Genomic DNA, 55,329 nt, shown 5'->3' with positions numbered 1-55,329 from the left:
CGAAAGCTGTCGGGCCGCTGCGCGCGCCCGATCTATCCAGGTGTCGGGAGCCTCGCCCTCGGCAACGATGCGATCATTGACGATCGAAAGTCGTACTGTATCCGGCGGATACAGCGACGCCGTCAGCCGCTTCAACACGAACTCCGGATCAAGGCTCTGATAGAATTGCCACTGTGAATGAACGCGGGCAGGATCAACCTCCGTTCCGGACAGCAGAGCTTGCGGGTCGGCGGCAAGCGGGTNGGCCTGCGCCCGGTTGATCCAGGTGGCAGGAGCCTCACCCACGACAATGATGCGACCCTGGACGATCGAAAGCCGGACCGATTTCGGCGGGGTCAGCGACGCCGTCAGTCGCTTCACCACGAACTYCGGATCAAGGCTCTGATAGAATTGCCACTGTGAATGAACGCGGGCAGGATCAACCTCCGTTCCGGACAGCAGAGCTTGCGGGTCGGCGGCAAGCGGGTCTCTCAGGCCGGCAATATAGAATTGGCCATCGCTCATCTTTTGTTCTGCAACAATGATGCCCGGCTGGGTCTCCACTCGTGACACATAGGCCTGCCAGCGCTCCGCCTCGCGTGCTTGGGGGCTTACATCGCGAACCTTGGAGATGTCGAATTCCGGTCCGCCTGCCGAAAGCTGTCGGGCCGCTGCGCGCGCCCGATCTATCCAGGTGTCGGGAGCCTCGCCCTCGGCAACGATGCGATCATTTGACGATCGAAAGTCGTACTGAATNGAACCTTGGAGATGTCGAATTCCGGTCCGCCTGCCGAAAGCTGTCGGGCCGCTGCGCGCGCCCGATCTATCCAGGTGTCGGGAGCCTCGCCCTCGGCAACGATGCGATCATTGACGATCGAAAGTCGTACTGAATCCGGCGGAGCCAGCGACGCCGTCAGCCGCTTCAACACGAACTCGGGTTCAAGGCTCTGGTAGAATTGCCACTGCGAATGAACCTGGGCGGGATCCACCTCAGTTCCAGACAACAGCGACTGCGGGTCGGCGGCAAGCGGGTCTCTCAGGCCGGCAATATAGAATTGGCCATCGCGTACCTGTTGTTCGGCAACGATGATGCCCGGCTGGGCCTCCAGTCCCGACACGTAAGCCTGCCAGCGCGACACATAAGCCTGCCAACGCTGCCCGGATTGCCAGGAAAGAAAGAACCAACCGCCTGCCAGACTCAAAAACAGCAGGGCCACGGCCGCCACCAGCCACGGAAATCCCTCGTTTGATTCCTCCTGCTTCAGCTCGACACAGGTCTGCAACTGCGCCTCTACGCCGGCCAACTGCGAACCGTCGCCGTCAAACTGCTCTAAAGCCTGTGAGGATTCCTCATGGATGCGAAGCAACACATCCCGAACTATTTCATGCAATTCCTCTGGCGGATTTCCCCGGATCACCGAAACCAGGGTCGCAAACGGTCCAACTTCTGACCAGAGACGAAGGTCGCCGAAACGAATAGTGTCCAGGCCGCTTTGCTCTTTCTCGTTAAACGAATCTTTCACAAAATCTTGAATTGCACTAAGCATCGAAGAAATGAGTTGAGGATCTTCGCTCGTTGCATTTTCGGCAGTTACGTGTGCTATCAAAAGACCGGAATTCCGGTGAATGAGAAAGGCATGTTCTACGCGGTAAACAAGAGAGTGCTTAAGAACAACTTCCGAGAAGCTTGCACCTGTTCTCCAAGCTTCAAATCTCCACTTGAGCCCATGCCAGGTGAATATATGTCTTAAAGTTTCATTCAGCGACTGAAAGGTCTGGTCGATCTTTTCCCCGATCGACTTGCGAATTGCCGGCAGAAACACCGGGTATAATATATCCGTCAGGGTGCGCGGGCTCTTCTGGATCGACCGTTGCACAGCCCTTTCGACAGCTGGCGCAAGCGCCTCGCCCAGTTGCGCATGAGACGCTCGTGCAGCCGCACTGGGAAGAACGCCGCCCACGGCTGCCGCAAGCTGCTCCGGTTCGTCCAGCAGATGCGTAACTCGTGAAAGCTCCGAGATTTCGCGACTGACCAGCAACTGGCGCAGCGTTTCCATGCGAGGATCGGCGGTTGGAACTCCTTCGAAACGCGCACGGTAATCCGGATCAACATTCCGGGCAATTTCGATCAAAAGACGAGCCAGAGCCTCGCGATCAATCTCTGTATCGTTCGAGGCTGTTCTTTGCGCAAGGTTGAATGGGTCGACGGTTGACGTCAAGGTCCCATCAACTCACTTTCCAGCTACGATCCGGGTTGCTCTTGCTGCCAACCGGATCCTGATTCAGACATTTTGCAACCTCGACAAACAGACCAGCCAAAAGATTTCGGTCGGTCTTGACGTTGCTGAGATCAGCAAACATTTTTTCTATCAGCATCTGAACGCCTTCATTCTTCTGCTTGATTTCCTCACGCAGCAAATGATCGTTTCGATTTATCCGGTCCGAAACGTCTCGCTCAAGCGCGCTCAATTGATCCGACAACGCGCGCACCTGCTTTTCAAGTGCCTGGTTTTGCTCGCGAAGATTCCGGTCAATCTCCTTGTCGGCATCGGCTCGTGAATCTTTTTCGTTCCGCAATTGCGCCGCAAGTGAATCAACCTGCTTCTTTGCATTTGACTCGTACATGTCAAGATTGCGCTTGGCTTCCGATTCGACATCCTTGAAGCGCTGCAACACCCGTTCTTCAAGCTTGGAAAAGCGGCGGTCATAGTCCTGCATCTGGTTGCCGAACAGCAGATCACGTATCTTGTCGACACCTACGGCGTCGCCGGCGCCCCCGTTCTCGCGAGCCTGGGCCGCCATGAAGTTCAGCCCATTTCCTTCTGGGTTACCTATCAGATTTGCGTCCGCCCTATTTGCGGAAGAAGCGGTACTCGAAGTACCCGAAGATTCCTTAGCCATCCTTATGCCCCTCTATTTGAACACCTGCCACAGTGCAGAAATCCATAAACAGGCAAACATGTCAGCAAAATACCCGGCCCGCAAGCCGGACTTTTGGCGTATGCCGATTTCGTGCGTCCCTTTTACATCTCTTGGACTAGCAGCAAAAGAACGAGGCCCGATTGGTGTCGCTCTCGCGGCCCTTTGTGATAGCAGCCATAACCGGCTAATCTAATCGACCGTTGGACGCAATCTACGATAGAAATGAGTAATACAATGTCAGGATACAGCTTACTGGCCCGAAATTAAGTAACGTATTCTTTATTAGAAACATCTAAATTAGCTAATCCGGCGGCCAGCATACTGTCTCGCGCCCGGCTGTATACTACGACCATCGACCTTAGTTACCGGCGGGAACGAGCAAGCCGATCATTTTCATGATCCCTCGGATCTGGTTGGAAAGCTTTCGCGATCTTCTCGAGGGCGGCGGTCATGCGGTGTCACCGTCAACGCCCGCGTCAGTACAAGCCTTCTGCAAGCCAGGTCAGGCTTGTTCATAAGGCGGAATGGCGGGGACCAGATGATCCTCACGCGAGTGGTGAAGAAATGCGCGAACGGAAATGCTCCGGCGCATCGACCTCAACTCTAAGCCGTCGGGCATGAGCGCTTGCCATTCAAGCCTGTCTTCAAGTCTTTTTGCCTGCCTCCAATTCGCCCCGATCCCGAGAGAGCAGTGCTGCCATCCGATGCCGTCATCCGTTTTAACATTCGCCGACTCTTGCCGAAGAAAACGAAAGCTCGATGATCCAGGACAATGCTACTGGAGGCGTTGTGATGCCGATGTTCCATGCCGAGCAAACCATCAAGGCTCGTGACGGGACTTTTCGTCTAAACGGTTGAAGATAAAGAGTATCCCTGCCACGGGCGACCGCCAAGCCGCGCTGTGACCGGCAGGTGTCACAGCTTTCCTACTCTGTTGTGCTAGCTTTTTTTCTGCGTCGATTGGTGTGCGACTGCGCGACGGCCATTTTTAACTCGGGTGTGATCTCCAACGGCGCATTCTCTGCCCCATGGTGGTTTTGTAGCCCCTCGACATGGACTGTCGGAAATGGGAGTTCGATGCCCTGCTCCTTGAAGACTTGGCGGAGGCGTACATAGAACTTGCGTTTCATGCCGAAGGCGCCTCCGGGTCTGGTCATGGCCTTCACCCTCAATACGATGCCGTACTCGCCGAACTCCTGTACGCCCTGCATCTTGATCGGGTCGAGCACCCAGTTTTTGAATTCGGGATCTTCCGCAAGTTCGAGACCGATCCGCTTGATCAGCTTGCGAGCGAAGTCGATATCGGTGTCATAGCCGACAGTAATGTTGAATTTGTCGACAACCCAGTCACGGCTCTGGTTCTGGACTGCCCCGAGTTCACCGAAAGGTATGGTGAAGAGCGGACCACGATGGTGGCGCAGCTTCACCGAGCGCAGCGAGAAGCTTTCCACAGTACCCTTGTAATTGCCCGAGGAAATATATTCGCCGACACGAAACGCATCATCGAGCAGGAAAAACACGCCTGAAATAACGTCCTTGACGACGGTTTGTGCGCCAAAGCCCACCGCGACACCGACGACGCCGGCGCCGGCGATCAGTGGGCCGATCTGGATACCCATAGAGGCGAGCATCATCAGCACGGCCATCACGACGATCAGTGCGAGCAGCATGTTCTGGAGGATTGGCAAAAGCGTGTGCAGCCGCGCCTGCTGCGGATCGAGGATCGGGACGTCCTCGTCGCTGATCACAGGGTGTGGTATTTCGATGCCCAGCTTTCGTTCGATCAAAGCCCTGATGATCGACCAGCCGAGATCGGCTGCGAGGGCAATGACCACGACATTGATCAAGCCGCGCAATATGAACATCGTCGTGGTATCGCTGTCCCGCATGGATTGCATGTTCAGACCCCAGACACGCGCGAGAAAGTAAGCCGCCGCCAGGATCAAGATCATCCGGATTCCGCGATCGATGACAGCGATCGTCACCGCCGGGATCGTAGGCCGGCCGACACCTTCCGAACCCGGCCGCAGCACGAAATTAACCCCGCGCTGCATCAGCACGATTGCCAAAGGCAGGAAGAATGCGGCGAAGGTAAACCAGAAGTATGTATAAAGGCCGGCGATACGCTGCAGGAACAGGACGACGAAATAAGCAGTCAATAACCATGTCGCTTCCGCGTGACCGCTGTGGCGCGCACCACCTCGCTGCGTTCTTGGCCGACGCCAGATGGCACTCAGCAAGAGCAACAGCAGCACGAAATCGGCGCCCAGTGACAGGACCATCATTCCGTCCTGATCGATGCCGAGACCCGGCAAAAGGATAAACGCGGCGCCGAAGAAGGCGAAGACCCCGACGATCCGGGGTAGCCAATAGGACCAATGGTCAGCCACTTCGTTGGTGATCGGCAAACCGCGAACCTCGACGGCGTTCTCGACGTTCATGAAGGAAGGGACGAGCATGGCCATGACGTACAGGCGCACACCCCATGTAACGACCGCCGCCATCAGAAAGGTCAGCACAATCTCGCGGATAAGCATTGGCCAGTCGAACAACATGAACGCGCCGGCGCTGCCCAGTGCGAACGAGACGATCAGCATGCTGGAATAAAGCGCGCGCCCACCAATCTTCTTGGCTCGCCCAATGGGCGTATCCTTCGGTTGCGCGATAACCCAAAGACGAAATGGACGGGTGACTTTGTATGTCGCCCAAGTGAGCGCCAGGCCGGCAGCGATGAACATCGCAATCAGAATAAATACGCTGGCAGACCCCTTGCTGGACATGTCCTCCATGGTCTCTGCCCGAACGCGCGCGAACTGGCCTGGCAGCAGGGGCAAAGTTCGCACGATTCTCTCGATATGATGCCTGATCCGATCGAGCGTCGAGGATGCCATCGTATTCATCTGGCCGGGTGGGGCCGCGGCGCCGGACGATGCGTCGGTCGGCGAAGCTCCTGCCTCGGCAGGCGCTCCCGTGGACCCGGCGTTCTGATTTCGTTGTTCGGCCACCCAGGCCTTCACTGACGGATCGTCGAGAAGCTCGAATAGCTGTTTGACCCTTTCAGGTGGGACGGTCGCCTGCGCCTGCGCCGGACCGGCCAACAAGAGTGCGATCCCAAAGAGGAGCGGCCTGGCAATCAGGACAAACATCGCCGTCAGATCCCCGAGACGTCGTGCCAGGCGCGCCAGATTCCTGGCTCCCAATCGTCGAATCATGAGTGGCATCGTGCTGTTAACCTTCCGGTCAAATCGGCAAGCAACGACATCTATATGTCCGTTGTTGCCCTACCTTGAAGAAACCGGTGTTGCGGTGCAAGACGTCATCGTTCCGACCCAGACCGTTTGCGCCGTGTACTTGGCGGTGTTTGTTTAGCCGCCAGAGGCAGGACATTCCGACCTCGGCCCAGGCCTCCGGCCGTTCTATGAACCGGGCATCCGTGATGTTGGGCGCAGAACGCCCGGGACCAGGATCACAGGCCCATGCAACGAGGGCATGCGCGCTATTCAGCCTGTCTTCGAGTCTTTTTTGCCTGCCTCTAATTCGCCCCGATCTTGACAGGGCAGTGCTGCCATCCGATGCCGTCACCCGTTTTTGACATTCGCCGACTCTTGCCGAAGAAAACGAAAGCTCGATGATCCAAGACAATGCTACCGTAGGCGATGGGGTACCAATGTTCAATGCCGAACAAACCATCGGCGCAACGCTTGCCAGCATCCGCTGGCAGACCTATCAGGCACTGGATATAGTCGTGGTGGACGATGGGTCGACGGACGGATCAGCGTCGAACAGCGTCCCTGAGGATCGTTTCCTTTGGCAGGAAATCGCCGGCCATGTTTCGGGACTTTTGTTCTACCTTCGAACCAGGCACGGGTAAGACGGCGTGGCGCATAATCCCTTGGTTTCAATCGTGGTTCCTGCGCACAATGCGGAGGCAACGCTGGCGCGCGCACTCGATTGCCTTCTCGATCAGGAAATAGTGGATTGGGAGGCGATCATCGTCGACGACGCCTCCACGGACCGCACCCCCGCGATCATCGCGGGTTATGTGGAGCGCGATGCCCGCTTTCGAACGTTGAGCTCCTGCGCGCACAGCGCCGCCGGCGCCCGCAACAGCGGGATTTCAACAGCGCGCGGGCACTGGCTGATGTTTCTGGATGCGGACGATTGGGTGGATGCCGGGTTCCTTGCGAAAATGCTGGCCGCGCTGAAAACCGCTCCCGCTGCAGTGGCCGCCTATTGCGGTTCCCGGCGCGCGATGCCCGATGACGAACTCACCCCGCCGAGCATCTCGACGGAGGTTGCGACCCAGCCCTTCGAAACATTCGCCCGCCAGTGTGCCATCGCCACTCACGCGCTGCTGGTCGACCGGGAGACAATTGTCGGGTTGGGCGGTTTCGATGTGTCGCTGCGCACCTGCGAGGACTGGGATCTATGGCAGCGCCTCGCGCGTCTGGGCAAAAATTGGGTGATGGTCGACGAGCCGCTCGCTTTCTATCGTATCAGCCCCGAGGCGCTCTCCCGCAATTCGACGCAGATGCTGGCAGATGCGGAAATCGTCATCGCCCGCGGCTTTTCTCCTGATCCCAGGGTCAAACACCCGGCATCGGCTCACGCAAATGGAGCGATCGAGGCGAACGGCGGCACCGCCTCCGAGGCACTCGCGTGGTTCGCGTTGTGGAATGCCGCGTCGGATTGCGGCAGCGGCTCAGGCTCGATCGACCCGCAGCTCCTGCGCGCGCTTCCGGCAGGACGCAAATGGGCACGTGAGATCGCCAAGGTGGCCGTCGATGGTCTTGCGGTAGGAAGCCTGTCGGTGCCGGCGCAATTGGCCGCTAGGTGGGACAGGTTCGGCGGCGCCATCACCGGGTTGATTACCGAACTGGGCAATGTCTGGGACAATCTCGCAGCGGCTCGCCGCGTTCAGTATCATCTTGAGCAAATGCTTCTCGACGTCGACGATCTTGCCGCGCCGCGCAGGCTGGCGAGGACACTTGGAATTCGCGTCGACGCTCGAAATCCGACCTCGACCGAACTGCCGCAAGGTGTCGATCAAATCTATGCCTACCTGATGGTGGATGGCCAGATCGAAACTATCGTGCAGTTCGGCGTACTCGGGACAGTGACAAGGGATCATTGGATTGAACTGATCGAACCGCAAAAGGACGCCGGTGCCGACACGTCAAACACGCTTGCAGCCGAGGCACTGTTGACCACAGCGGAGCGCCAGCCTGATCCGGACAGCCACTTCGGCAAACTCGCGCGATTGGCCACGCAAGCGTGGGAGCTGGTTCGGTCGAGCGCCGAACCTGCGGAGCCTCCTGCGGCGCCCCGCCGCGCACGGGCCAGGCACGACAAGGATCGCACGTCGTTCTGGAATGGCTATTTCGCGACCGAGGATCCCTGGAACTACGGTTCGTCCTATGAGCAGGAAAAATACGAGCGGCAGCTCGAGATTCTGCCTGCCGGTCCCATCGGACGGGTGCTTGAGCTGGCCTGCGCGGAGGGCCACTTCACGCGGCAGCTGGCGCCGCGAGTGGGCCATTTGACCGCAACCGACATCTCCGCCATAGCCGTCGGACGGGCCCGCGCGCGATGCAGCGATCAGCCGAATATTGAGTTCGGCGTACTGGATTTCTCCGCCGACACGCTGCCGGGAGAGATGGATCTGATCTTCTGTTCGGAAGTGCTCTACTACCTGGATGATCTCGCCGAGTTGCGGCGCATTGCCAAAAAATTCGCTGAGGCGTTGGCGCCTGGCGGCAGTTTCATCAGCGCACACGCATTCGTGCTGCGTGACAATGTTGAAAGGACTGGCTTCGATTGGAACACATTCGGTGCACAAGCGATCGCAGAGACGCTGGCAGCGACGGAAGGTCTCGTCCTCGAGCAATCGATCCAGACCGAGCTCTATCGCATAGACCGCTTCCGCCGCCTGTCACCGGACGATGTGGCGACGGAACCGATGATAGATCATGTGCCGATCCGCGCGCCCATCGGAATCGGGGTCGCGCGAAATATCGTCTGGGGCGGGGCGCGGGCCTTGCGCCGCGACGTCGCGCGTAGCGAGCGGCGGCAGCGTATTCCTGTCCTCATGTATCACAGCGTCGCCGATGAAGGTCCGGCCGCGCTCGCCCGTTTTCGGCTCACGCCCGCCGCATTCGCCAGCCAGATGGCATGGCTGCGCGCCAATGGCTTTCACGCCGTTAGGTCCGAGCAGCTGGAAGAGTCCATCGCCAACCGTCAGCCTTTCGTTGGCCGCCCGGTTCTCATCACCTTCGATGACGGCTTCCAGAACTTTGCCGACCATGCCTGGCCGACCTTGCGCGCGAACGACCTGACCGCGGAAGTGTTCCTGGTGACGGACCTGGTGGGTGAAAGTGCACAGTGGGACGCCGACAGCGGTCCGCCGACGCAGCTTATGGACGCCGGGACGGTGCGACGCCTTTCCGCCGAAGGTGCGCTCTTCGGAAGCCATCTGGCGACGCATCGCGCGATCGATGGTCTGTCGAGTTCTGACCTGGCCTCCGAGCTCCTGCGCTCTCGTATGTTCATCGAACGGTGGACTGGTCGGCCAACCACGGCGCTCGCGGCACCCTTCTCCGTCACCGACCGACGGCTTGGCCGGCTGGCCAGGGAGTGCGGCTATCGCGTGGGCTTCGGCGGCAGACACGGGCCCGCCGACCTCGACTGCGATCCCCTCGATCTTCCGCGCATCGAGATTCGTGGGGACCGATCGCTCGATGACTTTGTTGCCGTTGTCGAGGCCGTGCTCGATTAAACGGTGAACTTGGTCAGTGTCATTATTTCCGCTCACAATGCGCAAGATCGACGAGATGCTTCGCGGCGTGACCTTGCGGTCCTTTGGAGCGCTAGAGATATTGCTGTTGCCGATGGCTCACGCGACCAGACTGCGGCGATCGCCCGATTTCCGCGGAGATCGACACGCGCGTGCGGCTGATCGAGCAAGATGCGGCCGCCGCCGCCCGTAATACAGATACCAAGAACTAAACTTAGGGACGCCTGCTTTGGAATGGGAACCCCGTCGCAAGACCGCGAGCAACAGATCATTTCGGAGTGAATGAACCAACATGGTATCCAGGACCACCCCCAACCCCTCCACATGAGACCCTTCAGCTCGGTTCTATTCCGCGCCAGGCGTGAGCGAGCTGCTTGCCGGCCGAGGCATCGTCGCGTTTGATGCGCCTCTTCGAGGTGTAGAGGGCGATGCGACTGTCTATCGTATTATGCAGGGATAGACGGGACTGCGTTCCGCAAACTATCAGCCGTTGCCTCGGCCCCCTTCCGGTCAAAAAACATAGCTGCATCGCCGGAACATACTCCTGCAGGGGTCTCTATTGGGCGACTTGGGACACGGCTGACATCAGCTCCTGCGGGCTTGGCGCCCCAAACATGTATCGCCCACCCTCTGGAACCTCCGTGAAGCTCCAGCGGACGATCCCCTGCCGGTCCAGTAGGAACTGACCTATCAGTTGTCCGTGTCCCGTTGCCATCATCTGCTCGTCGGCTTCGGTCACTTCATAATTGTCCTTCTTGTCGAGGAATTCGCTGGCCGCAAAAGGATCCATTGGACCGGGCAACTCGCCTGGTACGTCGACCCGCATATCCTTTGCCGCTGCGATCGAGACCTTGTACGGCCAGTTCGTCTCGTTTTGGGTGAATTCGAGATTGGGCAGTCCAAAGGCACGATGTGAAGCGCGTTCAGGGTCGGAGGCCGCAAGCAGATTCGGCATCGGGTGGTAGCGGAAATAGAGACGCGCCCGTTCGATCGGCGTGTTGACCACCGTCAGGCTCTGCACGCCCTTTTCACGCAGCTCCGGATCAAGCCGCGCCTGGGCGGCGATATGGCGCCGGCAAAACGCACAATGCAGACCTCGAAACAGGCCGACCAGCACCGGTTTTTGTCCGCGAAAGTCGTCAAGCGCGATCTTGCCTTCCTGGGTTATGGCGTCGAGTATCAGGTTGGGCGCACGGTCGCCCGGTTGAAGTGGCACCAAGTCAATACGCGCGGACATTTCCAACCTCCAACCCGGCTAGTCGAGAAAAGGCAGCACCACAAGCGCTTCCGGGTCGAGCCCGTGCTGGGCGCATATATCCTGCGCCAAGGAAAAGTAGCGTTCGGCCTCGGCCAGATTGTCGAGGTCGAGATTAAGCGTTGCAAGACCATCATAGCACGGAAACAGCAGTTGGGGTTCGCCCGTTTCGCGGGCTACGTCCAGTGCTTCGTGGAACAACCCAACCGCCAGTTCCGGACGGCCGTTGCACTGGTGGATCTGCCCAAGCACGATCAACGGCACCGGCAGGTGCTCGCGCTGGTCGAGCGCCCGGTCGATCTCGATGGCCTTCTCGGCAGCAGGCACGCCCTCCGTTGGACAGCGATCCGTGAAAGTGCAACAAGCGACCGCCAGATTGGCGAGGAGGCGCGCCTGGAAACCCAAATCACCAATACGGCGCGCTACTTCAAGACCGCGCCGACAGACCTCCATCGCCTGTGCCGGATCGATGGTCGTGTAAAGCACGCCGAGATTGGTGTAGCCGCGGCAGGCCGCGCCCAGTAGACCGGCGGCTTCGGCCAATTCAATGCTATGCTCAACCTGACGCACGGCTTCACGGTTTCGCCCAAGGCGAGCCAGCGCGACAGCCTTGGTATTGAGTGCCTCGGCGGTCACAAGAGTGGCATCACGCCCTACTTCGGAGACATGCTCCGTTGTCAGAGTGCGTACGCAATCCAGCGCCGCGTCTGCCCATTTTGCCGCGAGAGCGTGATCTCCGCTACGGAACGCCTGTCGGCCACGTTCTTGCCAGAGATGCGCCTGCTCGATCGGGGCATCCGCTCCATCGAGGAGCGCTGCCGCCTCAGCATAGCGGGGTTCTGCCTTGTCCCGCTTGCCGACGTCCCAGAGCAGCCGACCGATCTTACGCAAAACTCGCGCCGACGCGACGCGATTGGCCGACTCGCGGTATACCTGCAACACCGTCTCGTAGTGGTGGTGCGCGATCTCGCGGCGGCCTGCCGGGCCGCTCAAATCGGCTATGCGCTCTGCAATTGCCAGTTTGAGCGGTGTTTGCCCGGTCGCGTCCAACGCAGTCAGTGCTCGCTCGTAGAAACGAAGGGCGTCGTCATTGGCGTATATCATGCGAGCGCGATCTCCTGCCGCCTGCAGGTAATGCGCGCCCTTCTCCCGCTCGGCGCTCTGTGCGAAATGATGACCAAGCACGGTCAAATCCTCGAGCCGTTCCGGCTTGTCGCCGCACAGTTGCTCCAAGGCAGCACCGATCCGCCCGTGGATTTCGGTCCGGCGTTGCAGGAGCAGATTCTGGTAGATCACGTCCTGCAGCAATGTTTGCGTAAAGCGGTAGCTTTGCGACGAGACCGATCCTGATCCGGCAACTTCCTCGATGATTTCCGCATCGCAAAGTAGTTCGCAGCCGGCTTCTAGCCGGGCGGGGTCGGCTGTCACGGTTTTCAGAAGTGTGGCATCGAAGCGCGGGCCGATTACCGCGGCTTCCTGGGCCAACCGGCGCACCTCTTGTGGCAGCCGGTCGACGCGAGCAAGCAACATTGCCTGGATAGTGGCGGGAATGCCGGTTGCGACTTCGCCTGTCGCAGTCCGCCATCGCTGGCCCTCGCGCATCAGTACACCGCGATCGATAAGGCCGCGAACGATCTCCTCTACAAAAAGGGGGTTGCCGCCCGCGCGCTCGAGGATCTGGCCGAGAAGCCCTCCTGCGGAGTTTACCCAGCTCTCGCCGAAAAGCGCCGCCAGCAGGCTGCGTCCGTCATCACTGTTGAGCGGCGAAAGCCTCAGCGCTGTGTGACTGACCCGACTTGAGTCGAGCTGGCCGTTGTCCGGCGCCGGGCGATGCGTGACCAGCAACATCAACCGCGTGCGTTCCAACCTGTCCATCACGAAACGCAGTGCCTCGAGCGACACGGCGTCGGCCCAGTGCAGGTCTTCGACGACAATCAATAGCGGCGACAGCGCAAGCCGCCGTTCGATGATTGTGCGGACTGCGTAGAGAATTTGCCGCCGCAGCTGCTCGGGCTCTATATGCTGCAAGGTGGCATCGGGGTCGCCAAGGCCAAGCACATGGTAGAGCAAAGGCATCAGCCGCTTCGCCTCGTCGCCCTGCAGGCCGAGATCGGCAAGCAAGCCTGCGAGCTTCCCCCGCATTTCGTCCCCATTGTCGTTTTGCATCATCCCGGCAGCGCTGCGCACCACTGCACCCAAGGCGCCGAATGATTGTTCGCCCAGCGGTGAGCACGTGGCCTGCCGCACGGCGACGTTGCGAAAACGATCCTCGTCGCCGACGCGGGCGACGAACTCCTTCACCAGCCGCGATTTCCCGATACCGGCTTCTCCGACGAGGCGGACAAGTTGGGCCGAGCCGCCGCACGCCTGGTCAAGGCTCGCCAGCATTCTATTGAGCTCCGCACCACGACCTATCATTGGGGCACTGAGGCCGAGCGCCTCGAGCCCACGCGCTGCGCGCGGCGCCGCTAGCGGTGCGTCCAGTCGATGGACGAGCACACTGCCAGCCTTGCCGCGAAGCACGACATCACCCATCGACTCGTAAGAGAAGGCATGCCGGGTCAGCCTGTGAGTGAGCTCGCCTACCAGCACCTCACCCGGTGCGGCCAGCGATTGCAGGCGTTGCGCCGTATTCACGGTGTCGCCGGTCACCGAATAGGATTTGGCGGTGCCGATGCCCAATCCGCCAGTAACGACCGGACCAGTGTTTATGCCGATGTGGAGTAACAGAGGCGAGCCGGAGTGGGAGGTGCTTTTGCCGAGCCGCGCCGTCCGGGCGATCATGTCGAGAGCGGCGCGAAGCGCACGTTCCGGATCGTCCTCATGCGCAACCGGCGCTCCGAACAAAGCGAGCAGTGCATCGCCGATGAATTTGTCGACGAAACCACCGAAGTTTCGCACGGCCGCCGTCAATTCCTTGAACAGTTCGTTCTGCAGCGTTTGCATGACCTCGGGGTCGAGCTGCTCGCTGAGCGTCGTGAAGCCACAAAGGTCGGCGAACAGGACCGTTACCGTCCGGCGATCGGCGTCAGAGACGGGATGCAGCCCTTCTTCGCTTTCGATGTTCGCAAGCAGCGACGGAGTTCGAGAAGGCGGCACAATGGTTCGGCTTGGTGTCGGAGCAGGCCGTTCGACGGCTTTTGCGGGCGCACCGACGCTTGCCCCACATTTCGGACAGAACTCGAAATCAGGTGCGCAGAGGTAGCCGCAGCTGGCGCATGGCACGGGCTGGCGCCTGCCACACTTCGGACAGAAGGCATAACCGCCCTCAATCTCGAAACCGCAGCCCGAGCAGTCCATGGACACCTCACCCGAGCATGATCCCGAAAAGTGTGAAGCGGTTTTCGGACGACATCATGCTCTATCTCTTTGACCTAGAGACGGATTCAGATTTCAGGTCGATTCGACCTGAAATCATCCGGCTCTTGGGGCCATGACGCGTGATCTCGCCACGCTCTTCACGGCCAGGGTATTCACAAGGATGAACCGATAGCCGTCAACCGGCAAGCGGCAGCGCAAATGGGCATCCGTGGGTCCGGTGGCGGAGCGCTGCCGATTCGGGCTGCTGCGTGGCCGTCGTTTGCGAAAGTTCTCTCGTACCCCTCCGTCTTCCTGCTATCATGGAGATGAGGAGACGGACCCTTGAGCGAGAATCGCAGGCTAGTCGCAATCCTGGCTGCAGATGTAGTTGGATACAGCCGGCTCGCCAGCGCGGACGAAGACCGTACTTTGGCGAGGTTGCGCGCGCTGCGCAGCGACCTGATCGATCCGACCATCGCCGTGCACCACGGGCGGGTGATCAAGCGCACCGGGGATGGGGCGCTGGTTGAGTTCCGCAGTGTGGTGGATGCCGTGCGCTGCGCCGTTGAGATTCAGAACGTTATGGTCGAGCGCAATGCCGGCGTGCCGCAGGACCGTCGCATCGAGTTCAGGATCGGCATCCATCTGGGGGATGTGGTCGAAGAGAGCGACGGCGACCTGATGGGCGACGGCGTCAACATCGCCTCGCGTCTGGAGGGCGTCGCGGCGCCCGGCGCCATCTGCCTGTCCGAGGACGCCTATCGCCAGGTCAAAGCGCGGCTCGACCTCTCGGTCAGCGATCTCGGCAGCACGCAGCTCAAGAACATAGCCGAGCCGATCCGGGTCTATTCGCTGCAAGTCGGCAGCGCCGAGACCAAGGCGGCCGCGACCTCGCAAACCGCGACGAGCCGGCCGGCGACGGCAGCGCCGCCGAAGCTGTCGATCGCCGTCCTGCCGTTCGCCAACATGAGCGGTGATGCCGAACAGGACTACTTCGCTGACGGCATCTCTGAAGACATCATCACGGCGCTGTCCAAACTGTCGCAGCTCTTCGTCATCGCACGCAATTCCTCGTTCACCTTCAAGGGCCAGAACGTCCATGTGCAGGAGGTGGGCACGAAGCTCGGCGTGCGGCATGTACTCGAGGGCAGCGTACGCAAGTCGGGGAACAGGGTGCGCATCACCGCGCAGCTCATCGATGCAATTTCGGGCGGCCATCTTTGGGCGGAGCGGTTCGATCGTGACCTGACCGATATATTCGCCGTGCAGGACGACGTGACGCAGCAGATCGTCGGTGCGCTAGCGCTCAACCTGACTGAGGATGCCCCTCAGCGGCGGGCGCCCGAGCACCCGCGCAACTCGGAGGCGTATGACTGTTTCCTGCGAGGCCGGGAGCTGTGGCACCGGCTGACGAAGGACACGAACGTCGCCGCCCGCGAACTCTTGCAACGTGCCACCGAACTGGACCCGAAGTTTGCCTCTGCCTACGCTTTCCTCGCTCTCACTCACGGAATCGACTACCTGAACAGGTGGGTTGCGTCGCCGCCGGAATCGATGGCGCAAGCGGAAGAAGCCGCGACACGAGCGGTAACGCTGGATGACAGCGATCCCTGGGCGCACTGGGCGCTGGCGATAGCCAAGCTGTACACACGACGGCACGATGAGGCCATCGACGAGGTCGAGCGCGCACTGGTCCTCAATCCTAACTTCGCCGAAGCGCACGTCTGCCTCGGCGAGGCGATGTACTATTCGGGCAGATCCGAGGAAGCCCTCGATAGTTTCGCCCGGGGAAAGACCTTGAACCCATATTTTCCGGATGTGCTTCTGCACTTCCAGGCTTTGGCGTCGTTTCAACTGGAAAGGTACGAAGAGGCCGTTGACCTCTTGCTGCAACGGCTGGCTCGCAATGCCGCCACCGACGTCTCGCGCGCGCTTCTGGCCGCCAGCTACGGCCATCTGGGCCGTTTGGAGGAAGCCCGCGCGGCATGGCAGGAGGTGCTTCGCGTCAATCCCGACTATTCGCTGGAATACCGTCGCAAAGTCTTGCCTTACAAGAACCCTGCCGATTTCGAACTCATGGTCGCCGGGCTCCGCAAGGCCGGTGTGGTGCAATGACCGGGTAGCGGCCGGATCAGAGGCCGGAGGCCCGGCCTATCTTGCGCCACCGGGCGTTTTCGCGAACCAGTTTCAGGTCGTCGGTCGTCTCGGCAAATGTCCGCAAACGGTATTGCCGGAGCAGGTCCGGGAACAGCGCCCCTTCCGGCAGGCCGGCAAGCTGGTCGCGAACCGACATCTTTTGATCGATGACCCGCATGCCCCAGGCATTTTCCCGAACCTGCAGCTCCGCAGCCAGATCGCGCTCTTCCGGCGCGTCTTCATCCAGCGCAGCCAGCAGGATCGAGTGGAAGAGCGCTACATAGCCAATCTGCCTCAGGCCGCCCACAATCCGCACGCGCGGCAATATGGCAAGGACGAGGACCATCAGGAACAGGTTCGGCAACAGCACGCCGTCCAGCAGCGCCTGCTTGAGATGCGGCCGCTCGAACGGGATGGAAAGACCATGCGGCCGGTCAGGCTCGATCAGCTGCCCGTTCTCGAGGACGAGCTTGCGCACACGTTCCTCGCGGATGCCCCAGAAATAGGCCGTGGCGTTGGGCAGGAACCTGCCAAATGGGCCCGACGCAGCCTCTTGCAAGGCATGTTCGAGACGCCGGCGCCTTGCGGGCTCAAGGAGCAGCCTGGAAAGAAGGCTGCTGTCATGTTCCAGATGCCGCGCCACTGCAGAAGCGGCGAGCCGATCGTCTATGAAGATCGGCAGGGCCATGCCGGAACGATCCCAATCGGCGACCAGGTCTTCGTTGAGTTCTGTCAGCGCATCGGCGGCGGTTCCAAACACCTTATCCTGGCTGGCGAGCAGTGTGTCCAGCCAGCGGCTGGCGTCCGTTTCGTCGCCCACGGCTTCGAGCGCGCGCCTGTTGAGGGTGACGGGACCGGCCGCGCAGACGCTTTTGCGGCACAGTTTGTGGCGCCCCATGCCAAACAGGTTGACCTTGTCGTCGCCGACATCGAGCCATCCCGGTCCCTCCTGGCCCACGGTCTCCATGGTCATCGTCGTTCCCATGAAGCCGAAGAAGGCCGACAGCCCGTTTTCGACCGCGCCGAGCCAGGCAAGCAGCAGGGCATCGAAGGTAATCCGGTCCATCAGCAGCAGGCAGTGCAGGCCGGACTGGATCACCGGTCTGTGCTCGAATTCGTCGAGCGCCTTGCCGATCTCTTCGGGCTGCATGATCGCAGCAAGGCGCTGATGCAGAACGTCGCGCAGGATCGAGCGGGCGGCGATCGCCGCGCCCGATGCAGGCCTTGCCACCGGCCGCCACAGATGGCGGGCGTATTCGGAAACCGGCGCATTCCAGTTCTGCTCGATGTCATGCACCACTTCCGGGCAGAGCAGCGACAGCACGGCCAGAATTTCCGCCGGAGGCGCAGGGGCTGGGGCAAGGATGGCGGTCATCAGAACCGCAGCCGCGCCATGCTCAGGAGGTCGTGGTACTGCCCGTCGGTAAAGCCGGCCTTCACATGCCGGCCTTCGACCTCGAAGCCGTGGCTGGTGTAGAGGCGGATGGCCGGTTCGTTGTCGGCATAGACGGTCAATTCGACCCGCTTCAGGGCGCGCCAGTTGTCGGCCACATCAAGCAGCGCGGCGAGTATCGCAGAGCCGATGCCCTTGCCGACAAAGCCATCGTCAAGGCCGATGTTGATCTCGCCTATATGCGAACGGCGCGGCGAACCCTGCACGACCAGGCTGCCATGGCCGACCACCTTGCCGTCCATCTCGGCAACGATCCAGGTGGTTTCCGGACCGGACTTGGCGATGCGCCGCTCCACCTGCTCCACCATCTCGAACGGCATCCTGAGCGTGCCCCAGCGAAAGCCGGGCATGTTGAAGATGGCGCAAAGCGCCTCCGCATCGTTTGGCCGGACGGCCCGGAGCTGCGGCTGGATTTTTTCGTAGGAGGTCGTGCTGGTCATGGCGGCTCTGGCGGATGCAATCGGTCCGGCACGATGCACCGGACATCACCTGAAAATCCAGCCGTCTCTATACCCTATGATGCCGATTGCGCGCTGAAATACCGGGAAGCGGCGGTAAGTTTGACGCCGCCACTGACGCCGATCCAGCCGAAAAGGGCGAGCCAGCACAATGTCTTGGTCGCCGTCCAGTCGATCCGGTGCACCGCAGCGTCGGTGATGATAAGGCCAAGAATGGCGAGCAGGCCAACCAGAAACTGCGCCAGGCCGAGCACCAGCAGCTCCTCGCGCGGTGCGCTTTTCCAGACGAGATAGGTGCCGCCAGCGCCAGCGAGGAAGATGGCGCTGTAGACTTGGGCGTGAAAGGGATCGACCGGCCATGGCCAGGTGCTGCTGACCATCAGGGGAAACAGCAACATGCCGACGCCATAGAGCCCAAGGATCGCCGTTTCTGCCAACATGTAGCCGCGCCATGCGGGGTTCAGGGTCACGCCTTTTGCTGAAGGTCGGCCCCTGGCCCGCCACAGGAACAGCCCGGATATCGCGGCCGAGGCAAGATAGACCAGGAACCACAGCCATGTCGCTTTGCGCTCGAAGTTGAAATAGCCGAGATTGATGAACGAAGCCGCCGACACGATGACGGTGAAGATGAAGGCCATGACGAGCACCAGCCGGCCGGGCGACCAGCGATTCCAGAACAAGAGCGCCGCCATCACCGCCATTTCGGCGGTGTAGAAGCCGCCAAGGAAGCGGGCACTGAATGGCGTGACAGGCCAGGGCCAACGCGGCTTGACCAGTGCCGGCGCGAAAAACAGGCCGGCACCTACGATCAGGACGATGATGACCCCTAAGGAGAAAATGCGCAGGGCCGCCGGAAATGGCGGGTTGTCGGATGTCGGCATGGAGACCCCCCAAAATGCATGCCCAATGTACCATCATAGTGCCGCTTGCGGCCGGTGAAAATCGGCGGACGGAAATTGAACTGTCACCAGGCTTGTCTATTCGAATGGCCGTACGGCCCGTTTCGGCGTAAAATGACGGACTCGGACCAAGGAGCGGTCCGGTCAACCCGCCTCGGGTGGCGCATTTTCCGGAGCCTGCACGATGAACGAAGCTCAGGATCTGTTCTCGCTTCTGCGGCAATCGACCGACGTCGATCCGCGGGCAATCGACGCGATCCGGCAAACCATCGCGGAAGGCAAGGACCGCGAACTTTGCCGCATCAACGCGCTGGCCTTCGCCAGCAAGCATGGGCTCGACGAGGAACGCGCCATCAGCGCCTTTCTCCATGCGGCGCGGGTGGGCATCTTCGACATTTCCTGGAATGTTCTGTGCCCCGGCTGTGGCGGCGTGCTCGACACCAACGCCACGCTGAAAACGATGCAGAGGGACGAATACACCTGCGCGCTGTGCTCCCAGGACTATTCGCCGACCCTCGACGAGATGGTCGAGGTGACATTCACCGTCAGTCCCCGCGTGCGCAGGATTGCCGCCCACAGTCCACATGAACTGCCGTTGGCGGAATATTACCGGCAGATCTACTGGGGGTCCGGCGCCGATCTTCCGGAAGACGATCTGGCCAAACAGATGGAATCGTTCTCGCTGGAGGATCTCGAGCTTGCGCCCGGTGAAAAGGCGGTTCTGCACATACAGCTCCCGTCCCAATTCGTCATCGTCTTCGAGCCGGTCACCCATTCGGCGCAGTTCATCGACGTGAAGGGGGAGCCGGTGACAGAGCGACGAAGCCTCTCACTGGTCTTCGACCGCGACCATGTCCAGAACCAGACGCTGGAGATGCAACCCGGCCCGTTGCGCATTTCGCTGGAAAACAGGACCGACACCCGCGTGCTTCCGGCGGTCTTCATCGCCGGCCATGCATTGCATGATTTCCTCGGCAAGCGCCGGCCCTTCGTGACCGCCAAGCGCCTGCTCACCAACCAGACGTTCCGCGATCTCTATCGCACGGATACGCTCGACATCAACCAACGACTGAAGATCACCAGCCTGACCTTCCTGTTCACCGACCTGCGCGGATCGACCGAGCTCTACGAGCGGGTGGGCGATCTTTCAGCCTTCGATCTCGTGCGCGAGCACTTCCAGGTTCTGCACGAGATCGTCGCGGCGGAGGCAGGCGCGGTTGTGAAGACGATCGGGGATGCGGTGATGGCCACCTTCGCGACGCCTGATCGTGCGATTGCCGCGGCCCTCAGGATGCGCGATGCCATGCGTGCGCTCAATGACAAAAGCGGGCGCGAGGATCTGCTGCTCAAGATCGGAGTTCATGCCGGCCCCTGCATTGCCGTGTCCATGAACGAGCGGCAGGACTATTTCGGCCAGACGGTCAACATTGCATCGCGGGTCCAGAACCTTGCCAACGCTCAGGCGATCTTCGCCACGCGTGCGGTGGTCGACGACAATCTCACCGCCGATCTGTTGCACAGAAACGCGCTGACGCCCGTGCCCCACGAGGTCTCGCTGCGCGGCATTGAGCGGGAGATAGCGGTGTATACGATCCCCTGAGGGTTTTGGCCCCTGAAGGATTGGGTCGCCTTCGCCCCTCAAACGCGCCTGCAGATAAAATACCGATCGGCGGGCACAGAAGGCGGCGGCGGGAGGCGCTGCAACTGCGGGTGATCGAGCGGCGTGCCGCTGACCGCGATGCCGCCGACGCGAAGCAGGCGCGCGATCAGATCGGGAAGCCAGGTAGCGGTCACTGCATCGCGATCTTCATAGCCGGTGCCGATGTCGGCATGAACAAGAGCGGCGTCGATCCCAATGAACCTCTTCGCCGTCTCGCGTATTTCGCCGAGCACGAGGTTTTCAGCTTCGGGAATTGAGCTGGCGTGTGCGGCAAGTGCGCGGTCGAACGCCACGATCCGGCGTCCGGGCAGGCGCTCGCGCAGATGGTGGAACGTCCGGCCATTACCAAGGCCGAGCTCGACCACAGGCCCCTCCATCTTCGCCACCTCGGCGCAGACAAGATCGAGAATGTCGCGCTGTGCGGTCATCCTGCGGATGAAACTGTCGAGGCGGCTCATATGCGATTATTCGTCCTGAACCCAGTCGGCGATGCCCCGACCCCGATCGAAAGTCTTGCCGCGTATAGAGGCGAACAATGAACACTGCGATAATCGAACCGGCAGCCGATGAGCACGGCGGCACGGCGCGCGGCGGAACAGCGATCTCACTTGTAGGGGTCTGCGGCGTCCCGCAAGCCGTCGCCGAGGAAGTTGAACGCCATGATGACGAGAATGACAGGGAGCATCGGCAAAAGCAGCCATGGATAGAATGCGATCACGTTGACGCTACGCGCCTCGGTGAGCAGGATGCCCCAGCTGGTTATCGGCGCCCTCAGCCCGAGCCCGAGGAAGCTCAGCGCCGTCTCGCCCAGGATCATGCCGGGAATGGAGAGCGTCGCCGTCGCGATTAGATGCGACATGAAGCCGGGAATGAGGTGCCGCCCGATGATGCGGCTGCTCCCGGCGCCCATTAACTGCGCGGCCAGAACGTAATCCTCCTCGCGCAAGGCCAGAAGCTTCGAACGCACGGCCCGCGCCAGTCCGGTCCAGTCGAGCACTCCGAGGATGACGGTGATGCCGAAATAGATCAGAATCGGACTCCAGGTTATCGGCATGATCGCCGCCAGGGCCAGCCATAGCGGAATGCTGGGAATCGATTGCAGAACTTCGATTATTCGTTGAACGATCAGGTCGAAGATACCGCCGTGATAACCGGCCAGTCCGCCGATGACGATGCCGAGCAGGAAGCTGAAACTGATGCCGACGAGGCCGATTGTCAGTGAAATGCGTGCGCCATAGATCATGCGCGAGAGCACGTCGCGCCCCAGCCTGTCGGTGCCGGCCAGAAAGAGCTGGCCGTTTTCGGCAGGGCAGACAAAATGCCTGTCACCTTCGATCAGGCCCCAGAACCGGTAACTGTCGCCCTTGCAGAAGAAACGGAGCCGCTGAACATCGTCCTGGTTGTCGATGTAGTTCCGCTTGAGCGTGTCCATGTCCAGCGTCATCTGGCGGCCATAGACGAACGGCCCGACGAACTCGCCGTTGTGGAACAGGTGCACCTGCTGCGGCGGCGAATAGATGTAGTCCATGTTGCGCGTGTGCAGATTGTAGGGCGCCAGGAACTCGCAGATCAGTATCCCGGAATAAAGCACTACCAGGAATATGCCGGATACAAGGGCAAGCCGGTGCATGCGGAATTTCCACCACATCAGCCGCAACTGCGACGCCTGAAAGACCTTCGACTGCTCCACCGTCATCGCCTCGACCGACTGCAGGTCAAAGGGCGCGCTGGAAATGTAGTGTTCTAGTGGAGCACCTGGAGCGGGGAGCGGCGAATCCGTCATCATTTGGTGCTGCCGCCCTGCAAACGAATTCGTGGATCAAGCACCGCCAGCGCCAGGTCGGAAATCAGGACACCAATGACTGTCAGGAAGGCGAGGAACATCAGGAACGACCCCGCCAGATACATGTCCTGGCTCTGCAACGCCGTGATCAGCATCGGCCCGGTCGTTTCCAAAGACAGCACGATCGCCGTGATTTCGGCGCCGGAGATGATGGCCGGCAGGATGGAGCCGATGTCGGAAATAAAGAAATTGAGCGCCATGCGCAGCGGATATTTGACCAGCGTCTTGAATGGATGAAGGCCTTTGGCGCGCGCGGTCACCACATATTGCTTGTGCAGCTCATCGAGCAGATTGGCGCGCAGCCGCCGGATCATGCTTGCCGTGCCCCCGGTGCCGATGATCAAGACCGGGATCCAGAGATGGGCGAGGATCGACTTCGCCTTGGCCCAGCTCATCGGCTCACTGAGATATTGCGGGTCCATGAGATGGCCGATGGACGTGCCGAACCAGATGTTGGCGAAATACATGAGGATCAGCGCCAGCATGAAGTTCGGAATGGCAAGGCCCAGGAGGCCTAAGAAAGTCAGGCCGTAATCGCCCCAACTGTATTGATGCGTCGCGGAGTACATGCCGATCGGAAAGGCGATGAGCCAGGTGAAGATGATCGTGACGAAGGAAACCAGCACGGTTAGCCACATTCGGTCCCCGACGACGTCGCGAACCGGCAGCTCATATTCGAAGGAATAGCCGAAATCGCCGTGCAGCATCCCGCCGACCCAGTAGAAGTAGCGAATGATCGGCGGCTTGTCGAAACCATATTCCTTGCGCATCATCTCGATGCGATCGGAATCCACCCCTTCGCCCTGAGCCCGAAGCTCGGCGACATAACTGTCGAAATAGTCGCCGGGGGGAAGTTCGATGATCGTGAACACCAGCGCTGATATGACCAGCAGCGTTGGAACCATCACGGTAATGCGCCAGACGATATATCGAAGCACGCTCAGGACTCTCCAAGCCAGAATGTATCCGGCATGTAGACACCGAAATAGGCAGTCGGGTCGAAGCCGTAGAGCGCCTTGTCAGGCAGATTGCGCAGCCGCGAGGACGCCAGAACCGGCTGATACGTTCCGTTCACCGTGCCGATGGAAAACACCTGATCGGTGTAGATCGACAGCATCGAATTCCAGATTTCGGCGCGCTCCGTCGCTTCGGTCGATGCGTTCCAGCGTTTGAGCAAAGCCATCAACTCGACCACTTCAGGAAGATCGGGCGCCTCACCCATCTTGCCATGAGACAGGTAGTGAGCACCCCAGAGCGGCCATTGCAGCTGATCGTCGATGGTGGGGGCCAACTGGCTCGGGTTCATGTCGGCGGTCGGCACGCCATTGTCGATGCCCGACCACATCGACATCATGATCTGGCCACCAAGCGCGCGGCTGCGGAAGATGTCGCGCTGCGAAGTCCGGATGAACAGGGCGACGCCGATCTTGCGCCAGTGATCGGTGATGAGTTCGAGCGCGTCGGTTTCCAGCGTGCTTTCGCCGGCCGTTTCCACGATGATCTGCGCCGGGCGTCCATCGGCAAGGATCCGCAGGCCGTCATCGTCACGCGCCTGAAGCCCGACCTCGTCGAGCAGGGCATTGGCCTGGTCGGGATCATGGGTCACCCAGGCTTTCGCGAATTCCGGCCGGTAGAGCGGGCTCTCCGGCAGGACCGTATCGGCACTTTCCTGGGCCAATCCGTAGAACACGGCCATGTTGATCTCGCGCCTGTCCACAGCGAGCGAAAGTGCGCGGCGCACGCGCACGTCACGAAAAAGGCCACGCCACACCTGGTCGGCACAATTCAGATTGGGCAGCAGCGCTAACCGCGAACCCTGTGTGCGTTTCCACAGATGAATCTTCACCGGGTAGCGCTTCTCCGCATCCTTCAGGAAGGAGTAGTCGGTAAAGTCAATTCCCATGCATTGCAGGTCGCTCTCGCCCGCACCGGTCTTGGCGGAAATGATCGCCGACGAGCTGACATTCATGACAATCCGGTCGACATAGGGCAGTTGCCGCCCATTCTCGTCTATTCTATGAAAGAATGGGTTTCGCTCGAAGATGAACTGCTCGGCCGGCGGCTTGGTCCGGTTCTGCCAGGGATCAAGCGTGGGCAGATCCGGGTTCTCCGGGCGATACTGCCGCGACATGCGGATATGCAGGAGCGTCCATTTCTGGACCCGGTTCTCCTTCATTAGGCCTCCGAGCCGGAATGGATCCTGGTATTTCTTGTGGAACTGCTTGAGATAGGCGGCCGGCAGAACAAGCGATAGCGGCGAGGCGGCAGCGAGCTTGGGCAGGAAGTCGGGATTTGGCGCCTCCCAACTATAGCGGACCGTCAACGGATCGACGATCTCGAAGCGCGGCGGCTTGCCGTCCGCCATCAGGACCGGGGGGAGCCCGCCCTGCGAAAGCTCTTCGTTTAGCCAGACATCTTCCCAGCAATAGCGAAAATCCTCCGACGTCAGCAGGCTGCCGTCAGACCATTTGTGCCCTTCCCGTATCTTGAAGGTGAAGACGCGATCATCCGCTACGTCGAAACCTTCGAGAATGTCGGGGTGCATGTTAAGCTTTTCGTCATAGCCGACCAGGCGAGCATACCCATAGATCGTCATCAGCCGGATGTCCTTTTGGCTGCCGATGATCGTCCGCAGCGTGCCGCCATACTGGCCGGGCTGTCGGCCCATCGCGGCGAGATTCACCACGCGCGGGCTCTTGGGCAGGCGTTCGGCGAGTGCCGGCAGCGCCAGTGCCTTCAGCCGCGGCTGAAGAAATTCCGGCTCCAGATCGCCTGCGTGCAACGTGCCCGGCAGAAACACCGAAGTCATGAGCCCAAGGACGGTGCGCCGGCTGATCAAGGGCGTAGCTCGCTGACATCGGCCGAACGTCGGGCCAGCACGAGGTGGCCGCCGCCAAGATCGAGCGGCGACAGCATATCCTCGTCGCCCTCGTCGCGGAATTGCGGTCCCCATGCGCTGGTGTCGGAAGCGCCGCTGAGCTTCAGCGTCTTGAAATCCATCGGCCTGTCGAGATCGGGGAAAGGCACTGCGGCGACCAGCGAGCGCGTGTAGGGGTGGATCGGTTTCCTGAGCAGAATTTCGCGCGGCGCCAGCTCCACGATACGCCCGCCGCACATCACCGCGATGCGGTCTGCCATGTAGTCCACCACCGCGAGATTGTGGGATATGAACAGGTAGGTCAGGCCCAGTTCCTTCTGCAAGTCCTTCAGAAGATTCAGGATCTGCGCCTGGACAGAGACATCGAGCGCCGAAACCGGCTCGTCGCAGATCAGGAGTTCGGGCCCCAGCGCCAACGCACGCGCGATGCCGATACGCTGACGTTGCCCGCCGGAGAAACTGTGCGGATAGCGCTTTATGAAGCGCGGATCGAGCCCGATTGCCTGCATCAGGCTCTTGACCGTGGCGAGTCGGGACGCGGCATTGCCACGTTGATGGATCTCCAGCGGCTCGCTCAAGATGTTCTCCACCGTCATGCGAGGTGAAAGCGACGAAACCGGGTCCTGGAAGACCATCTGGATTTTCGCGCGCAGCATGCGCAGGGCGTCTCCCTCGGCGCCCAGGACGTCGGTCGGTCCATCGCGGCCGTTGAAGATCACGGAACCGCCGCTGGGGGTGATGGCCCGCATGAGTATCTTGCTGACAGTGGTTTTGCCACAGCCGCTTTCGCCGACCAGACCCAGACACTCACCACGCCTGATGTCGAAGCTCACGCCGTCCACGGCGCGAACAGAGGTTTGATGCCCCCCGCTGAACCATCCGGACTTGCGGATGGTGAAGGTCTTTGTCAGATCCCTCACCGACAGCAGGATGTCGTCCGGCCCCTTCGATACCGGCGCAGTCTGCTTGCCGAGCAGGTTCCCGACATTCACCGGCACCTCGCGGAGCGCCTTTAGCCTTTCACCAGGCTTCAGGTCGAAATGCGGAACGGCTGCCATCAGGCCCTTCAGGTAAGGGTGGCCCGGCCGGCGGAATATCGCCTCGACGGGCCCCATTTCCATGATCTCGCCATGGTACATGACCACCACCTCGTCGGCGACATTGGCGACCACGCCGAGGTCGTGCGTGATCAGCAGCATCGCCATGTTCAGCTTGGTCTGAAGCCCCCGCAGCAATTGCAGGATTTGCGCCTGGATGGTGACGTCCAACGCCGTCGTCGGCTCGTCGGCGATCAACAATGCAGGCCGGCAGATAAGCGCCATTGCGATCATGGCGCGTTGCCGCAATCCTCCCGAAAGTTCAAAGGGATACATGTCATAGGCGCGCTTGGGATTGGGAAAGCCGACAAGACCGAGCATTTCCTCGGTCCGCGCCTTGCGCTCCGCCCGAGCCATGGGCGTATGAATCTGCAGGGATTCGCTGACCTGGTTGCCGATCGTGTGCAGCGGCGACAGCGATGTCATCGGCTCCTGAAAGATCTTGCCGATGCGGCTGCCTCTCAATGCCCGGATTTCGGCTCCGTCACGCGGCATCTGCAGGATATCCTGCGTGGTGCCGGGCTTTTCTGGATCGGAAAACAGGATACGGCCGCGAACATGGGCTGTGTTCGGCAAAATGCCCATTACTGCCTGGCTGAGAACCGATTTTCCGGAACCGGACTCGCCCACCAGCGCGGTAACCTTGCCGGGAAGGACGCGAAGATTTGCACGCCTGACGGCATGCAACGGTCCCCCGATAATGGCAAAAGAGATGCCAAGATCCTCTATCCGCAGCAGATCGACGCCCGAATTCATTCTAACACCAGCCCCACTCTGGCAGTCTGCCGGGCGGCAGACCCAAAAAGCAAGACTAGCGCATTGCCAGCCCAGAGCAACTTGGATTCGAAACGAATTCCGCGACGGAACCGGTGACCGGACTGCATACAGGCGTTCGGAACGGATCGTGTCGGTTACTGGAGCTTCCTCCGGTCGCTCGCCGACAGCCGCGCGGCATCGCGATGAAGCAGCATGACCTGCTCGGCGTCCGATATCCGGTCGTGAATCGGCGCAGCGTCTTCATCGAGTGCGAGAGCACCCGACAGATCGGGTGAAAGCACCGTCAGCTTCTGCTTGATACCCGCCAGTTCCTCCGTGCCGAGCGTCAGCCAGCTGTTGGCGCCGCAATAGCTGGCGAAGTCCTTGCTGGCGAGAACGCTGTGCGGATATTTCTTGGTCAGGGTCTGGAGACGCTGGACCTCGTTTACAGCCGAGCCGAAGACAGAGAATGTCAGCCGGTCGGTAAGCCCGACATTGCCGAACATCACATTGCCGACATGCAGGCCAATACCAAATTTTATGTCGCCCAACCCCTGCTCCTTTCTGCGCAGATTGAGCTCCATCATGCGCGCGCTGGCCTTGTGCGCTGCCGCAAGAGCAGCCTGGCAGGCGATCTCGGACTGCGAGCGATGCCTTTCGCAGGGGTAGACGGCAATGAAGCCATCACCCAGGAAACTCATAATCTGCCCGCCTTTGCGATTGAAAGGTGCAGCAATGGCATCGAAAAACTGGTTCAGCGTATCGATATAGATTTCGCGACCGGAGGTTTCGGCAAGCCTTGTCGATCCGCGCATATCGCCCATGACCAGTGCGGCCCGGATTGTGTCCCCCTCGCCGCGCTTGATCTGACCATCCAGCACGCGCCTGCCGGCGTCGCCGCCAAGATAAGTGGTCATCATGTTGTCGGCGAGCTTGGTGAGCACCGCCATCTTGGTTGCGATAGCGAGATAGTTCTGGATACGCAATAGCGCCGAAATCATGCCGTCGCTGAAGCCTGAAGCACTGTCGGTCGACCAGGACCCCATCATGCCCTGACTGGTATCGCCGTTGAAGGGATGCACGAAAGCCATGTAATCGGTGACGCCCATACGCCCGAGGTCATCGAAAACAGGAAACTCCGACCGCACCGACGGGTCGAGCCGTCGCCGCAGGTGGTCGAGCTTGTTGCTGAGCAGATGGTAGTATGGGCTGGTCAGGAATCTGTCGGAATGAACGCCGTTCTCGCTGCGGAAGCCCTCCACTTCCAGGCCCTGGCCGCGAAGCCAGGTGAAGCCAAGCGCGTCATAAAGCGGATGAAGCATCGAAAAACTCAAATGCACCCGCTTCAGCGGCAGGCCGGCAGCAGCCAGCCGTTCACAAAAGCCCTTTACCAATGTTTCCAGGTCGTTGCCCGCCAGCGCCGATTGCGTCAGCCAGTCGGCAACCTTATCCATGAGAATGGTGGAAATTTCTGCTTGCGCTGTGCTCATGCTATCTCGAACCCGTCGAAGACGAGCCATCTCCTTTGATCCGCCACACAATCGAAGTCAGTGAAGCCGGCTTCGGCGACAAAAGCCGGCGAAGAATTTCCCGAATGACTGTCCTTGCAGGAAGGAAGCAGGCGTAAATTGCATCTATCACCTGGGACGCTATGTGGCGAGGCAGCCGGTGGAGTGCAATCCCGATCCTGACATCGGGCAAAGAATTCGCCGTCTCAGACACCGTCAGGCCTTCACCACCGTCTCTCGGGCCAGCCCGAGGCGGCCAAAAACATTGCGTGTGTCGACGATCAGAGGAGCGTGATCGGCGATCGCCTGATAGTCGATCGCGTCGTGGTCGGTTGCCACGACGACAGCATCGAAATCCTTCAAGGCCGCCTCGGTCAATTCGACCGAGCGACGCCCCTTAATCGCCATATGCTCGCGCGTGGTCGGGATCTCGGTGACATGCGGATCGTGGAATTCCGCCTTGCCGCCCCACTCCTCGATGAGTTCGATGAGTCGCAATGAGGGGCTTTCGCGGATGTCGGGCACATTCTTCTTATAGGCGAGCCCGATGATGAGAATGCGCGAGCGGCTGAGCGCCTTGCCGCAGCGCCGGTCCAGCGCCTTCGCCAGTTCATCGACCACATGACGCGGCATCGCCGTGTTGATCTCTGCCGCCAGCTCTATGAAGCGGGTCGGCAGTTCGTATTCGCGCGCCTTCCACGTCAGGTAGAAGGGATCGATCGGAACGCAGTGCCCGCCAAGCCCGGGACCAGGATAGAAAGGCATGTAGCCGAAGGGCTTGCTCTTTGCCGCCTCGATCACCTCCCAGATGTCGATGCCCATCGCACCGAGCACGACCTTCAACTCGTTGACGAGGGCTATGTTGACCGAGCGGAAGATGTTCTCGGTCAGCTTGACCGCCTCGGCGGTCGCCGTGCTGGAAACCGGAACGACGGTCTCGACCACGCTTTGGTAGAAAGCCTGCACGAGCGTCGCTGCTTCGATGCCGTCGCCTGCCACGACCTTGGGGATCGTCGCGACTTCAAAGCTGCGATTGCCGGGATCCTCGCGTTCGGGTGAGAAGCCGAGGTAGAAGTCTACCGTCGATTGCAAGCCGGTTTCTTCCAGTATGGGCTTGATCACATCATCGGTGGTGCCAGGATAGGTGGTCGATTCCAGCACGATCAGCTGGCCGAGACGCAGGTGCTTGGCGGTGGTGGCTGCCGTGTTCCTGACAAAGGAGAGGTCGGGCTCACGGTGTTTCGTCAGCGGCGTCGGAACGCAGATGATGATGACATCGCAGACGGCCAGTTCGGCAAAATCCGCGGTGGCGCGGAATCGTCCGCTCGCCACATGGCCGGCAAGGGCCGTCGACGTCACTGCCTCGATGTAGGATTGGCCGTTGTTCAGGCTCTCAACCTTCTGGACTTCGATGTCGAAGCCGGAAACCGGAAAGCCGGCGCGTGCGATCGCAACCGACAGCGGCAACCCGACATAGCCCAATCCGATCACGCCGACTTGCGCGGCGCGCGTCGAAATCCGGTTCAAAAGACGGTCATATGTCGATCGTGAGGCGTCCAAAAATCTGCTTTCCCGTCAATTCGGACAGACTATCCGCTCCATGGTGAGGCTCACCTGGTCCCAAGAACCGTGGCCGAGGCATATTGCGGAAAGTCGATTTCCGCAAGCCGTCATTGGACCGGCACCTTCGCCTTCAGGCTGGCGGCAGCCATCGCATAGCCGCCATCGGCGCCATCGATGAAATGAACGTGATCGGGCTGCAGCGGCGAGATGACAAGGCAGGTCATCAAGGCCGACTTCTGGCGGTGCAGGCCATAGCTGCAAATTCCCGCCTCTTCCGCCTGTTTCAGCCGGTTCTCGATCCGTTGTAAGACATCCGCGTCAACGTCGATGGTCATCTTCAAGCCGTCGTCGAACTTCCGGAAATCCGAATTGCTGGCCACCTCGCGTTTGTAGACCTTCGGATCGAAACGGCCGATCGTCCAGCCAAATCTGTCGGCGACAGCCGTAAGCGTCATCAGGAACATCACCCACAGCTTCGCCAGCCACCGCCACCCTGGCGGCGCCGTGGCCCGCGCCTCGACATCGAGGCCGGCGGGCAGCAGACTGTAGGCCGGCCCGTCCACCGGCACCGGGTGGCCATCGCGCTCCTGCCTACCGGCAAGGGCGATGATGTCGGAAGCCAGAAACTGAAAACCGCGCAAGTCTCGCGAAGCCCCCGGTATGGCTATGATCGAGACGATTTCGCCGTGCCGGGCATCGATTGGGTTCCAGCGGCAGGAGAGGCCGGTCAGATCCGGCCGCGCGCCGGCCGGCGCAGGATCGATGCGGTAGCGCCCTGCTTTCATCTCGGCTTCCGCCCAACTGCCGCCACCGCCTGCGAACATGGCATAGAACGCCGCTTTGGAGGCCTGGAACCTCGCCACGCGAACATCGAAGCCTTGCGCCCTTATGTCCTTTATCGGCACGATTGCCGCACGCAAGGTCAGATCCAGTTCATCCGCCACCCATCTCTGGACAGAAGCCAGCGCGTTGCGGGCGATCTCCAACGCTGAGCCGGGAAACGCCACGAGTGCGCCGTCGCCGCCGAACACATAGGGAAGATCTTGCCGGCCCAGCGCATTGAGGAGCGCCGAAATGACGCTGGCGCCGGCCATATTGACGGTTTTATAGCGCCCCGCCTCGATCGCCTTGGTCGAGCCGACGATGTCGGCGGTGGCCAGCGCCCAGCCATCGGGGAGAGGCCGATAATTGTCGATATCGGCAACGCTTTCGAACTTTGCGAAGACCGGCAACGAAGCGACAAACGGGTCGGACGCGACAGCTGTTTCCATGAGCATTAGATAGCACATTCCAACGCTTGAAGGTGAAGTCGATCGTGCTTCGAAATTGACTTGCGCAGGCTTTCCGATGATAGGGTCGCGCGATGCGAATTGCCTTTTACGCGCCGCTGAAGTCACCCAATCATCCGGTCGTCTCCGGCGACCGCCAGATGGCACGGATGCTGGTCAAGGCGCTCGAGCACGGAGGGCATAGCGTCGAACTGGCATCTGAGTTGCGCTTCTATCTACGCCAGCCGGAGTCGAAAAGTTTCGATGCGCTCAAGATCGAGGCCCGAGAGGAAGCCGCGCGGCTGACCAGGCTTTGGGATCGTGACGGCAAGCCCGATCTCTGGTTCACCTACCATCCCTATTACAAGGCGCCCGACTTGATCGGACCCGAACTGGCGTCGGCCTTTGCTGTCCCCTATGTGACAGCGGAAGCCTCCTATTCCAAGCGACGCAACGCCGGATTGTGGGCCGATAGCCAAGCGTTGGTGGCGCGAGCCATCGAACAGGCGGCGCTGAACATCTGCTTCACCCAAAGGGATCGCCAGGGGCTGACAGATGCGATTCCCGACGCCGCTTTCGGCATGCTTTTGCCCTTCATCGACACCTCGGCATTCCGCGAAATGCCGGCAGGGGGTTGTCCGACGCGCCTCATAACCGTCGCCATGATGCGCCCGGGTGACAAAGTCGAAAGCTATCGCATGCTGGCGCAAGCGCTCGGCGCGATCGGCCATCTGCCCTGGACCATGTCGGTCGTCGGCGACGGGCCTGCCCGTGACGAGGTCAAAGCGCAATTCGCCGGCTTGCCCGCCGACCGTATCGAATGGCTTGGCGCGATCGAGCCGGCCGCCGTGCCGGATGTCCTCTACACTGGGGGAATCTACGTCTGGCCGGGTTACGGCGAGGCCTATGGCGTTGCCTATCTTGAAGCACAGGCCGCCGGCCTTCCGGTGGTGGCTCAGGACATTGCCGGCGTACCGGAGGTCGTGCGGGATGGCCGGACCGGGTTTCTGACCCCGCCGGGCGATGGCGCGGCGTTCGCTTCCTCCATTGAAAGGCTTCTGGCCCGAAACGACGAAAGAACCATGATGGCCGCAGAAGCCAGACGTTTCGTTCTCGAAGAACGTTCCATCGGTTGTGCAGCGGCGCGTCTGGCCGAACTTCTCAAGAAGATCCCGGTCTCATGACAACCGATCCGATCTGGCAGCCCTTGGTGGAAGAACTGGCGCGCCGGCAACGGGCGGGCCGCAAGGCAGAATTCTGGCTGCGCGACGATGACGCCGTGGATCCGACGCCTGCGCTTGATCGGCTGCTCGACCTCACCGGTGAATTCGCGGTTCCTGTCACTCTGGCCGTCATTCCGGCCGAGACCGACGAGAAGCTTGTCGTCCGGCTTGGCACGGCGCCGCATGCCACGGTCGCCATCCATGGCTGGGCGCACCGAAATCATGCGCCCGAGGACCAGAAAAAGCAGGAACTCGGCGCGCATCGGCCACGCAAGGTGGTGCTCGACGATCTGGCTGGCGGACTGTCGCACATAACCGGACTGCACGGCGCGCGTGCCGTTCCGATGCTGGTGCCGCCCTGGAACAGGATCGACGCCGCCGTGGTATCCGACCTTGGATCGATAGGATTTGCGGCATTGTCGGTCTATGGACCGCCGAAGCCGGCTTCATTGGCGGTGATCAACAGCAATGTCGACATCATGGATTGGCATGGCACGCGCGGCTGCCGCGATCATGGCCTATTGGTCCAGGCTATCATCGCGCACTTGCAGCATGCATTCGACGACGAACCGGTCGGCCTGCTCACGCATCATCTCGTACATGATGAATCGGCCTGGCTTTTCCTCGAACGGCTGTTCGCAGTCACAGCGCGGACTGAACCCTGCGCATGGCGCCCGATCAGGACATTGATCGGGCGCAGCGCCAGGAGAGGAAAATAGCTCAGCGCTTTTTGTGCAATGAGACTGGAAATTTGAGCGTCTGGCCATCCCGCGCGGCAAAAGCGCCGGCAAACCTGTCTTTGGCCAGTTTCTCGATCTCGTCCAGTTGCTCGTCGGTGCGTGTCGGATCGTGGTGAAACAGCGCAAGCCCCCGCGCACCGGCCGCCTCACAGAGCTTGACGCCGTGGTGCCATGTCGAGTGCCCGTCACCGCGGTGGCGTTCCATTTCCTCCTCGGTGTAAGTGCAGTCGTAAATGACGAGGTCGGCATCTTCGATCAGGCCAAGCACCGCCTGATCGAGTTTGCCCGGCTCGTGCTCGGTGTCTGTGATCACTGCCACGACACGGCCGCCCCACTCCACCCGGTAGCCTATGCAGCCGCCCGGATGGATAAGACTGCCGGTTCGGACTACCACCCCTTCGCGTGGCCGAAGCACGTCTCCGGATACGAAATCACGGAAGTCGAGGCTTGCCTTGCAGATATCCAGTTTCACCGGAAACCACGGCGGCCGCATGAACTCGTCGACCATCTGCCGAGTCGTCATGCGTCCTGCAAGATGCCCGGACCAAAGGGTAACCTTGACGCTCCGATCATAGATCGGCGCAAAAAACGGCAGCCCTATGATGTGATCATAATGGCAATGGGTGAAAAGCAGGTCGAAATCGGTCACGCCCGACGCCCGAAGCGCCCGGCCGGCTGACCGTAGGCCAGAGCCCGCGTCGAACAGAAGCGTGTGCTTGCCGCATCGCATCTCAATGCAGATCGTGTTGCCGCCATAGCGCGAGAATTCTGGGCCCGATACCGCAATGCTGCCGCGCACGCCCCAAAACCTGACCAGGAAAACGTCGTCGTCCATGCAAACCCTTCGCAGTCCCCTTCGCCCATCGTAGCCAAAGAACTGCCGCCAGGGCAATTCCAGGAAAAGGGTGAACCGGTTTTCCCAGGAAAAGCGCGTAACGCTTTCCCTGGGGAATTGCGTCAAAACAAAGAGGCGAGACAGGTTTCTCCGGGTGACGTTCTCAGCAAGAGGCCAGTGCCGTCACGACGGCGAGGATTGAGCGTCATTCGTTATCTGGCGCTTCGTGCGTCGATCAGATCCGCGGTTGTATGGCTTAGGCGATCGGCAAGAACCCGCAATATCTCGATGGTCATTTCCGGAAACTCCTTCATAAGCCTCAGGAAATGATCCTTGCGGATTCTCAGGGCTTCCAGTGAACTTGTCGCTCTGACGGTGGCAGTGCGGGAGCTGTTGCACAATATGGCGATCTCGCCAACAATCGAATTTGGCAGCAGTTCGGCAACTTTTATCGGCCCGCTGTCGGAATCGACCAGAATATCCGCCCTGCCGGAAAGGATGACATAGGCGGCGTCTGCCTCGTCGCCCTGCCGGAAAAGAATCTCGCCGGCGCTGTAGCTCACGCGATCGGATGTGAACGCAAGCAGCTTGAGCTTTGCCGGCTCAATGCCAGAGAACAAGGGAACGCGTTGCAGCATTCCAACTTCATCCTTGAGCAGCATTGTCGCAAACCTTCCTAAATTCGCGTTTGCCAGACTATGACAGAAGTTCCTTGAAGATACCGTTCCCTGCCAAAAGTGTCTCGTGTGTTCCGTCTTCCACCAAACGACCCGAGTCGAAGACGACAACGCGATCGAACATCATCCCCATTGCCGGATTCGTCACGACCCACACAATTGCCGGCGAATGGCCGTCGCGTCTGGCTTCCTCGAGCACGTTTCGCAGCACTTTGTCCTGCATACGCTGGTCTAGCGCCTCCAGCGGCCGGTTGAGAATGAGAAAATCGGGGCGCTTGAGCAGGGCCCGGGCAACATCGAGCTTCTGTCGCTGTCCACTGGTCAGCCGCCTGCCACCGGAGCCGACGTTGAAGTCCAGGCCGACATTCAGAAGTTCGGCATAGAGCCCCAGTTCGTCAAGAATGTCATAGACGATGGAGCGTATGCGGTCCGGCGCGTCGGGATGGTTGTTGCCCACACGCCCGAACAGGACATTATCCATGACGGTAGCCGCGGCAATGTATTTGGCAGGATCGTACCGTTCGACCGCATTTTGCAGCTCGGGCGGCAGGTTTTCATAGAACAGGTTGCGTGCGGCGACGATCTTGCTCATCAGCTCGTCGCTCAGCAGGCCGAAGCGGTGGCGTGGCTCGATATAGGCAAAGCTCAAGGTGACCATCATGGCGCGGTCGTTCTCCGAAACTGCCTCGTAGGGACGGTTCTTGAGCCGTTGCAGCAAGGTTTCGTAGGCAGGTATCTCCTCGGCGCTCATGAAGGCGAGCTGCTGGAAGAACTGGTGATCGGGCGGCAGGTCGGCAAACAGCTCGATCGCCTGTTCCGCGATCTCCATACCCATTTCGTAGAGCGCGCGGTCGAGGCCGGATTGCCTCAGCACAGAAGCAAAATAGGGATTGGCCGCCAGAGCCCTGTCGGCCAGTTCGGGACCGGCGGCAGCGCCGAAGAGCAGGTTTTGACCGATCGTTGCTTCCTTGTTGTAGGCGCCCGGTTCGAAAGGAACCACCAGTCCGCTCAGCCCTTCGTGTTCCAGCCGGGTTCGCAGCGCCGCACGCAGTTCGACGATCCGCCCGGCAAGCTTCGTGTGGCGCGTGAGGTCTGCCGAAGAGCGCAAGCCAAGATCCAGAATGTCGCGCGACAGAACAACCGCGTCGAGCACCCGGCGCACGGCTTCAAAGAGGTCGTACGGGCCGGTAGCGCCGGCGGAAGCATAGTCGATCCAGTCGCTGTGGATATCAAGATCCGGATTGCCCGACCGGCGCGCCTCCTCGATGTCCCAGCCGCGCTGGTCTGCCGCAGCACCGTCATAAGTCACCGATGTCAGCGGCGCATGCTTCAACCCGTAGAGCAGGTTATCGCGGAGGCTTGCCTGGAACAGGAAAACATCCGACGAGGCATAGGACATGCGCCGGCCGGTCACTGCTTCGGGGAGTTCAAGCAGGTCGTCGGCGCCCGAAGCGACCCTTCCGCTGGTCGGCCAGACCAGCCGCGCGAAGGCTTCTGCAAGTGCGTTCGCTCCACCTGTTGCGGTCCCGACCAGCGCCACCGTCTCACCCGGCTTGACCTGGAGGGAGATACGGTCGAGGAGCACTGCACCGCCATCGTCTGCTATGGAGAGACTGATCGCTGACAGCGGGTCGGTAATCGGAGGGGGATCGTCGATCGTCAATGCCTCGATTTTCGGCGCGATGATACCCTCGACTGTGAACTGTTCAACGACCTGCTGATATTTGACCTGGACATCCTGCCGATCCTGATCCCAGTCGATCAGTTCCTTCATCGGTCCGGGCAGGTCCTTGTAGGCGCCGATCACGGCCACGAGCTGGCCGACGTCCAGCCGCCCCTGGATGGCCAGATATCCGCCGATCATGTAAAACAGAAACGGCGTGATCTGCGCGAGAAAATTGTTCAGGAACTTCACCATGAATTTCCATTGGTAGAGATCGAAGCGAATCTTGAAGATGCGCCCGAGCCGGGCAGCTATGTCGGCGCGCTCGTAGTTTGATGTATCGTGGACGTGAACCGCGCCGATGCCGTCGACGATTTCGCCAACTCGGCCCGAAAGCGCGCGCGCCGTCAACTGCCGTTCGCGCCCGAGCACGATCAGCCGCCGCCGCATTCGCGGGATGAGCACGATCTGGATCACCACGATCACGGCCGCTATCATTCCGAGCCAGACGTTCTGGACCACGATGAACAGCATGGCCGTCAGCGCCTGACCGCCGAGCAGCACCGGCTGCAGGAAGGCATCGCCGATGAAGCCGCCCAGCGGCTCCACCTCGTCCTTCACCATGGTCGCCACTTCGGCGGATTTCACCCGCTTGAAGTAAATCGGCGGAAACCGCAGCACACGATCGACCAGATTGAAGCGGATACGCCGCAGCATGCGTTCGCCGAGGCGGCCCTTGTAGGTGTTGATGTAGAATTTGAACAGGCCGTTGACGACGACCAGCGAGAGGAACACAAGGCTCAGGGCAAACAGCGTCGCCTTGCGGCCGAGCTGAAAACCGGAGAAGACCAGGACCTCGCCGATGAACGGCAGGTTATAGTGTAGCCTCATGAATGGCTGGGTCGCGCCCGGTTGCTCGAAGCCCCTACCTTGGATCGGGCCGTTGACGATCAGCTTCGGCAGGTCGAAGGACATGAAATACGGGATCATCGAAAGCACGACGATCATCAATATCCAGAGCTGCTGCTTCTTGGTGTGCGTCCAGATATAGCGGGCTAGGCTGGGTTCCATATGCGACTGTGGACCCTTCAGTTGGAAGGATGCAGGATGTAAAAGCACCTGCTGGCGAATGGCGTACCGGCAATTTCTTCTTCGCCAACGACAGTCTCGAAGCTGCGGTGCACGGAGGACGCCAACGGTCCGGACAGATGCAGCCGGCTCTCTCCGGCACCGGGTAATGGCAAAGCGGCTAGCAGCATAGTCATATCCGCGGATCAAACAGCCTTGCGGGGGGCAAGATTGCATTGTGTCGCCCGAAATCCCGCCATACAAGACGACTATGATGGATGTCACGCAACCACGCAATGCCGGCACGGACTGGCACGAGCAAGCCCTGGACCTCACGCGAGGAATTGCTGCCTATGTCAACCGCCCTCTCGTGGCAGGGTTGGCGCGCGTCGTCGCCAAGCATCCGACGGCCGATATCGCCAACGCCTTCAACCACAAGCAGGTCGCCTGCAAGATGTGGGCGCTCGACAAGCTGTTCGAAAGCGGCGGCGGCCGGTTCAGGCGCATATGGGTTCTGGGTGGATGGTACGGCGTATTGCCGGCAATGCTTTTCAACGACGCCCGCTTCGACATCGCGGCGGTCGATAGCATCGACATCGATCCCGAAGTCGCGCCGGTCGCGCTGACCCTCAACCGGGAAGCTGGCGAACGATTCCTGGCGTTGACGGCAGATATGTACGCTCTCGACTATGCGGCCGGGCGTCCCGACCTGGTCGTCAATACGAGCTGCGAACACATAGCCGATCTGCGCGCCTGGCTTGCCCTGCTTCCGCGGGGCACGAATGTGCTGCTGCAATCGAACGATTATTTCAGCGAGCCGACACACATCAGCTGCGTGGCTTCACTCGCAGCCTTCGAAGCAATGGCCGCGCTGCGGGAGGTGCGGTTCTCCGGCGAACTGCCGACAAAAAATTATACGCGCTTCATGCTGATTGGAACTGTCTAGACTAGAGCAGTTCAGCGCTTCGTAGGTGCGCTGAACTGCTCTAAGTGTTTGTTTTGACGCAATTCCGGACGGAAAGCCGCTTCACACTTTTGCTCGAATTGCTCTAAGATCCATCGTCTGTTTGATCATGAGCTTTTCCGAAACGGGGCCCCATCTTTAGGGACCATGTTCGATACCGCTCGCGCAGGATTTGCGCGGAGTGACGCGCACCTTCTAGATCGAGACGATGCGCGGATGGTGTCGGTGCCCCAAGCGCCTGTTCGACCGCTTGCGCCAAACCTTCCGGCGTTAGGTCCTTTTCCATCAGCACCGTTGCAAGACCGAGTTGTTCGAGCATCAGGGCGCGAAACGTCTGTTCGGTTTCCCCGCCGGCTGCAAATGGCACGAGCAGGGAGCGACAACCCGCGCGCAGGACATCGCAGACCGTGTTGTAACCCGCCTGCGAGACTGACAGGCGGGCGCCGGTCAGCAGGCTGGCGAAATCCTCGCGGAACCGGAAGATGGACAGGCCCGGCGTGGCATCGCCTGCGATCGCGTCAAACTCGTCTTTGGGCAGGTTTGGGCCGGTGATCAAACACCATTTCCAAGCATTGTTGGCATTCCGCGCCGCTGCGATGGTGGATCTGACAAGGCTCTTTCCGGCAGCCCCGCCGCCAACCGACACCAGAACGTCGAAGCGCTCGGAAGCCGCGGGCGATGGCGGCGCGGCAACGAGCCCTGTGTAGGTGATCTCAGCTCTGATCGCCCCAGCCAGTGGAAATGTCTTGTCGATGGTTACGAAAGCCGGGTCGCCGTGGACCATGACCAGGTCGAAATGCCTGTTGATGAGATCGACCGTTTCCTCGTCTCGGCCCGGCTTGAGGCGCTCCTGAAGGATATCGCGGACGGACGTCGCCAGCAGCGGCCTGGGCGACGCCGCGTCGATGGCCTCGATCAGCGGCAGGAGTTCGAAACGCATCTGCCGGCGTCCAAATGGAAACGCCTCGACAATGACGATATCAGGCCTGCAATCCCGAAATGCCTGGAGCAGCATCTCTGAACGCGATTTCTTGAAATCATCGTCGATGGGTTTACCCTGCAGGTCGACAAGTCCGGAAAATCCTTCATTACCGGAGGTGACAGGTGGCAGGGTTACAGATTTTACCCCCGGTCCCGGAAACCCCGCGACCGGCGCTCCGCCGGTTACGACGGTTACGTCAAACCCGTCATCGACCAGAGCCGCCGCAATGCGGCTGGCGCGCGCCAGATGGCCGATACCGAGCAGGTGCTGGACATAGAAGAAAATGCGCAGCCGCTTCAATCGGCGGCCCGCCACTCGCGCTCGAACAGTTCCTTGAGCTGTCCAATGCTTGCCATATGATCGAAATTGCCCCGCACGCGCCGCTCTGCGGCGTCGCCGAGGCGGGCGCGCAGCACGGGATCACGGATCAGGCGCTCCAGCGCCTGTGCCAGGGCAATTGGGTTTTCCGTCGGAACCAGCAGCCCCGTTTCATCCGGCGATAAAAGCTCCGGCACGCCGGAAATATCGGTCGACACGCAGGCAAGCCGCTGGCTGGCCGCCTCCACCAGAACATTCGGCAGGCCGTCCCGGTCGCCATTTGCGGTGATCCTGCAGGCCAGGGCGAAGATGTCGGCGCAGCGGTAGTGCTCAAGCACCTCCTCGTGCGCAAGCGCGCCTTTCCAAGAGACGCGACCATCAAGTCCGAGCTTTTGCGCCAGCGCCTTGAGCCGTTTCAGTTCCTCGCCGTCGCCGATATGCTCGAAACGCCACGCTAAATCGCCAGGCAAGAGGGCAAGGGCCTCCAGCAATGTATCGAAACCTTTCTTTTCAACGGCGCGCCCGACACTCAGAACGATAACCGGCTCGTCCGGCGCCGAGCCGTCATGCTGTTTTCGCGCCTCGCCGAAACTGCCAAAGCGATGAAGGTCGAGCCCATGGTAGCTCAGATGCACGGACGAGTTGCCGTTAGCGAGTTCTTTCAGACGGTCGAAGCCGGTCTTCGTGCAGGTGACCGTCCAGCGCGCCGAAGAAAGCTTGCCAGCCAGATCCCAGTCCGCCGAAGTCCAGATGTCCTTGGCATGGGCCGAGCAGCTCCAGGGCAGACCACGAAGCTGGCTGGCATAGCGCGTCACCGATGCCGGCGTGTGGGCGAAATGTGCATGCAACCATCCCGCGCCTTCCGGCCATTCGGCCGCCAGCACGAGCGCCTGCCCGAAGCGGCGCGCGCGATTGCGCGTAAAGTCGCGGGGGATATCGGCAGCCAGCGATCCGAGCGCGCGCCAGAAGCCCGGCCGCAGCAGATAAGCAAACAGCGAGCGAAGCACGCGCAAAGGCTCTTCATGCAGATATTCCGGCAGATAATGGACGGGCGCTTTGATCTCGTCATGCACGGGGTGGCGTTTTGCGTCGGTCGGCCGCCTGAGCGCGAAGAGTATCAGGTCGAACCCCGCACGCTCCAGACCGAGCAGTTCCTGTGCGATAAAGGTTTCCGACAGCCGCGGATAGCCCTTCAGAACCACGACGATCTTGCGATTTTGCAAGTCAGTTCATTCCTTCAACAACCGACAGGTGATGGCCGGCCCGCCGGTCGAGCAGTTCCGCGACGATTTCGGAAATATGAGGCAGCCCTTCCAGCGTCAGATGCGGATTGCTCTGTGATGGGCGGGGCCAGTCCGGCAGTGCCATCAGTGCATCGGCAAACCGCTGGGAATCCTTGGCTTCTTCCGGCAAAAGCATCGCGATGAGGCCGAGTTCGGCTGCGCGCCGAGCGCGGATCAGTTGTTCCTCGCGGGGCTCGACGCGCGGCACGATCAGCGCCGGCTTGTCGAAAGACAGTATCTCGCAATAGGTGTTGTAACCGCCCATCGCCACAACCGCCTTGGCGCCGGCAATCAGGTCTTCCATGCGGTTGTCGAACTCGATGATCTTGATGTAGGGGATCTTGGACCCCTTCTTGAGCAGCTTGTTGCGCTTGCGCGCCGGCATGTAAGGCCCAAGCACGATCAGCGCCCTGTGTTGCAATTTCGGATCCTGCTGATAGGCATCGATGACGTCGTGGATCAGTTCGGCGCCGTCGCCTCCGCCGCCGGTGGTAACCAGGATATAGTCGCCCTCGGGCCGGTGGCCGGGCAACTCGTTCCGCTGCAGGCTCCGTTGCAGGAAACCGACGAACCTCATCTTTGCCCTGACGGCCGGCGGCACATCCAAGCCGGTCAACGGATCGTAGAAATCCGGCGGACCATAGGCCCAGACCTTGTCGTAGAACAGGCCTATCTTGCGCATCACATCCCTGCGTGCCCATTCTGCTTCGAGCAGATGCGGCGCATCCATCACCTCGCGCAGGCCAAGCACCAGCGTGGTGCCCCGCGTCTTGAGGTAGGACAGAGTGTCCTCAATCTCACCGCGCAGGCCGAGCGGTTCCTTGTCGACGATGAAGATATCCGGCCGGAAGGTCTCGGCTGTATGGCGGATGATCGACTGGCGCATCCTTAGCGTCTCATGCAGATCGATATCCTTTTCCAGCGAGGTGTACTCGCCGTTGCGCAACTTGATGACGCTGGGGATCTTCACGAAGTCGACACGGGCGCGGTAGTCGAAGGCGCCAGCGATAGGCGCACCCGAAATGATAAGCACCTGAAGTCCGCGGAAATCCTCGACCAGCGAATGCGCGATCGTCCGGCAGCGCTGCAAGTGGCCGAGCCCGAACGTGTCGTGGCTGTACATAAGAATTCGAGCATCTTGTACGTGATGGGTCATTGTTGAACGTCTTTTCGAATTCTCGCCTTGAGGACCATGGGCGCCCCCCCGTTTCGAAACCATCCTGGGTCTACCGACCTGTTGTGAAACATGAGGGCGCAATTTTCAATTTGTATTACCAAAAAACCGCAGATCGCCTAATGATCCGCGAACTCATCGACTTTGCCCTTCATCCGAAGGCTTCCAAGCGGTGGCCATACGCCCATCACCTTAAGTGGCGTGACACCGCGCTCGCCACTTAACCACGACATACCCTGATGTGCCCGCGGTGTTCGTCTTGGTCCTAAGATAAAATCCACGCCCGAACCGTGCTAGGATGGGCCGCGCGGCGCGACTTGTCGTGCTTCAAAGCGGTCGGGAACGATTGTCATGCTCAATCCAATCTCCATCATGGCCGACCGGCTCGGCGACTATCTGTCAGAACTCTATCTCCAGTATTTCTCGCATCGCAATTCGGAATATGCGAGCTACATAGGCGGGGCGGCCCGCCTTGTCCTGGAGCGCATCGGCAATTCGAACGCGCTCTATCACAACATCGAGCATACACTGATGGTCACGCTCGCTGGCCAGCAGATCATCCGCGGCCGGCTGCTTTCGGAATCCCTGACCCCCGATGACTGGCTGCATTATACCTGCGCGCTGCTTGTCCACGACATTGGCATGGTGCACGGCGTGTGCCAGGGCGACACCGAGGACAGCTTTGTCATTAACGAGGTCGGCGACCGCTATACGCCACCGCGCGGCGCCTCCGACGCGGTGCTTGCGCCCTATCATATCGAGCGCGCCAAGATCTATGCGCGCCAACGTTTTGCTTCCTCGATGTTCATCAACGAGGAGCGCATTGTCGAGGCGATCGAGATGACACGCTTTCCGGTGCCGAACGATCCGGCCTACCAGGTCACCAACACCGAACCGGCGCTGGTCAGGGCCGCGGACCTGATCGGCCAGCTCGCTGATCCCTTCTACCACCGCAAGCTGCCGGCGCTGTTTGCCGAGTTCTCTGAGATCGGGATGGTGGAAAAGCTCGGCTGCAAGACCGCCGCTGATCTCGGCGCCATTTTCACCGATTTCTTCACGCTGCAGGTCGAGCCCTATATCGGCGACGCGATCCGCTATCTTGAGCTGACGACGGAAGGCAAGCAGTGGATCGCCAACCTCCACAGCAACCTCTTCCAGTCCGGGCATCGCCCGGCCAGGATCGGGCCGTTCCCCGGCGTCTTGCAGCCGACCTCGGCGAGCGTCTCGGTGGTAACTTAAGTGCTGGGAATTGTTTCCTTTTTCCGCCGGTTCCAAGCCGGCAGAGGTTGCATGCGGCGGCTGTCGACGAAGATGAACGCCGGGGTCGAGGTGCCTTACCCCGATCGCGAGAATTACGTCGCTCGCAAGCCCCCAATCATCGTTGCCGCACAAAGAAGCCGATGAATTTTCTTTCCTGTCAGGCCCGGTGGGGACACATGTCACCGAGTAGGCACGCGGTTGATATCCCAGCGAAGCTTCGGCTTGCCGAGATACCTGCTAGACGGCAAGTGCACGCGATCTTTCGTTAGGGGAGCAGAAGAGATGCGCCAGAAGTGGCCTCTCGTTTTGCCTTTTCGAGAACGGCGACTCTTGGCGCTGCTTGCTGGCTCGAAGCGGCCGGACATCAACGCGCCGCACGTCTGCCGTTTTCAACTTACCTCCGACCAAGAGCGGACATTTGCCCGTGATCGTGCTAGAGGTCGCGGCTGCGCCATTGACGGAAGTTCGACAATTAGAGCGAGATGGTCCGCTTCGCGCGCTGATTGCTGGTGTACATCGTTGCTGCCTGATTGTCGCATCTCCACTAAGCCTTATTCTGCTCTGCGACGTCACCAACTCGATCCGTGATCATAATGAACCCTCGTTGTCCGCTCAGCAAGCGGTCGCTGCCGATGCAAGCGGTCTTATGGTCCGGTCCCGGCAACGAAACCATTTCGGCTTCGTCGGTGCCCGAATTTTGCACGATTCTATTGCCTGAGCCGATTGGTGCTACACTGACAGCCAGTTAGCGTGACGGACCTGTGTTCGGTGATATGACCAAAGTAACCGCTTTACCCGACAGAGTGGATTTCGACGTGGCCGCGGATGAGACCTTGCTCGAGGCTGCTCTCAGATCGGGCGTGCCATTTGCCCACGCATGCGGCGGCAGGGCGAAATGCTCGACATGCCGCGTTTGGGTTCTCGACGGCATTGAGGCTTGCCCGGACCGGAATCCGGACGAAACCCTGATGGCGAACCGGTTGAGATTGGCCGATCAGGTTCGGCTGGCCTGTCAGCTCAGGCCGGAAGGCGAGCTTCGCGTCCGACGCCTGGTGCTAGACGAAACCGACATGATGATCACCAGCCAGCTTGGCGCTTCTGCCGCGACGCGTTGCGGCGAAGCAAGGCATGTTGCGGTCTTCTTCAGCGACATTGTAGATTTCACAGCGCTGTCAGAGCGGCTTTCCCCCTACGACGTGATGTATCTGCTCAATCGCTACTTCGCCCAGGTCGGCGACATCATCGAGCAGAATGGCGGTTTCATAGACAAACTGATCGGCGATGGGCTCATGGCAATATTCGGTATCGACGACCAGCCAGACGCTCCGCTCCGCGCCTTGAACGCCGCACTTCAGACCCTCGCCACAGTCGATCGTCTGAAGCCGTTCTTTGCCTCGATGTATGGCATCGATTTCGATATTCGTATCGGCCTCAACTATGGCGAAGCCGTCATCGGCACATTGGGTTTTGCTGGACACGAACGTCTCACGGCCATCGGCGACGTTGTAAATCTGGCCAGCCGGATCGAGGCCGCCAATAAAGATGCCGGTACGCGCTTGCTGATATCCGAGGCCCTTCGCGACCAGATCGCCGAAAAGGTGGAAATCGGCGACTTCGTCAGGGTACGCCTTCGCGGTACCGGCGAGCGCACGAGCCTGTTCGAAATCGTCAGGCTGAAGCCCGAAATTGACGCCGAGCTCAATGCCAAGGGGCTTCGCGAAACCATCCGCCACGGCGGCAGGAGGTGGATTCGCGCTTTTGCCGAAGACGAGCTACAGCCCTACGAACGCCGGATTCTCGATTTTGAGCACTACGATATCGTCGTCGTTCGCGGATCCGACAGCTATTGCGCCTTCAACAATGCCTGCCCGCATCTTCATCTGCCGCTCTACGAACGCCGAAGTTCCGCTCAGGCCGAAGTGCTGAAGCTCCCGCACATGGAGAGCACGATCACCGCAGATCTTGGCCTGGTCTGCCGCTGGCATCAGAGTTGTTTCGACCTGCTTACCGGCGAAATCAGGGAGTGGGCGAAGTTGCAGCAGGATGGTACTGCGCCGGGCTATGAATTCGCGGGTGACATTTCGAAAAACCGCGCAAAACTGATCGTATACCCCTGCCGAAAGCAGGACGGCTTTGTGTGGATCGGGCTCGATTGAAAACGACTGTCCGATATTTCAGTTTTCCGTCGCGATCCCATGTCGCCTTTTCACCGAAGCTGACCTTCGCGGAACCTGTTGCAATTGTCCGGATTGGATCATTCTCGTCGGTTGTGGCCTGTCTGTTCACGTCCGGTCACGAAGTAATCCCGGACATCTGAGTTCACTGTCGGTGATGCGCATCGCAGCGACAGCAAGCACCTTTACGCTTGCCTTGAAGGCAGCCTACTTTGGCGGATAGTTGTCGCTCGTGGGTATGGAATGTCGGTACTGCCTTTCCTGAGAATTTACGCGCCGCTCAACGCGCTGCTGGCTGCGCCTGGGCTTCTGGCGGTGGCTGCGCTCACGACACCGAACCTGTCCGGACGAAGCAGACTGGCTCTGACCGCCCTGCTCGCGGTCATTTGGGGCGCCTATCTCCTGCAGATGGCCGCGACGCTGCTCAAGCGCCGGGCGGGAGACCTTCGGGACAGGACGCCGGCAATCACCATCGACGCGCTCGCGGTTTTGGTTCCACTCGCCGCATTTCTGCTCGACGGCACACCCGACTGGAGCCTCTACTGTGGTATCTGGCTGCTGAAACCGCTGCGCGACTCGACCTTCTTCCCCGTCCTGGGCAGGGTGCTGGCCAACGAAGCGCGCAACCTGATCGGCGTCACCACGCTCTTCGGCGTCGTTCTGTTCGGTGTCGCACTCGCCGCCTATGTCATCGAGCGCGACATCCAACCGGAAAAGTTTGGCAGCATCCCCCAGGCAATGTGGTGGGCGGTGGTCACGCTGTCCACCACCGGTTATGGCGACGACATCCCGCAAACCTTGGCCGGCCGCGTCCTTGCCGGGGCGGTCATGATGACTGGCATCGGCATCTTCGCGCTCTGGGCCGGCATTCTTGCCTCCGGCTTCTATCAAGAAATCCGTCGCGAGGATTTCGTCCGCAATTGGCAATTGGTCGCCGGCGTGCCGTTGTTTCAGAAGCTCGGCCCGGCCGCGCTGGTAGAGATCGTGCGCGCGCTAAGACCTCGTAATTTGCCGGCGGGCGCCGTGATCTGTCGCATTGGCGAGACAGGGGATCGGATGTTCTTCGTCGTGGAGGGGCGGGTCAGCGTCGCGACGCCGAACCCGGTGGAGCTTGGCCCTGGCGCCTTCTTCGGCGAGATGGCGCTGATCAGCGGCGAACCGCGATCGGCGACCGTCAGCGCCGCGACGGCGGTCTCACTCCTGTCCCTTCACTCGGCGGATTTCCAGATGCTGTGCAGCAGCAGCCCGGAGATCGCGGAAATCATCCGCAAGACCGCGCTCGAGCGAGGCGGCGCTGGCGGCCGGTGACAGTGACCGGGTACAGGACGCGGCCGAGATCCTCCTTGCTGCTCTCGAACAAGGAGCGATACACGCACCTGCCAACAAGGTTACCATCGTCACCGATGAAAATCGCTCAACCCGGCACTTCGACTGGCTGCGGAGTGCTCATGATCTTGGAAAAGGCTTGCACCATGGCCGCCGAATCCAGATCGCCATGGCCTTGCGCGACCGCGTCCTGCATCAACTCGATCAAGGCATCCGAGAAAAGGTTCTGCATCCCGGCATTCGCGGTTGCGTTCGCAAGCAACCGGGCGCCGGCCAGATCCGTTTTCAAGGCCGATTGAACATCCGTGTAATCACCAGCAACGATCATCTTCCTGAACGATTGCGAGCGCGCGTTGATCTCGTCGAGGAAGCATGGGATCAGACCGAAGAACTGTTCGATATTCAGTCCCGAGTTTCTCAAAAAAGCCGCGCCATGCAGGATTCCGATCGTGCTGGCAAAATAGACGCTGAGAAAGGCGAAGTCGCCCAGCACGGCCCCATCAATGCGCTGTCCCATGAGCGTGGCCCGTCCCGCCAGCGCCCTAAGGACAGGTTCGACCCGCAAGAAGAGGGCTTGTGGTCCGGCGAAGAAGATCACTGCCGTCGGCGCGCCGATCTGGGCCGGCGTGACGGCGATCTTGGCGTCCAGATAGTCGATGCCGGATGCCTGTGCGAACCGCTGGAAGCCATGGACTTCGTCCGGAGTGGCGGTGGACATCGGCACCAGGGCCTTGCCCTGGAGCGCTCCGACCACGCCCGGCTGCTTCAGGACGTCATACGTCGCCGGTAGATTCGAAAAGCATGTGAACGTGATCTCCGCGTCGCGACAGGCCTCGACGGCTGTCTCCGCCACGAAACATCCCGTCAGCCCCGCCAGCCGCTCCCTCGATCGATTCCAGACCGTGACGTGGTGCCCCGCCTCGATCAGCGCCTTGGCTATCGCCGTTCCCATGCTGCCGATGCCAAGCACGGCAACGGGGCGCCCGATTGTCGGTGACGACGGCATGTAGCACTGCTCCTCAGTGTTGAGCCGGAGTCCTTCGGGGCCGCTCATGTCTCGACGGCGCGGCGTCGCGCGATGACCTGGCCGATCAATACCGTCGACAGCGCGAACAGCCCAAGCAGGGTGAACACCGCGTTGACCGACGGGGTGAAGCCGAACCGCATTTGGTTGAAGACCCAGATCGGCAATGTCTGGGACGGGCCGGCGAGGAACAATGTCACCATCACCTCGTCCGCCGACAGGGTCAGGCCAAGCAGCATGCCGCCGATCGCGGCGCCGCGTATTAGCGGCAACACGATCAGCAAGAAGCTCTGCAGGCGGCTCGCGCCCAGATCGAGAGAGGCCTCGAGAAGGGAGGGATCGAGGCGCCGGAGCCGCGTCAGCACCAGGAGCATGGTGATGGGCATGATGAAGCTTGCCTGGCCGATGACGACACGGGCCAGGCCCGGCGGAACCCCCACGATTTCCGTGCCGAGCACCATGACGATGCCCAGGACGACCGAAGGCATCGCGAGCGGCAGGGTCAGCAGCAGTTCAATAGCGCGCGAAGCGAGCAGGTTGCGATAGTGGAGCACCAGCGCGAACGCTGTCCCGACGATGCTGGAGATGACGACGACGCAGACCGCGACAATCAGCGAACGCTGTCCGGCGGCGATCAATCCCGAATTGCCGGCGAGCTCGGCATACCATTTGAAGGTCAGGGCCTGCAGCGGGAAGGCCTGCAAGGTCGAATCGTTGAACGAGAACACCACCATCAGCAGCAAGGGGGCGTAGAGGAAGGCGACGACCAGGCCATAAAGCATGGCACCGCCGATGAAACCGAGCCGCGGTCCCTCACCGGCCGCCGGCGGCGGCCCCGAGGATGGCGCCTCGTCGCCCGAAAAGATCCCTCGCTGCGGGCAGGACCACAATACCAACGCGACGACAATGGAAACGGCGACAATGAGCGCGATAGACAGCGCCGCCCCGAACGGCCAGTTGCTGGCGATGCCGAACTGCGAGGAGATCAGCACGCCAAGCGTGGTTCCATTGATCCCTCCGACCATGGACGGCGTCACATAGTCGCCGACCGTGACCAGGAAGGCGAGGCTGAAGCCGATGGCAAGGCTGCGCCGGGTGAGCGGCCAGATGACGTGGCAGAAAGTCTGGAACGTGGTCGCGTCGAGGTCCTGAGAGGCTTCGATCAGAGATTGCGGAATCTTCTCGAACGCGTTGAGCGTCGAGACGAAGATGAACGGAATGGATATGTAGGCGAATGTCAGCACCACCGACGAGCCGGTGTACAGGAAGGCCGAGGACGGGCCGTCCAGGAGTCCGCTCGACACCAGGGAGGAATTCAGCACGCCGTTCTGGCCCAGGATGAGGCGCCAGGAAAACACCCTCATCAGCAGGCTGATCCACAAGGGCACCAGCACCAGGACGGTAAGGATGGAGCGGTTGTTCCTGACCACCCGGCCGACGAAATAGGCCATGGGATAGGCGACCAGCGCGCCCAGGAATGCGCCGAGCAGGCTGAACAGGAAGGTCTGCTCGAGCAGCCGCCAGAATCCGGCCGAGTGCCACAGGCGCACGTAGTTGGCCAGCGTCGGTTCGAACTTGATGCGTCCTCCGGCCACCGACAGGAAACTCGTCCCGATCAGCAGGAGGTTCGGGATCAGCACGATCAGCGCCAGCCAGCCATAGACCGGCACTTGTGGCCAATCGATGCGGAACCTGAAGCGCGCGGGTACGGCTGGGGCGGCGAACAGCGCCATGTCGGCCGATCTAGACATGAAAGATGTTTGCCTCCGCCAGATCGAGGCCGACGGAGACGGCCTGGCCGGCAACCAGGCTGTCGGCACGGCTGGCCGGCACGCTGCCCATGATCCGCAGGTCGCCACAGCGGATGCCGACCTCGATGTTGGTGCCCAGGAAGAGCACGTTTTCGACAATGCCGGATAGCCGGCTTGTCGCGGAACTTTCCTTGTCGGGATAGATCCTGACATTGTCGTAACGCACCGCGACGCGCGCCCTGCCGGACCTGTCGCCGCGTATCTCCGGGAACGCCACCCCGCCGATCGATCCGACATACACGCCATGATTGGCCGTGAATTCCACCGGCAGCATGTTGGAGTTGCCGACAAACTCGGCGACGAATTCCGATCGCGGCTTGAAATAGAGGTCCTGCGGTCTTCCCAGCTGCGCGATCCGTCCCTCGCGCATCACCAGCACGCGGTTGGACATGGAAAGCGCTTCGCCCTGGTCGTGGGTGACGTAGACGAAGGCGATGCCGAGCTCCTTTTGCAGTGAGACGAGCGTATGCTGCATCTGCTGGCGCAGGCGCAGGTCGAGTGCGCCCAGCGGTTCGTCGAGAAGCAGCAATTGCGGTCTCGACACGATGGCGCGTGCGAGCGCGGCGCGCTGCCTCTGGCCGCCGGAAAGCAGATGCGGCAAGCGGCCCGCCAGCGATTCCATGGCGACGAGTTCCAGCGCCTGCATGGCCTTCCTGGTCCGCTCGGGCTTTGCCATGCCGGCCATTCGCAACGGGTATTGAACGTTCTCGCTGATCGTCAGGTGCGGGAACAGGGCATAGCTCTGGAACACCGTGCGAAGGTCGCGCTTGTTCGGCGGCAGATGCGTGACATCGCCGCCGGCCATCATAACGCGACCTTCGTCGGGCTTCTCGAAGCCCGCGATCGTGCGCAGGATCGTCGTCTTTCCGGAGCCGCTCGGACCGAGGATCGAGAAGAACTCGCCCGCGGCCACCTCGAACGACACTCTGTCGAGCGCTCGCTTGGTGTTGCCTGGATAGGTCTTGGAGACACTTTCCAGGCTAAGCACATGGTTGCCGACCGATTGCTGCATCGCAGTGGCTCCGGTTCTAGTTGCCTGCCGCGGGGCTTAGAGAATCCCCGATTTGAAATCGTTCCAGATCTGCAGGCGACGCTCGAGGTCTTCCGGTTTCTGGAAGACGACCAGCTTGTCCCAGAAACCGGGAGTGGCGGAGTCGACGATGTTGGTGATCTTCAATGCATCCTCGCTCAGCCCGGCGGCACGCGCGGATTCCGCGCTGAGCACGCCGTTGTTGGTGGACTTGGTGATGAAGCGCGACTGCCACTGAGTGCTCAGATTGTCATTCAGGAATTTGTAGACGATCGGGCGGTCGCCCTGCGGTGAAATCGAGGCGCAGTCGATCCAGGTCGGCGTACCTTCCTTGGGCAGCGAATATTTGAAGTTCTTGCCCTTGGCCTGGAGGGATGTGACCACGGCGACATTCTGGCAATAGCCGATCACGGCCTCGTCCGCGGCGTAGATCGTCGACGCGTCGTCGAAGCCCCGGGCGATGACCCGGATCTGCCCGTGCAGCGCTCGCAAGGCGTCCGTGCACTTGCCGAATTCCTCTTCCGTCAGGTTGAAAGGATCCTTGGCTCCGACATAAAGCGCGATCATCGGGAAGCTGATCGTGCAGTCGTCGAACATGTTCACCTTGCCCTTGTACTTCTCGTTCCAGAGCGTCGCCCATGTATCGGTCTCGGCCGTCGGGACGACATCGGCATTGTACATCAGGGGCTGCGTGCCCCAATTGTAGGGAACCCCAACCAATTCGCCGTCGACGGTTGTGAACTTCTGCCATGGCAGGTGGGACGATATGTTGGATGCGTTCGGCAGTTTGGAGACGTCGATCTTCTTGATCAGTCCCGCGCCCTTGAAGCGCGACAAGGAGCCTGTCTCGACATAGAGCACGTCCGGCTGGATCGCCCCCGAGAACGGCTGCGAGTAGAGCTCATCCTCAGAGCCGATGCGAACCGCGCGGACTTCGGTGTCGTTGGCCCGGCCCCATTCCTGAATCCAGTCGTCGTCGTGATATGTTTCCCAGGTCAGCAGCAGGATCTGCTCGGAGGCATTCGCCGGACGGATGATGTTCGGTGCAAACAGCGAACCGGCGATTGCCGCGCCACCGGCCTTGAGGATCGTGCGACGGCTGACGGCTTCATTCAGAAGTTTTTTCATGCCCAGGTCCTTTCCCATTTTCATGTCAGGAAGTGAGCAATCGCCGTGCCAGACGTCGGCGGCGCCTCGGCCGGATTGTCGCCGAGACTCGAGGCCGCCGCAAGTGGTTGATTCGATAGGCTGTTCACAGGCGCAGCCGTGCCGTGCATCATTCTGGCCGTTTCGCCGCCGATTTGCAGCCGTCGCATCGGTGACGAACCAGTCTCTCGCGTGAGACACGGACTGGGGGTTGTCCGCTGGCATCAGCCGAACCGTCGCGGGGAAAAAGCCTCGATCGGCACGCGCGGTGGCTTGCCGGCAATCAAATCCGTAACGAGATGACCGGTGGTCGCGCCGGCCGCCATGCCGACATGGCCATGACCAAAGGCATAGACGATGTCACGCACGCGTCGCGAGTATCCGATCACGGGCAGCGAGTCCGGCATGCTTGGCCGGAAGCCCATCCACACGGACAGCCGATCCTCCGAATAGCTCTCCCTGAGGCCGGGGAACAATCGTTTTCCAAGCTTGAGCAAGTTGCGTGCCCGCCTCCAGTCGGGAGCAGCCTCCAGCCCGGCGAATTCCACGGTGCCCGCGAGCCTGAGGCCCGTTTCCATCGGCGTCGCCACGAACTTGCCGGAGGTGTCCATGATCGGCAGGCCTGGCCTTGCCTCGGGACTGCTGACGATAATGTGGTAACCCCGTTCTGTATCCAGCGGAACGGAATCGCCGAGCTGCTTTGCGAACTGTTTCGAATAGGCCCCGGCGGCAACCACGGCCTGGTCGGCGGCCAGGAATCCAGCATCGGTACGCAGCCCGGATAGCCTGTCGCCCGTGAGATCGAAGCCCTCGACCTTGGCGCGCTTGATCTGTCCGCCGTCGCGCAGAAAGGCGTCGGCAAGGGCGTTGACGAAGCGTTGCGGGTTGACCGTATGACCGTTCCCCGGCAGGAAAACCCCCAATTGGTAGTCGCGCGACAAGGTCGGCTCCAGCTGCCAGAGGGCATCGCGCTCCAGCACCGTGTATTCGATGCCGTTTCTTTCCCGCAATTGCCAGGAGAATGCGTCGGCTTCGAAGTCCGCCCGCGTCAGATAGGCCATGAGATGTCCGTCGCGCCGCAGCAGGTCGAGGGCCCCCGCATTCTCCACCAGCGGCCGGTAGGCGCCAGGCGAATCCCGCAACAGGCCGGCGAGCGCCGCCGCCTGCTTCTCGACTCGCTCGCGCGAGCCTGCCTGCAGGAACCGCAGCAGCCACGGCGCGATGCTGGGCAAATAGGGCCACCGGATCGACAACGGTCCGAGCGGATCGAGCAGCCAGCCCGGCACCTTGGCCAAATTGCCAGGCATCGACATCGGAACGACCGATGATGGATTGAAGCAGCCGGCGTTGCCGAACGACGAACCGCCGGCGATTTCGCCCGGTTCGACGATGGTGACGGCGAAGCCTTCGCGCAGCAGCCAGCTCGCCGAGCAGACGCCGATCACGCCGCCGCCGATCACCGCCACATGGGTCTTGGAACCAGCGGCACCCCTCGCCTCGCTCATGGGGTTGCACCAGTGGTCGGCGGACAACGGAGCCCGCCGAAGCGTCCATCGATATAGACCAGCGGATGAAGGTCGTCGTCGATCAGCCGGGTTTCCACCACCTCGCCGAAAACCACCGTATGCGTCTGCACTTCCATCGCACGGTGGATACGGCAGTCGAAGCTCGCCAGCGCTCCGGTCAGCGCCGGGGCGCCGGTCGACAAGGTCTCCCATTTGCAAAGTTCGAACCGGCGATGGCGGTCCTTGGACGAACTGAACAGCCGCGCCGTTTCCATGTCGGCTTCGGCGAGGACATTCACGCAGAACCGGCCGGATGCCAGCATCAGATCGTGGCAGGAGACGGATTTGTTCACGCAGACCAGCAGCAACGGCGACGGGTCGGCTGAAACAGAAGTAACCGACGTCGCGGCAAAGCCATGCGGCTGCTCGCCGTCGATCGTGGTGACGATTGAGACGCCGGCGGCCAGGCGGCGCATGGCGAGCTTGAACTCGGCCAGTTTCAACTCGATTGGATCAGGCATGTCGGTCTCCTTCAGACCCACGCGGGCGCTGCGCCGGCAAGCCGGCGACGTTCGGGTGGGTTAAAAGAAGCAACGCAAGTCACGTGCCAGCCTGACGCGCGCGTCAATACAGCGGAAAGTCAGCCGCCGCGTTTCGGCGGCCCGACGTCGGGGATCAACCGCGCACGACCTTCTGGGCGACGATGCCATGCGCGCGCATCTTGCGATAGAGCGTGGCCCGGCTCATGTCGAGCGCCTCGGCCGTCCGGCTCACATCGCTGTCCAGCCTGCCCAGCGTCGACACGATCATCCGACGTTCGGCATCGTGCAGGGCCTGGCGGGGATGCGACGCCGGGGCCGACATTTCGGCGGCGCCCGACCCCGGCGACGCGAAGTCGGTAAGCAGGAGATCGTCGACCTCGATGACGCCATGTTCGCAGACGCGGCGCGCCCGCTGCAGGACGTAGCGCATCTCCCGAATATTGCCGGGCCAGGCATAGGTCTGAAGCGCGGCGATCACACCGTCGCTGAGTTGGGCGGGTGGACCGGTCCTGTCGGATGCGAGCAGGCGAAGGGCGATGTCGAGAATGTCCTTTCGCTCCCGAAGTGGCTGCATGTCCACGACCACGCCCGCCAGGCGATAGTAGAGGTCGCGCCGGAAGCGGCCTTCGGCGACGGCGGTCGAAAGATCGTTGTTGGTGGCGGCGATTATGTTGATATCGACCGTCTGGGTCTTGGCCGAGCCGAGCGGGCTGACTTCCCCGGTTTCCAGGACCCTGAGCAGTCGCGTCTGCAACGACAGCGGCATGTCTCCGATTTCGTCGAGGAAAAGCGTGCCGCCATCCGCCTGCTTCAGGC

At 60.9% G+C, this 55,329-nt stretch carries 38 protein-coding genes and 1 pseudogene (1 of these 39 cut by a window edge); 10 read left to right on the top strand and 29 right to left on the bottom strand.

Going from position 1 to position 55,329, the window contains the following annotated elements:
- Window positions 1-243: 243 nt before the first annotated feature.
- The 3 genes and pseudogenes from ASD12_RS35255 to ASD12_RS10595 all read right to left on the bottom strand — a co-directional run.
- Window positions 244-543: pseudogene (locus ASD12_RS35255) on the bottom strand (OmpA family protein); the annotation flags it as partial.
- A 1,662-nt stretch (window positions 544-2,205) separates the two neighbouring features.
- Window positions 2,206-2,781: a hypothetical protein gene (locus tag ASD12_RS10600; RefSeq protein ID WP_244482820.1), complete on the bottom strand. Its 576-nt coding sequence runs from the start codon at window positions 2,779-2,781 to the stop codon at window positions 2,206-2,208.
- A gap of 1,046 nt (window positions 2,782-3,827) precedes the next feature.
- Complete coding sequence (locus ASD12_RS10595; RefSeq protein WP_056585155.1) at window positions 3,828-6,047, bottom strand: mechanosensitive ion channel family protein; 2,220 nt, start codon at window positions 6,045-6,047, stop codon at window positions 3,828-3,830.
- Between the two features lie 521 nt (window positions 6,048-6,568).
- On the opposite strand from ASD12_RS10595, the gene ASD12_RS35250 reads away from it, so the two are divergent.
- Complete coding sequence (locus ASD12_RS35250; protein WP_056585142.1) at window positions 6,569-6,772, top strand: glycosyltransferase; 204 nt, start codon at window positions 6,569-6,571, stop codon at window positions 6,770-6,772.
- Between the two features lie 6 nt (window positions 6,773-6,778).
- Window positions 6,779-9,676 carry a trifunctional glycosyltransferase/class I SAM-dependent methyltransferase/polysaccharide deacetylase gene (locus tag ASD12_RS10585; RefSeq protein WP_056585140.1) on the top strand — a complete coding sequence of 966 codons (2,898 nt, stop codon included), beginning with the start codon at window positions 6,779-6,781 and terminating at the stop codon, window positions 9,674-9,676.
- A gap of 574 nt (window positions 9,677-10,250) precedes the next feature.
- On the opposite strand, the gene ASD12_RS10580 is transcribed toward ASD12_RS10585, so the two are convergent.
- Both ASD12_RS10580 and ASD12_RS10575 read right to left on the bottom strand, forming a co-directional pair.
- Window positions 10,251-10,931: a redoxin domain-containing protein gene (locus tag ASD12_RS10580; protein ID WP_056585138.1), complete on the bottom strand. Its 681-nt coding sequence runs from the start codon at window positions 10,929-10,931 to the stop codon at window positions 10,251-10,253.
- An 18-nt stretch (window positions 10,932-10,949) separates the two neighbouring features.
- Entirely contained in the window at window positions 10,950-14,249 is a 3,300-nt protein-coding gene (locus ASD12_RS10575; RefSeq protein ID WP_056585136.1) for an adenylate/guanylate cyclase domain-containing protein, read from the bottom strand.
- A gap of 342 nt (window positions 14,250-14,591) precedes the next feature.
- On the opposite strand from ASD12_RS10575, the gene ASD12_RS10570 reads away from it, so the two are divergent.
- Window positions 14,592-16,364: an adenylate/guanylate cyclase domain-containing protein gene (locus ASD12_RS10570; RefSeq protein ID WP_056585134.1), complete on the top strand. Its 1,773-nt coding sequence runs from the start codon at window positions 14,592-14,594 to the stop codon at window positions 16,362-16,364.
- A 16-nt stretch (window positions 16,365-16,380) separates the two neighbouring features.
- On the opposite strand, the gene ASD12_RS10565 is transcribed toward ASD12_RS10570, so the two are convergent.
- The 3 genes from ASD12_RS10565 to ASD12_RS10555 all read right to left on the bottom strand — a co-directional run bounded on the left by ASD12_RS10565 (window position 16,381) and on the right by ASD12_RS10555 (window position 19,177).
- Window positions 16,381-17,760: a hypothetical protein gene (locus ASD12_RS10565; RefSeq protein ID WP_056585132.1), complete on the bottom strand. Its 1,380-nt coding sequence runs from the start codon at window positions 17,758-17,760 to the stop codon at window positions 16,381-16,383.
- Complete coding sequence (locus ASD12_RS10560; protein WP_056585129.1) at window positions 17,760-18,278, bottom strand: GNAT family N-acetyltransferase; 519 nt, start codon at window positions 18,276-18,278, stop codon at window positions 17,760-17,762. Before ASD12_RS10560 ends, ASD12_RS10565 begins: the two co-directional genes overlap by 1 nt.
- Before the next feature lie 74 nt (window positions 18,279-18,352).
- The gene (locus ASD12_RS10555; protein ID WP_056585127.1) at window positions 18,353-19,177 is read right to left on the bottom strand and encodes a hypothetical protein; all 825 of its coding nucleotides are present in this window, start codon (window positions 19,175-19,177) and stop codon (window positions 18,353-18,355) included.
- A 202-nt stretch (window positions 19,178-19,379) separates the two neighbouring features.
- Here ASD12_RS10555 and ASD12_RS10550 point away from each other — a divergent pair, with 202 nt between their 5' ends.
- A complete protein-coding gene (locus ASD12_RS10550; RefSeq protein WP_056585125.1) occupies window positions 19,380-20,795 on the top strand; it encodes an adenylate/guanylate cyclase domain-containing protein in 1,416 nt (471 codons plus the stop codon).
- 38 nt (window positions 20,796-20,833) lie between these two features.
- Here ASD12_RS10550 and ASD12_RS10545 read toward each other — a convergent pair whose 3' ends face one another.
- The 8 genes from ASD12_RS10545 to ASD12_RS10510 all read right to left on the bottom strand — a co-directional run bounded on the left by ASD12_RS10545 (window position 20,834) and on the right by ASD12_RS10510 (window position 31,789).
- Window positions 20,834-21,313: a class I SAM-dependent methyltransferase gene (locus ASD12_RS10545; RefSeq protein ID WP_056585123.1), complete on the bottom strand. Its 480-nt coding sequence runs from the start codon at window positions 21,311-21,313 to the stop codon at window positions 20,834-20,836.
- Window positions 21,314-21,459: 146 nt separating this feature from the next.
- Window positions 21,460-22,638, bottom strand: a complete 1,179-nt coding sequence (locus tag ASD12_RS10540) for an ABC transporter permease (protein WP_056585153.1) — start codon at window positions 22,636-22,638, stop codon at window positions 21,460-21,462.
- Window positions 22,638-23,636, bottom strand: a complete 999-nt coding sequence (locus ASD12_RS10535; RefSeq protein WP_056585121.1) for an ABC transporter permease — start codon at window positions 23,634-23,636, stop codon at window positions 22,638-22,640. The genes ASD12_RS10540 and ASD12_RS10535 overlap by 1 nt, the downstream gene beginning before the upstream one ends.
- Window positions 23,637-23,638: 2 nt before the next feature.
- The gene (locus tag ASD12_RS10530) at window positions 23,639-25,537 is read right to left on the bottom strand and encodes an ABC transporter substrate-binding protein (RefSeq protein WP_056585119.1); all 1,899 of its coding nucleotides are present in this window, start codon (window positions 25,535-25,537) and stop codon (window positions 23,639-23,641) included.
- A complete protein-coding gene (locus ASD12_RS10525) occupies window positions 25,534-27,429 on the bottom strand; it encodes an ABC transporter ATP-binding protein (RefSeq protein WP_056585117.1) in 1,896 nt (631 codons plus the stop codon). The genes ASD12_RS10530 and ASD12_RS10525 overlap by 4 nt, the downstream gene beginning before the upstream one ends.
- Window positions 27,430-27,584: 155 nt before the next feature.
- Window positions 27,585-28,919, bottom strand: coding sequence for an adenylate/guanylate cyclase domain-containing protein (locus tag ASD12_RS10520; RefSeq protein WP_056585116.1), 1,335 nt, complete (start codon window positions 28,917-28,919; stop codon window positions 27,585-27,587).
- Between the two features lie 234 nt (window positions 28,920-29,153).
- Window positions 29,154-30,497 carry a nucleotide sugar dehydrogenase gene (locus ASD12_RS10515; protein ID WP_056585114.1) on the bottom strand — a complete coding sequence of 448 codons (1,344 nt, stop codon included), beginning with the start codon at window positions 30,495-30,497 and terminating at the stop codon, window positions 29,154-29,156.
- A gap of 110 nt (window positions 30,498-30,607) precedes the next feature.
- Window positions 30,608-31,789, bottom strand: coding sequence for a DUF3095 domain-containing protein (locus tag ASD12_RS10510; protein WP_056585112.1), 1,182 nt, complete (start codon window positions 31,787-31,789; stop codon window positions 30,608-30,610).
- A gap of 74 nt (window positions 31,790-31,863) precedes the next feature.
- Between ASD12_RS10510 and ASD12_RS10505 the strand changes: the two genes are divergently transcribed.
- Both ASD12_RS10505 and ASD12_RS10500 read left to right on the top strand, forming a co-directional pair.
- The gene (locus ASD12_RS10505; protein WP_056585110.1) at window positions 31,864-32,952 is read left to right on the top strand and encodes a glycosyltransferase family 4 protein; all 1,089 of its coding nucleotides are present in this window, start codon (window positions 31,864-31,866) and stop codon (window positions 32,950-32,952) included.
- Window positions 32,949-33,710, top strand: coding sequence for a polysaccharide deacetylase family protein (locus ASD12_RS10500; protein ID WP_056585108.1), 762 nt, complete (start codon window positions 32,949-32,951; stop codon window positions 33,708-33,710). Before ASD12_RS10505 ends, ASD12_RS10500 begins: the two co-directional genes overlap by 4 nt.
- Window position 33,711: 1 nt before the next feature.
- On the opposite strand, the gene ASD12_RS10495 is transcribed toward ASD12_RS10500, so the two are convergent.
- From ASD12_RS10495 to ASD12_RS10485, 3 genes are all read right to left on the bottom strand, one after another.
- Entirely contained in the window at window positions 33,712-34,566 is an 855-nt protein-coding gene (locus tag ASD12_RS10495) for an MBL fold metallo-hydrolase (protein WP_056585106.1), read from the bottom strand.
- Window positions 34,567-34,778: 212 nt separating this feature from the next.
- The gene (locus ASD12_RS10490; protein WP_056585105.1) at window positions 34,779-35,228 is read right to left on the bottom strand and encodes a cyclic nucleotide-binding domain-containing protein; all 450 of its coding nucleotides are present in this window, start codon (window positions 35,226-35,228) and stop codon (window positions 34,779-34,781) included.
- Between the two features lie 34 nt (window positions 35,229-35,262).
- Entirely contained in the window at window positions 35,263-37,977 is a 2,715-nt protein-coding gene (locus ASD12_RS10485) for an ABC transporter ATP-binding protein (RefSeq protein ID WP_056585100.1), read from the bottom strand.
- 271 nt (window positions 37,978-38,248) lie between these two features.
- Between ASD12_RS10485 and ASD12_RS10480 the strand changes: the two genes are divergently transcribed.
- The gene (locus tag ASD12_RS10480) at window positions 38,249-38,920 is read left to right on the top strand and encodes a class I SAM-dependent methyltransferase (protein WP_082525361.1); all 672 of its coding nucleotides are present in this window, start codon (window positions 38,249-38,251) and stop codon (window positions 38,918-38,920) included.
- Window positions 38,921-39,023: 103 nt separating this feature from the next.
- Here ASD12_RS10480 and ASD12_RS10475 read toward each other — a convergent pair whose 3' ends face one another.
- The 3 genes from ASD12_RS10475 to ASD12_RS10465 are packed head-to-tail and all read right to left on the bottom strand — an operon-like array spanning window position 39,024 to window position 42,677.
- Window positions 39,024-40,220, bottom strand: a complete 1,197-nt coding sequence (locus ASD12_RS10475) for a glycosyltransferase family protein (RefSeq protein WP_056585152.1) — start codon at window positions 40,218-40,220, stop codon at window positions 39,024-39,026.
- Entirely contained in the window at window positions 40,217-41,461 is a 1,245-nt protein-coding gene (locus ASD12_RS10470) for a glycosyltransferase (protein WP_056585096.1), read from the bottom strand. The genes ASD12_RS10475 and ASD12_RS10470 overlap by 4 nt, the downstream gene beginning before the upstream one ends.
- A 1-nt stretch (window position 41,462) precedes the next feature.
- Window positions 41,463-42,677, bottom strand: a complete 1,215-nt coding sequence (locus tag ASD12_RS10465) for a glycosyltransferase family protein (RefSeq protein WP_056585093.1) — start codon at window positions 42,675-42,677, stop codon at window positions 41,463-41,465.
- A 369-nt stretch (window positions 42,678-43,046) separates the two neighbouring features.
- Here ASD12_RS10465 and ASD12_RS10460 point away from each other — a divergent pair, with 369 nt between their 5' ends.
- From ASD12_RS10460 to ASD12_RS10450, 3 genes are all read left to right on the top strand, one after another.
- Window positions 43,047-43,934, top strand: coding sequence for a hypothetical protein (locus ASD12_RS10460; RefSeq protein ID WP_056585091.1), 888 nt, complete (start codon window positions 43,047-43,049; stop codon window positions 43,932-43,934).
- Window positions 43,935-44,716: 782 nt separating this feature from the next.
- A complete protein-coding gene (locus ASD12_RS10455; protein ID WP_156398565.1) occupies window positions 44,717-46,111 on the top strand; it encodes an adenylate/guanylate cyclase domain-containing protein in 1,395 nt (464 codons plus the stop codon).
- Between the two features lie 261 nt (window positions 46,112-46,372).
- Window positions 46,373-47,437, top strand: coding sequence for a cyclic nucleotide-gated potassium channel (locus tag ASD12_RS10450; RefSeq protein WP_056585088.1), 1,065 nt, complete (start codon window positions 46,373-46,375; stop codon window positions 47,435-47,437).
- 106 nt (window positions 47,438-47,543) lie between these two features.
- On the opposite strand, the gene ASD12_RS10445 is transcribed toward ASD12_RS10450, so the two are convergent.
- The 7 genes from ASD12_RS10445 to ASD12_RS10415 form a co-directional block, all read right to left on the bottom strand.
- On the bottom strand, window positions 47,544-48,461 hold the full coding sequence (locus tag ASD12_RS10445) for an NAD(P)-binding domain-containing protein (RefSeq protein WP_056585086.1): 918 nt from the start codon (window positions 48,459-48,461) through the stop codon (window positions 47,544-47,546).
- A 44-nt stretch (window positions 48,462-48,505) separates the two neighbouring features.
- Window positions 48,506-50,230 (bottom strand): ABC transporter permease subunit, encoded by a 1,725-nt coding sequence (locus ASD12_RS10440; RefSeq protein WP_056585083.1) that lies wholly within the window; start codon window positions 50,228-50,230, stop codon window positions 48,506-48,508.
- Entirely contained in the window at window positions 50,223-51,302 is a 1,080-nt protein-coding gene (locus tag ASD12_RS10435) for an ABC transporter ATP-binding protein (RefSeq protein WP_056585081.1), read from the bottom strand. The genes ASD12_RS10440 and ASD12_RS10435 overlap by 8 nt, the downstream gene beginning before the upstream one ends.
- Before the next feature lie 36 nt (window positions 51,303-51,338).
- Entirely contained in the window at window positions 51,339-52,448 is a 1,110-nt protein-coding gene (locus tag ASD12_RS10430; protein WP_056585150.1) for an extracellular solute-binding protein, read from the bottom strand.
- A gap of 242 nt (window positions 52,449-52,690) precedes the next feature.
- Window positions 52,691-53,971, bottom strand: a complete 1,281-nt coding sequence (locus ASD12_RS10425; RefSeq protein WP_056585078.1) for an FAD-dependent oxidoreductase — start codon at window positions 53,969-53,971, stop codon at window positions 52,691-52,693.
- The gene (locus tag ASD12_RS10420) at window positions 53,968-54,492 is read right to left on the bottom strand and encodes a flavin reductase family protein (protein WP_056585076.1); all 525 of its coding nucleotides are present in this window, start codon (window positions 54,490-54,492) and stop codon (window positions 53,968-53,970) included. The genes ASD12_RS10425 and ASD12_RS10420 overlap by 4 nt, the downstream gene beginning before the upstream one ends.
- Before the next feature lie 154 nt (window positions 54,493-54,646).
- Window positions 54,647-55,329, bottom strand: the 3' portion of a protein-coding gene (locus ASD12_RS10415) for a sigma-54-dependent Fis family transcriptional regulator (protein WP_056585074.1). Its footprint extends 1,243 nt past the window's final position; 683 of the gene's 1,926 nt are visible here — the last part of the coding sequence; its start codon lies beyond the right edge, outside the window; its stop codon occupies window positions 54,647-54,649.

Origin of the sequence: Mesorhizobium sp. Root102 (genome assembly GCF_001425625.1) — a bacterium.
Taxonomy (GTDB): domain Bacteria; phylum Pseudomonadota; class Alphaproteobacteria; order Rhizobiales; family Rhizobiaceae; genus Mesorhizobium.
This window is presented reverse-complemented; position numbering and strand designations above follow the sequence as displayed.

Bases quoted from the DNA above. Each gene is read 5' to 3' on its own strand.
- ASD12_RS10600 (WP_244482820.1), bottom strand. From the start codon at position 2,781: ATGGCGGCCCAGGCTCGCGAGAACGGGGGCGCCGGCGACGCCGTAGGT.
- ASD12_RS10595 (WP_056585155.1), bottom strand. From the start codon at position 6,047: ATGTTTGTCCTGATTGCCAGGCCGCTCCTCTTTGGGATCGCACTCTTG.
- ASD12_RS35250 (WP_056585142.1), top strand. From the start codon at position 6,569: ATGTTCAATGCCGAACAAACCATCGGCGCAACGCTTGCCAGCATCCGC.
- ASD12_RS10580 (WP_056585138.1), bottom strand. From the start codon at position 10,931: ATGTCCGCGCGTATTGACTTGGTGCCACTTCAACCGGGCGACCGTGCG.
- ASD12_RS10575 (WP_056585136.1), bottom strand. From the start codon at position 14,249: ATGGACTGCTCGGGCTGCGGTTTCGAGATTGAGGGCGGTTATGCCTTC.
- ASD12_RS10565 (WP_056585132.1), bottom strand. From the start codon at position 17,760: ATGACCGCCATCCTTGCCCCAGCCCCTGCGCCTCCGGCGGAAATTCTG.
- ASD12_RS10560 (WP_056585129.1), bottom strand. From the start codon at position 18,278: ATGACCAGCACGACCTCCTACGAAAAAATCCAGCCGCAGCTCCGGGCC.
- ASD12_RS10555 (WP_056585127.1), bottom strand. From the start codon at position 19,177: ATGCCGACATCCGACAACCCGCCATTTCCGGCGGCCCTGCGCATTTTC.
- ASD12_RS10550 (WP_056585125.1), top strand. From the start codon at position 19,380: ATGAACGAAGCTCAGGATCTGTTCTCGCTTCTGCGGCAATCGACCGAC.
- ASD12_RS10545 (WP_056585123.1), bottom strand. From the start codon at position 21,313: ATGAGCCGCCTCGACAGTTTCATCCGCAGGATGACCGCACAGCGCGAC.
- ASD12_RS10540 (WP_056585153.1), bottom strand. From the start codon at position 22,638: ATGACGGATTCGCCGCTCCCCGCTCCAGGTGCTCCACTAGAACACTAC.
- ASD12_RS10525 (WP_056585117.1), bottom strand. From the start codon at position 27,429: ATGAATTCGGGCGTCGATCTGCTGCGGATAGAGGATCTTGGCATCTCT.
- ASD12_RS10520 (WP_056585116.1), bottom strand. From the start codon at position 28,919: ATGAGCACAGCGCAAGCAGAAATTTCCACCATTCTCATGGATAAGGTT.
- ASD12_RS10510 (WP_056585112.1), bottom strand. From the start codon at position 31,789: ATGTGCTATCTAATGCTCATGGAAACAGCTGTCGCGTCCGACCCGTTT.
- ASD12_RS10505 (WP_056585110.1), top strand. From the start codon at position 31,864: ATGCGAATTGCCTTTTACGCGCCGCTGAAGTCACCCAATCATCCGGTC.
- ASD12_RS10500 (WP_056585108.1), top strand. From the start codon at position 32,949: ATGACAACCGATCCGATCTGGCAGCCCTTGGTGGAAGAACTGGCGCGC.
- ASD12_RS10495 (WP_056585106.1), bottom strand. From the start codon at position 34,566: ATGGACGACGACGTTTTCCTGGTCAGGTTTTGGGGCGTGCGCGGCAGC.
- ASD12_RS10490 (WP_056585105.1), bottom strand. From the start codon at position 35,228: ATGCTGCTCAAGGATGAAGTTGGAATGCTGCAACGCGTTCCCTTGTTC.
- ASD12_RS10485 (WP_056585100.1), bottom strand. From the start codon at position 37,977: ATGGAACCCAGCCTAGCCCGCTATATCTGGACGCACACCAAGAAGCAG.
- ASD12_RS10480 (WP_082525361.1), top strand. From the start codon at position 38,249: ATGGATGTCACGCAACCACGCAATGCCGGCACGGACTGGCACGAGCAA.
- ASD12_RS10465 (WP_056585093.1), bottom strand. From the start codon at position 42,677: ATGACCCATCACGTACAAGATGCTCGAATTCTTATGTACAGCCACGAC.
- ASD12_RS10460 (WP_056585091.1), top strand. From the start codon at position 43,047: ATGCTCAATCCAATCTCCATCATGGCCGACCGGCTCGGCGACTATCTG.
- ASD12_RS10450 (WP_056585088.1), top strand. From the start codon at position 46,373: ATGTCGGTACTGCCTTTCCTGAGAATTTACGCGCCGCTCAACGCGCTG.
- ASD12_RS10445 (WP_056585086.1), bottom strand. From the start codon at position 48,461: ATGCCGTCGTCACCGACAATCGGGCGCCCCGTTGCCGTGCTTGGCATC.
- ASD12_RS10440 (WP_056585083.1), bottom strand. From the start codon at position 50,230: ATGTCTAGATCGGCCGACATGGCGCTGTTCGCCGCCCCAGCCGTACCC.
- ASD12_RS10435 (WP_056585081.1), bottom strand. From the start codon at position 51,302: ATGCAGCAATCGGTCGGCAACCATGTGCTTAGCCTGGAAAGTGTCTCC.
- ASD12_RS10430 (WP_056585150.1), bottom strand. From the start codon at position 52,448: ATGAAAAAACTTCTGAATGAAGCCGTCAGCCGTCGCACGATCCTCAAG.
- ASD12_RS10425 (WP_056585078.1), bottom strand. From the start codon at position 53,971: ATGAGCGAGGCGAGGGGTGCCGCTGGTTCCAAGACCCATGTGGCGGTG.
- ASD12_RS10420 (WP_056585076.1), bottom strand. From the start codon at position 54,492: ATGCCTGATCCAATCGAGTTGAAACTGGCCGAGTTCAAGCTCGCCATG.